The organism is Streptomyces sp. NPDC041135 (genome assembly GCF_055592085.1).
In genome coordinates, this window is record NZ_JBVIYZ010000006.1 from 55931 (window position 1) to 112940 (window position 57010).

General features: G+C 73.1%; 46 protein-coding genes, 1 tRNA gene and 1 riboswitch (2 of these 48 cut by a window edge). Of the genes, 16 read left to right on the plus strand and 31 right to left on the minus strand.

Features of this window, described 5'->3' with window-relative positions:
* The 4 genes in view from hutI to hutU are tightly spaced (at most 29 nt apart) and all read right to left on the minus strand, a layout consistent with a single transcriptional unit that may run on beyond the window.
* Positions 1–980, minus strand: the 5' portion of a protein-coding gene (gene hutI / locus ACZ6CZ_RS16040; RefSeq protein WP_469020682.1) for an imidazolonepropionase. 196 nt of this gene lie to the left of the window's left edge; only the first 980 of its 1176 coding nucleotides appear in the window; the start codon lies at positions 978–980; its stop codon lies off the left edge, out of view.
* 29 nt (positions 981–1009) lie between these two features.
* Positions 1010–2386, minus strand: coding sequence for a formimidoylglutamate deiminase (locus ACZ6CZ_RS16045; protein WP_469020685.1), 1377 nt, complete (start codon positions 2384–2386; stop codon positions 1010–1012).
* Entirely contained in the window at positions 2383–3600 is a 1218-nt protein-coding gene (locus ACZ6CZ_RS16050) for an allantoate amidohydrolase (protein ID WP_469020687.1), read from the minus strand. The genes ACZ6CZ_RS16045 and ACZ6CZ_RS16050 overlap by 4 nt, the downstream gene beginning before the upstream one ends.
* Entirely contained in the window at positions 3597–5261 is a 1665-nt protein-coding gene (gene hutU, locus ACZ6CZ_RS16055) for a urocanate hydratase (protein WP_469020690.1), read from the minus strand. Before hutU ends, ACZ6CZ_RS16050 begins: the two co-directional genes overlap by 4 nt.
* A gap of 209 nt (positions 5262–5470) precedes the next feature.
* Between hutU and ACZ6CZ_RS16060 the strand changes: the two genes are divergently transcribed.
* The 5 genes from ACZ6CZ_RS16060 to ACZ6CZ_RS16080 all read left to right on the plus strand — a co-directional run bounded on the left by ACZ6CZ_RS16060 (position 5471) and on the right by ACZ6CZ_RS16080 (position 9291).
* Positions 5471–6877: a type III PLP-dependent enzyme domain-containing protein gene (locus ACZ6CZ_RS16060; RefSeq protein WP_469021617.1), complete on the plus strand. Its 1407-nt coding sequence runs from the start codon at positions 5471–5473 to the stop codon at positions 6875–6877.
* Between the two features lie 169 nt (positions 6878–7046).
* Positions 7047–7502, plus strand: coding sequence for a hypothetical protein (locus ACZ6CZ_RS16065; protein ID WP_469020693.1), 456 nt, complete (start codon positions 7047–7049; stop codon positions 7500–7502).
* Positions 7499–8338 carry a transcriptional regulator gene (locus ACZ6CZ_RS16070; protein WP_469020696.1) on the plus strand — a complete coding sequence of 280 codons (840 nt, stop codon included), beginning with the start codon at positions 7499–7501 and terminating at the stop codon, positions 8336–8338. The genes ACZ6CZ_RS16065 and ACZ6CZ_RS16070 overlap by 4 nt, the downstream gene beginning before the upstream one ends.
* 31 nt (positions 8339–8369) lie before the next feature.
* Entirely contained in the window at positions 8370–8900 is a 531-nt protein-coding gene (locus ACZ6CZ_RS16075; protein ID WP_469020699.1) for a roadblock/LC7 domain-containing protein, read from the plus strand.
* A 16-nt stretch (positions 8901–8916) separates the two neighbouring features.
* Entirely contained in the window at positions 8917–9291 is a 375-nt protein-coding gene (locus ACZ6CZ_RS16080; protein ID WP_469020704.1) for a roadblock/LC7 domain-containing protein, read from the plus strand.
* 17 nt (positions 9292–9308) lie between these two features.
* Here the strand turns inward: ACZ6CZ_RS16080 and ACZ6CZ_RS16085 are convergent, their stop codons facing one another.
* Together ACZ6CZ_RS16085 and ACZ6CZ_RS16090 are read right to left on the minus strand one after the other, a co-directional pair.
* Positions 9309–9911 (minus strand): hypothetical protein, encoded by a 603-nt coding sequence (locus ACZ6CZ_RS16085; RefSeq protein ID WP_469020707.1) that lies wholly within the window; start codon positions 9909–9911, stop codon positions 9309–9311.
* A gap of 104 nt (positions 9912–10015) precedes the next feature.
* Entirely contained in the window at positions 10016–11044 is a 1029-nt protein-coding gene (locus ACZ6CZ_RS16090) for a MurR/RpiR family transcriptional regulator (protein WP_469020710.1), read from the minus strand.
* Positions 11045–11383: 339 nt separating this feature from the next.
* Here ACZ6CZ_RS16090 and ACZ6CZ_RS16095 point away from each other — a divergent pair, with 339 nt between their 5' ends.
* On the plus strand, positions 11384–11821 hold the full coding sequence (locus ACZ6CZ_RS16095) for a hypothetical protein (protein ID WP_469020713.1): 438 nt from the start codon (positions 11384–11386) through the stop codon (positions 11819–11821).
* A gap of 520 nt (positions 11822–12341) precedes the next feature.
* Here the strand turns inward: ACZ6CZ_RS16095 and ACZ6CZ_RS16100 are convergent.
* Positions 12342–13733, minus strand: coding sequence for a cystathionine beta-synthase (locus ACZ6CZ_RS16100; RefSeq protein WP_469020716.1), 1392 nt, complete (start codon positions 13731–13733; stop codon positions 12342–12344).
* 160 nt (positions 13734–13893) lie between these two features.
* Here ACZ6CZ_RS16100 and ACZ6CZ_RS16105 point away from each other — a divergent pair, with 160 nt between their 5' ends.
* The 3 genes from ACZ6CZ_RS16105 (at position 13894) to ACZ6CZ_RS16115 (ending at position 17499) form a co-directional block, all read left to right on the plus strand.
* Positions 13894–14934, plus strand: coding sequence for an SGNH/GDSL hydrolase family protein (locus ACZ6CZ_RS16105; RefSeq protein ID WP_469020719.1), 1041 nt, complete (start codon positions 13894–13896; stop codon positions 14932–14934).
* A gap of 276 nt (positions 14935–15210) precedes the next feature.
* Positions 15211–16431: an acetyl-CoA C-acetyltransferase gene (locus ACZ6CZ_RS16110; RefSeq protein ID WP_469020722.1), complete on the plus strand. Its 1221-nt coding sequence runs from the start codon at positions 15211–15213 to the stop codon at positions 16429–16431.
* A gap of 282 nt (positions 16432–16713) precedes the next feature.
* The gene (locus ACZ6CZ_RS16115) at positions 16714–17499 is read left to right on the plus strand and encodes a hypothetical protein (protein ID WP_469020724.1); all 786 of its coding nucleotides are present in this window, start codon (positions 16714–16716) and stop codon (positions 17497–17499) included.
* 89 nt (positions 17500–17588) lie between these two features.
* Here ACZ6CZ_RS16115 and ACZ6CZ_RS16120 read toward each other — a convergent pair whose 3' ends face one another.
* On the minus strand, positions 17589–17900 hold the full coding sequence (locus tag ACZ6CZ_RS16120; protein WP_469020726.1) for a hypothetical protein: 312 nt from the start codon (positions 17898–17900) through the stop codon (positions 17589–17591).
* 104 nt (positions 17901–18004) lie between these two features.
* Between ACZ6CZ_RS16120 and ACZ6CZ_RS16125 the strand changes: the two genes are divergently transcribed.
* Positions 18005–18235, plus strand: coding sequence for a DUF4287 domain-containing protein (locus ACZ6CZ_RS16125; protein ID WP_469020729.1), 231 nt, complete (start codon positions 18005–18007; stop codon positions 18233–18235).
* A 118-nt stretch (positions 18236–18353) separates the two neighbouring features.
* On the opposite strand, the gene ACZ6CZ_RS16130 is transcribed toward ACZ6CZ_RS16125, so the two are convergent.
* From ACZ6CZ_RS16130 to ACZ6CZ_RS16140, 3 genes are all read right to left on the minus strand, one after another.
* Positions 18354–19229: a Bax inhibitor-1/YccA family protein gene (locus ACZ6CZ_RS16130; RefSeq protein ID WP_469020731.1), complete on the minus strand. Its 876-nt coding sequence runs from the start codon at positions 19227–19229 to the stop codon at positions 18354–18356.
* A 181-nt stretch (positions 19230–19410) separates the two neighbouring features.
* Positions 19411–20586 carry a 4-hydroxybenzoate 3-monooxygenase gene (locus ACZ6CZ_RS16135; protein WP_469020734.1) on the minus strand — a complete coding sequence of 392 codons (1176 nt, stop codon included), beginning with the start codon at positions 20584–20586 and terminating at the stop codon, positions 19411–19413.
* A gap of 186 nt (positions 20587–20772) precedes the next feature.
* Positions 20773–20858, minus strand: a tRNA-Leu gene (locus ACZ6CZ_RS16140).
* 400 nt (positions 20859–21258) lie between these two features.
* Between ACZ6CZ_RS16140 and ACZ6CZ_RS16145 the strand changes: the two genes are divergently transcribed.
* Both ACZ6CZ_RS16145 and ACZ6CZ_RS16150 read left to right on the plus strand, forming a co-directional pair.
* Positions 21259–22068: an ABC transporter ATP-binding protein gene (locus tag ACZ6CZ_RS16145; RefSeq protein WP_469020737.1), complete on the plus strand. Its 810-nt coding sequence runs from the start codon at positions 21259–21261 to the stop codon at positions 22066–22068.
* Complete coding sequence (locus ACZ6CZ_RS16150; RefSeq protein ID WP_469020740.1) at positions 22068–24596, plus strand: ABC transporter permease; 2529 nt, start codon at positions 22068–22070, stop codon at positions 24594–24596. Before ACZ6CZ_RS16145 ends, ACZ6CZ_RS16150 begins: the two co-directional genes overlap by 1 nt.
* A 90-nt stretch (positions 24597–24686) precedes the next feature.
* On the opposite strand, the gene ACZ6CZ_RS16155 is transcribed toward ACZ6CZ_RS16150, so the two are convergent.
* From ACZ6CZ_RS16155 to ACZ6CZ_RS16225, 15 genes are all read right to left on the minus strand, one after another.
* Entirely contained in the window at positions 24687–25979 is a 1293-nt protein-coding gene (locus ACZ6CZ_RS16155; protein WP_469020743.1) for a class I SAM-dependent methyltransferase, read from the minus strand.
* Between the two features lie 529 nt (positions 25980–26508).
* The gene (locus ACZ6CZ_RS16160; protein WP_469020746.1) at positions 26509–27888 is read right to left on the minus strand and encodes an NAD(P)/FAD-dependent oxidoreductase; all 1380 of its coding nucleotides are present in this window, start codon (positions 27886–27888) and stop codon (positions 26509–26511) included.
* Positions 27889–28353: 465 nt separating this feature from the next.
* Positions 28354–29295 carry a Ppx/GppA phosphatase family protein gene (locus ACZ6CZ_RS16165; RefSeq protein ID WP_469020749.1) on the minus strand — a complete coding sequence of 314 codons (942 nt, stop codon included), beginning with the start codon at positions 29293–29295 and terminating at the stop codon, positions 28354–28356.
* On the minus strand, positions 29292–29882 hold the full coding sequence (locus ACZ6CZ_RS16170; protein ID WP_469020753.1) for a DUF501 domain-containing protein: 591 nt from the start codon (positions 29880–29882) through the stop codon (positions 29292–29294). Before ACZ6CZ_RS16170 ends, ACZ6CZ_RS16165 begins: the two co-directional genes overlap by 4 nt.
* Positions 29883–29911: 29 nt before the next feature.
* Positions 29912–30388 carry an FtsB family cell division protein gene (locus tag ACZ6CZ_RS16175; protein ID WP_469021619.1) on the minus strand — a complete coding sequence of 159 codons (477 nt, stop codon included), beginning with the start codon at positions 30386–30388 and terminating at the stop codon, positions 29912–29914.
* 124 nt (positions 30389–30512) lie between these two features.
* Positions 30513–31814, minus strand: a complete 1302-nt coding sequence (gene eno / locus ACZ6CZ_RS16180) for a phosphopyruvate hydratase (RefSeq protein ID WP_469020758.1) — start codon at positions 31812–31814, stop codon at positions 30513–30515.
* A 330-nt stretch (positions 31815–32144) separates the two neighbouring features.
* On the minus strand, positions 32145–32864 hold the full coding sequence (locus ACZ6CZ_RS16185; protein ID WP_469020760.1) for a transglycosylase family protein: 720 nt from the start codon (positions 32862–32864) through the stop codon (positions 32145–32147).
* A gap of 4 nt (positions 32865–32868) precedes the next feature.
* Positions 32869–33041, minus strand: a riboswitch (cyclic di-AMP (ydaO/yuaA leader).
* Between the two features lie 182 nt (positions 33042–33223).
* On the minus strand, positions 33224–34276 hold the full coding sequence (locus ACZ6CZ_RS16190; protein WP_469020762.1) for a transglycosylase family protein: 1053 nt from the start codon (positions 34274–34276) through the stop codon (positions 33224–33226).
* Between the two features lie 216 nt (positions 34277–34492).
* Positions 34493–35818 (minus strand): cytochrome P450 family protein, encoded by a 1326-nt coding sequence (locus tag ACZ6CZ_RS16195; RefSeq protein WP_469020764.1) that lies wholly within the window; start codon positions 35816–35818, stop codon positions 34493–34495.
* A complete protein-coding gene (locus tag ACZ6CZ_RS16200; protein ID WP_469020767.1) occupies positions 35815–36816 on the minus strand; it encodes a nucleoside triphosphate pyrophosphohydrolase in 1002 nt (333 codons plus the stop codon). The genes ACZ6CZ_RS16195 and ACZ6CZ_RS16200 overlap by 4 nt, the downstream gene beginning before the upstream one ends.
* A gap of 177 nt (positions 36817–36993) precedes the next feature.
* Positions 36994–37638 carry a SurA N-terminal domain-containing protein gene (locus ACZ6CZ_RS16205; protein WP_469020770.1) on the minus strand — a complete coding sequence of 215 codons (645 nt, stop codon included), beginning with the start codon at positions 37636–37638 and terminating at the stop codon, positions 36994–36996.
* 193 nt (positions 37639–37831) lie between these two features.
* Positions 37832–38659 carry a glycoside hydrolase domain-containing protein gene (locus ACZ6CZ_RS16210; RefSeq protein ID WP_469020773.1) on the minus strand — a complete coding sequence of 276 codons (828 nt, stop codon included), beginning with the start codon at positions 38657–38659 and terminating at the stop codon, positions 37832–37834.
* Between the two features lie 83 nt (positions 38660–38742).
* A complete protein-coding gene (locus ACZ6CZ_RS16215; protein ID WP_469021621.1) occupies positions 38743–40236 on the minus strand; it encodes a protein kinase domain-containing protein in 1494 nt (497 codons plus the stop codon).
* A 38-nt stretch (positions 40237–40274) separates the two neighbouring features.
* Positions 40275–40943, minus strand: coding sequence for a hypothetical protein (locus ACZ6CZ_RS16220; protein WP_469020775.1), 669 nt, complete (start codon positions 40941–40943; stop codon positions 40275–40277).
* Positions 40944–41155: 212 nt separating this feature from the next.
* Positions 41156–43459, minus strand: a complete 2304-nt coding sequence (locus ACZ6CZ_RS16225; protein ID WP_469020778.1) for an N-6 DNA methylase — start codon at positions 43457–43459, stop codon at positions 41156–41158.
* A gap of 201 nt (positions 43460–43660) precedes the next feature.
* On the opposite strand from ACZ6CZ_RS16225, the gene ACZ6CZ_RS16230 reads away from it, so the two are divergent.
* On the plus strand, positions 43661–44413 hold the full coding sequence (locus tag ACZ6CZ_RS16230) for a hypothetical protein (protein WP_469020781.1): 753 nt from the start codon (positions 43661–43663) through the stop codon (positions 44411–44413).
* A 38-nt stretch (positions 44414–44451) separates the two neighbouring features.
* On the opposite strand, the gene ACZ6CZ_RS16235 is transcribed toward ACZ6CZ_RS16230, so the two are convergent.
* Entirely contained in the window at positions 44452–45168 is a 717-nt protein-coding gene (locus ACZ6CZ_RS16235) for an HNH endonuclease family protein (RefSeq protein ID WP_469020783.1), read from the minus strand.
* 220 nt (positions 45169–45388) lie between these two features.
* A complete protein-coding gene (locus tag ACZ6CZ_RS16240; RefSeq protein WP_469020785.1) occupies positions 45389–46336 on the minus strand; it encodes an SCO6745 family protein in 948 nt (315 codons plus the stop codon).
* Positions 46337–46472: 136 nt separating this feature from the next.
* Between ACZ6CZ_RS16240 and ACZ6CZ_RS16245 the strand changes: the two genes are divergently transcribed.
* The gene (locus ACZ6CZ_RS16245; RefSeq protein ID WP_469020786.1) at positions 46473–47051 is read left to right on the plus strand and encodes a TetR/AcrR family transcriptional regulator; all 579 of its coding nucleotides are present in this window, start codon (positions 46473–46475) and stop codon (positions 47049–47051) included.
* 54 nt (positions 47052–47105) lie between these two features.
* Here ACZ6CZ_RS16245 and mfd read toward each other — a convergent pair whose 3' ends face one another.
* The 3 genes from mfd to ACZ6CZ_RS16260 form a co-directional block, all read right to left on the minus strand.
* Positions 47106–50657, minus strand: coding sequence for a transcription-repair coupling factor (gene mfd / locus ACZ6CZ_RS16250; RefSeq protein WP_469020790.1), 3552 nt, complete (start codon positions 50655–50657; stop codon positions 47106–47108).
* A 360-nt stretch (positions 50658–51017) separates the two neighbouring features.
* Entirely contained in the window at positions 51018–53597 is a 2580-nt protein-coding gene (locus tag ACZ6CZ_RS16255) for an ABC transporter permease (protein WP_469020792.1), read from the minus strand.
* Positions 53594–54382, minus strand: a complete 789-nt coding sequence (locus ACZ6CZ_RS16260; RefSeq protein ID WP_469020794.1) for an ABC transporter ATP-binding protein — start codon at positions 54380–54382, stop codon at positions 53594–53596. The genes ACZ6CZ_RS16255 and ACZ6CZ_RS16260 overlap by 4 nt, the downstream gene beginning before the upstream one ends.
* Positions 54383–55013: 631 nt before the next feature.
* On the opposite strand from ACZ6CZ_RS16260, the gene ACZ6CZ_RS16265 reads away from it, so the two are divergent.
* Both ACZ6CZ_RS16265 and ACZ6CZ_RS16270 read left to right on the plus strand, forming a co-directional pair.
* Positions 55014–55694 (plus strand): DUF485 domain-containing protein, encoded by a 681-nt coding sequence (locus ACZ6CZ_RS16265; protein ID WP_469020796.1) that lies wholly within the window; start codon positions 55014–55016, stop codon positions 55692–55694.
* Positions 55691–57010: the 5' portion of a sodium/solute symporter gene (locus tag ACZ6CZ_RS16270; RefSeq protein ID WP_469020799.1), read on the plus strand. 318 nt of this gene lie beyond the right edge of the window; only the first 1320 of its 1638 coding nucleotides appear in the window; the start codon lies at positions 55691–55693; its stop codon lies off the right edge, out of view. The genes ACZ6CZ_RS16265 and ACZ6CZ_RS16270 overlap by 4 nt, the downstream gene beginning before the upstream one ends.

Sequence of the window (57010 nt, forward strand, 5' to 3'; positions counted from 1 at the left end):
ATGCCCATGTCGCGAACGGCGAGGGCGATGCAGAAGGGCACCGAGGACGTGAAGGACGAGCCCGGGTTGCAGTCCGTGGAGAGGGCCACCGTGACTCCCGCGTCGAGCAGCCGGCGGGCGTCCGGCCAGGGGGCGCGGGTGGAGAACTCGGCGCCGGGCAGCAAGGTGGCGACCGTGTCGCCCTGGGCGAGGGCGTCGACGTCCGCGTCGGTGAGGTGCGTGCAGTGGTCGGCGCTGGCCGCGTCCAGTTCGACGGCCAGCTGGACGCCGGGGCCGTGCGAGAGCTGGTTGGCGTGCACGCGCGGGTGCAGCCCCTTGGCCCGGCCGGCGGTGAGCACGGCGCGGGCCTGGTCGCCGTCGAAGGCGCCCTTCTCGCAGAAGACGTCGATCCAGCGGGCGTGCGGGGCGCAGGCGTCCAGCATCTCGCCGGTGACCAGGGCCACGTAGCCGGCCGGGTCGTCGGCGAAGTCCGGCGGGACGACGTGCGCGCCGAGGTAGGTGACCTCGTCGGTGTGGGCGGAGGCGATGCGCAGGGCGCGCCGCTCGTCCGCCACGGTCAGGCCGTAGCCGGACTTCGTCTCGAACGTCGTGGTGCCCTGGCGCAGCGCCTCGGCGAGGAGACGGGTGAGGTTCGCCTCCAGCTCCGCGTCGGTGGCGGCGCGGGTCGCCGCCACCGTCGTGCGGATGCCGCCGGCGCTGTAGGAGCGGCCGGACATGCGGGCGTTGAACTCCTGGGTGCGGTCGCCCGCGAAGACCAGGTGGGAGTGGGAGTCGACGAAGCCCGGCAGCACCGCCCGGCCGCCGGCGTCGACCCGGTTGTCAGTGGCGGGTGCTTTGCTTGATTCACCGGTCCACGCGACCCGGTCGCCGTCGATGACGAGGGCCGCGTCCTGGATCAGTCCGAGGGGGGAGCCGTCGCCGGAGAGGGGGTCGTTGGTGACCAGCGTGGCGATGTTGGTGATGAGGGTGCTGCTGCTCATGGTGTCGTCCTCGTGGGGGTCGGCGGTCGTCAGGCGCGCAGGGCTTCGATCGCGTCCGTCAGCGCCGCCGGCACGTCGGGCACGCGCGTGTGCGCGCCGTCGCGCACGATGTGCCGCCCGCCCACGACCGTGTGCCGTACGTCCGCCGCGGTCGCCGCGAATACGGCCGTCTCGGCGCCGAGCCGGGGCAGCGGGCCCGCTGTCCTGACCGAGTCCAGGGCGAGCGTCGTGAAGTCGGCGAGGGCGCCGGCCTCCAGGGTGCCGGCCTCGTCCCAGCCGAGTGCGGCGTGGCCGTCGGCCCCCGCGGCCCGCAGCAGGGCGGCGGCCGTCCAGTGGCCCCGGGTGCGGGTGCGCAGCCGCTCGTCCAGCTCCATCGCGCGCGCCTCTTCGAGCAGGTCGATCACGGCGTGGCTGTCGGAGCCGAGGGACAGCGGCGAGCCCGCCCGCTGGAGGGCGACGGCCGGGCCGATGCCGTCCGCCAGGTCGCGTTCGGTCGTCGGGCACATGCAGGTGCCGGTGGCGGTGGCGCCCAGCAGGGCGATGTCCTCGTCCGTGAGGTGGGTGTTGTGCACCCCGGTGGTGCGCGGGCCGAGGACGCCGTGGTCGGCGAGCAGCCTGGTGGGCGTGCGGCCATGGGCGCGCAGGCAGGCGTCGTTCTCGGCGGTCTGCTCGGACAGGTGCACGTGGAGCGGGGCCCGCCGCTCCTCGGCCCACCGTGCCACGGTCGCCAGCTGGTCGGCGGGCACGGCCCGTACGGAGTGGATCGCCGCGCCGATCCGCGCGTGCTCGCGTTCCTTGAGAACTGAACAGCGTTCGGCCCAGGCGTCGGCCCGGCCGTCGCTGAAGCGCAGCTGGTGGGAGTTGGGCGGCTGGCCGAAGCCGGCGGACAGATAGGCGGTGTCGAGGAGGGTGATGCGGATGCCTGCGTCGGAGGCGGCCTCGACGAGGGCCTCGCCCATCGCGTTGGGGTCGGCGTAGGGCGTGCCGCCGGGCGCGTGGTGCACGTAGTGGAACTCGCCGACGGCCGTGATGCCGGCCAGGGCCATCTCCGCGTACACCGCGCGGGCGAGGGCGTGGTAGTTCTCCGGGGTCAGCCGGTCGGCGACGGAGTACATGACCTCGCGCCAGGTCCAGAAGGTCCCGGAGCCGACCTGGACCGTGCCGCGCAGGGCCCGGTGGAAGGCGTGGCTGTGGGCGTTGGCGAGCCCGGGCAGGGTGAGGCCGCGCAGCACCTCGGCGCCGGGGGGCGGCGCGAGCGTGCCGGTACGGACGGCGGCGATGCGGCCGTCGCGCACGTCGAGGGCCACGCCCGGCTCGACGGCGGTGCCGAGCCAGGCGTGCTCCAGCCAGTACGTCCGGGCGGGCGGGGCCGCGGGGTGCTGCGTCGGGTGCTGCGTCGGCGTCACGTGCAGGCCAGCCCTTCGAGTACGTCGGCGAGCGCGTTCACCCCGGCCACGCAGTCGTCCTCGGCCGCGAACTCGGCCGGCGAGTGCGAGACGCCGGTGGGGTTGCGCACGAACAGCATGGCGGTCGGGACGGTGCCGGAGAGGATTCCGGCGTCGTGTCCGGCGCCGGTCCCCAGGACGGGCACCGTCAGGCCCGTGCCGAGGCCCAGGATGCGGCCGAGTTCGTCGCGCAGGGCGTGGTCGAACTCGACGACCGGGGTGAAGGACTCCCGGACGACGTCGAGGTCGACGCCGTGCGCGTCGGCGTGGGCGCGGGCCGCCTTCTCCACCGTGGCGAGGACCGCGTCCAGGGTGTCCTGGTCGGCGGCGCGGGAGTCCAGCCAGCCGCGCACCAGGGAGGGGATGGCGTTGACCCCGTTGGGCTCGACGGCGATCTTGCCGAAGGTGGCCACGGCACCGGCGAGTTCGGCCTCGCGGCGGGCGGCGAGGACGGTCTCGGCGTACGACAGCATCGGGTCGCGGCGGTCGGCGAGCCGGGTGGTGCCGGCGTGGTTGGCCTCGCCGCGGAAGTCGAACCGCCAGCGACCGTGCGGCCAGATGGCGCTGGCGACGCCGACGCGGTCGCCGGACAGGTCCAGCGCGCGGCCCTGCTCGACGTGGAGTTCGACGAACGCGCCGATGCGGGCGAGCCGCTCGGGGTCGGGGCCGATGGCGTCGGGGTCGTACCCGGCGGCCGCCATGGCCCGCGGCAGGGTGACGCCGTCGGCGTCGGTCAGCCGGTGCGCCTGCTCCACGGTGAGCTGTCCGGCGGTGAGCCGGGAGCCGACGCAGGCCAGGCCGAACCGGGCGCCCTCCTCGTCACCGAAGTTGACCACGGCCAGCGGCTTGGTGGGCCGCGCTCCCCGCGCGCGCAGTTCGTCCAGCGCGGCGAAGGAGGACACGACACCGAGGGGGCCGTCGAAGGCGCCGCCGTCGGGCACCGAGTCCAGGTGCGAGCCGGTGACCACGGCGTCCCCGGCGGCCGGGTCGCCGAGCCACGCCCACTGGTTGCCGTTGCGGTCGGTCTCGTAGGCCAGGCCGCGGGCCTCGGCCTGATCCCGGAACCAGGCCCGGCAGTCGGTGTCGGCCCCGGTCCAGGCGAAGCGCCGGTAGCCGCCGGAGGCGGAGCTGCGGCCGACCGGCAGCAGCTCCGCCCACATGCTGTGGAAGGTCACGCCAGGTCACCCTCGCGCATCGGGACCCGCACGCCCCGCCGGTCCGCCACCGTCTCCGCGATGTCGTAACCGGCGTCCACGTGCCGGATGACGCCCATGCCGGGGTCGTTGGTGAGCACCCGGCGGATCTTCTCGCCGCCGAGCGCGGTGCCGTCGGCCACGGTGACCTGGCCGGCGTGGATGGAGCGGCCCATGCCGACGCCGCCGCCGTGGTGGATGGACACCCAGGACGCGCCGGAGGCCACGTTGACCATGGCGTTGAGCAGCGGCCAGTCCGCGATCGCGTCGGAGCCGTCGAGCATGGCCTCGGTCTCGCGGTACGGGGAGGCGACCGAGCCGCAGTCGAGGTGGTCGCGGCCGATGGCCAGCGGGGCGGCCAGCTCGCCGCTCGCGACCATGTCGTTGAAGCGCTCGCCGGCCCGGTCGCGCTCGCCGTAGCCGAGCCAGCAGATCCGGGCGGGCAGGCCCTGGAAGTGGACGCGCTCGCCGGCCATCTTGATCCAGCGGTGCAGGGACTCGTTCTCCGGGAAGAGGTCCAGCAGCGCCCGGTCGGTCTTCGCGATGTCGGCCGGGTCGCCGGAGAGCGCCGCCCAGCGGAAGGGGCCCTTGCCCTCGCAGAACAGCGGGCGGATGTAGGCGGGGACGAAGCCGGGGAACGCGAACGCCCGGTCGTATCCGGCCAGCCGGGCCTCGCCGCGGATGGAGTTGCCGTAGTCGAAGACCTCGGCGCCGGCGTCCAGGAAGCCGACCATCGCCTCGACGTGCCGGGCCATGGACTCGCGGGCCCGGGTGGTGAAGCCGGCCGGGTCCTTGGCGGCTGCGTCGGCCATGTCGTCGAAGTCGACTCCCACCGGGAGGTAGGACAGCGGGTCGTGGGCGGAGGTCTGGTCGGTGACGATGTCGATGGGGGCGCCCATCGCCAGCAGCTGCGGGACCAGCTCGGCCGCGTTGCCGAGCACGCCGATGGACAGCGGGCGGCGCGCGTCGCGGGCCTCGATGGCCAGCTGGAGGGCGTGGTCGAGGGAGTCGGCCCGCACGTCGAGGTAGCGGTGCTCGATGCGGCGGTCGATGGCGCGCGGGTCGCAGTCGATGCAGAGGGCGACGCCGTCGTTCATGGTGACGGCGAGCGGCTGGGCGCCGCCCATGCCGCCGAGGCCGGCGGTGAGGGTGATCGTCCCGGCCAGGGTGCCGCCGAACTTCTTCGCGGCGACGGCGGCGAAGGTCTCGTAGGTGCCCTGGAGGATGCCCTGGGTGCCGATGTAGATCCAGGAGCCGGCGGTCATCTGGCCGTACATGGTCAGACCGAGGGCCTCCAGGCGGCGGAACTCCTCCCAGTTGGCCCAGTCGCCGACGAGGTTGGAGTTGGCGATGAGGACGCGCGGGGCCCACTCGTGGGTCTGCATGACGCCGACGGGGCGACCCGACTGGACCAGCATGGTCTCGTCCTGCTTGAGGGTGCGCAGGGTGCGGACCATGGCGTCGAAGGAGCGCCAGTCCCGGGCCGCCTTGCCGGTGCCGCCGTAGACGACGAGCTTGTCGGGGTGTTCGGCGACCTCCGGGTCGAGGTTGTTCTGCAGCATCCGCAGGGCGGCTTCCTGCTGCCAGCCCAGAGTGCTGAGTTCCGTACCGCGCGGCGCTCGTACGGGGCGGGGTCCCGACATCGTCTGCCTCCTCCTGTTACTACGTCTATTCACATCCTCGCTTTCTGAATAGAACTAGTCAATAGGGCGGCGCGGGCGCATCGGCGCGCCGCGGATGTTTGGCTGGAAGGAACCGCGACGGACGGCACGGCGAGGTGACCGGCCACGGCGGACCACGACGGACCACGACGAACCTGAACCGGACCCGGGGGGAAGCTGTGGAACACGCCATCGGCAGCGGCGCGCGCACCGAGGACAGCGAGGACGGCGCCGGCACCGACCGGGCGGCGGCGGACCGCGCCGCCCGGCGCGACGCGGCGGTACGGGCCGCGGTGGAGCAGGGCCTGCTGGGCCCCGGCGCGGCCGTGGTGGGCCTGCTGGACGTCACCGGCATCGAGGAGTCGGCGGCGCAGCTGCGCGCGGCGTTCGACGCGGTCACCGCGCCGGGCACGCCGGTGCTGCACGCCTTCGCGGTGAAGGCGACCCCGCTGGTGCCGGTGCTGCGGCTGCTGGACCGGGCGGGCATCGGCGCGGAGGTGGCGAGCCCCGGCGAGCTGGCGCTGGCCCGGGCGGCCGGGGTGCCGCCGACGCGCACGGTGTTCGACTCGCCCGCCAAGACACCGGCGGAGCTGCGGGAGGCGCTGGCCCTGGGCGTCGCCGTCAACGCCGACAGCCCCGGGGAGCTGGCGCGCCTGGACGCCCTGGTCGGCTCGGCGCCCACCCGCTCCCCGCTGGGCCTGCGGATCAACCCGCAGGTCGGCGGCGGCAGCATCGGGGCGACCTCGACGGCGACGCGGACGTCGAAGTTCGGGGTGGCGCTGCGCGACGAGGGGGCGCGCGAGTGGGTGGTGCGGGCGTACCTGGAGCGGCCGTGGCTGACCCGGCTGCACGCGCACACCGGTTCGCAGGGTGTCCCGCTGTCGCTGATGGCCCGCGGCGTAGCGGAGGCCCACCGGCTCGCCGAGGAGGTCAACGCGCGGATCGGGCGGCGGCAGATCGACACGGTCGACATCGGCGGCGGGCTGCCGGTGAACTTCGCCTCGGAGGCCACGACGCCGTCGTACGCGCAGTACGCGCGGCTGCTGGCCCGGGAGGTGCCGGGGCTGTTCGGCGGGCGGTACGGGCTGGTGACCGAGTTCGGTCGGTCACTGCTGGCCAAGCACGGGACGGTGGTGGCCCGGGTGGAGTACGCCAAGAGCGCCGGCGGGCGGCGGATCGCGGTGACGCACGCGGGCGTGCAGGTGGCGACGCGGACGGTCTACGTGCCGCAGGCGTGGCCGCTGCGGATCGCCGCCTACGACGCCCGGGGGCGGGCCAAGCGGGGGCCCGGGGTGGAGCAGGACGTGGCGGGCCCGGCCTGCTTCTCCGGCGACCTGCTCGCCGAGGGCCGGACGCTGCCGCTGCTGGAGCCGGGCGACCACGCGGCGGCGCTGGACACGGGGGCGTACTACTTCGCGCACCACTACGCCTACAACTCGCTGGCCCGGCCCGGGATCTACGGGTTCGCGCCGGACGGAGCGGGCGGCGTGGCCTTCGCGACCGTGCGCGAGCCGCAGTCGGTGGCCGAGATCGTGGCCGAATCCGGAGGGGCGCACGCTTCCGCGCTCACCACCCTGCGCGCGCCCGGGCGCCGTTGACGCACCGGGTGGCGTTCGGGGTCAACTGGCCCCGGCGACAGCACGGTTGGCCACCCTAGTACGCCGGAAGCATGTTCCACCGGAAAATGCCAAAGGCCTCACCTCCCGCACACACGTTGCGTAGTGTCGGCGTCACTCAACCGGATTCCCAGGCGGGAGGGGAGCCACGGTGCCCGGAATCGACGAGTGCTTACTGGAAGCGATGCGCCTGCCCGGTGCCCGGGGAGCCGCGTTGGTGGACTGGACGAGCGGGCTGGCCCTGGGCACGGTCGGGGAGGCCCCCGGCGGTGACCACGAGGCCACCGCCGCCGAGGCCGCCGAACTGGCCCGGCTGGCCGCCGAGCACGGAGCCTTCCGGGCCCTGGACGGCGAGCCCGGCGAGAGCGGCGGCCCGGGCGGCGGCGCAGGGGACGGCCGGACGGGCGGCCCGGGCGGGGACCGGAAGGCGCCGCCGGTCGAGGACCTGATCGTCAGCAACCGCGACAGCTACCACCTGCTGCGGTTCGTGGACACCAGCTTCGACAGCAGCGTCTTCCTGCACCTGTGGCTCAGCCGCGCGGACGGCAACCTCGCCCTCGCCCGCATCCGGCTCGGCGAGATGGCCTCCCGGCTGGTGCTGGGATGACCACGGTCAGGACATCTCCGCCGCTGCCGGTGCGGGACAGGGACCAGGCGGCCGTACGGGAGCGGGCGGCGGGCGCGCTCTCGCCGATGCTCACCCGGCTCGCCGAGGAACGGGCCACCGGCGTGCTGGTCCGCGAGTTCGGCACCCTGCACATCGTCGGGGGCCGGGTGGTGTACGCCGAGAGTCCCCTCGCCCCGGACCTCGGCGTGCTCCTCACGGCCCACGGCACCCTGGCCCCGGCCGCCTGGCGCCGGGCCGCCGAGCGCGCGGGCGGCGACCTCGCGGTGACCGCCCGGCTGCTGCTGGAGGCCCGCCTGCTGCCCTCCGGCGCACTGGAGCTGGCCCACCTGGACGCGCTGTACGACGCCGGGTACTTCGCGCTGGCGCCCAGCAGCACGCCGGGGCGCTTCCGCTACGGCCCGGTGCCCGCCGGGAGTCCCGGTCCGCTGCCCACGGTGCCCGTGGTCGCGCTGGAGCGGGAGACGCTGCGGCGGCGGGGGCTGCTGCACCGCCTGTGGCCGGACCCGGCGGCGGACAGCGCGCCGCTGATCCGGGCCGACCCGGTCGCCGCCGTGCCCCTGACCGCACGCCGGCGGGCGGTCCTGGACCAGGTGGACGGCGTGTGCACGGCGCCCCGGATAGCGCGGGCGCTGGGCAGGCAGGCCTTCCACACGCTGGTGGACGTGCGCCGGCTCGCGGCGGCGGGCTGGGTGACACCGGGGCGGACGGCACCCGAGCCGCCACCGCCCGCACCGCCGCCCCCGCCGCCGACCCCGGTCACCGACCCCGACATCGCGCTGCTGAAGAGGCTCAGGGATGCGCTGGAGGCGCTTTGAACGGCACCGCCCCGCCGAGAGGAGACATCTGATGGCAGCCGAGCCCGCCTTACCCGGGACGGCCCTCGGCGAGATCGTCGCCGAGCTGCACCGGCTGCGGACCCGGGTCCCGCAGCTGACCGGCGCCCTGGCGGCCGGCGTCGACGGCCTCGTCATCGCCGAGGACACCCCGGGCGTCGACGGGGACGGCCTCGCGGCGCTGACCGCCGCGGCGCTCGGCGTCGCCGTCCGGGTCACCGACGCCACCGGGCGCGGCGGCCTGCGGGAGCTGCTGGTCCGCGGCGACCAGGGCTACGTCGCCACCTACGCGGCCGGCCGTACCGCCGTGCTCACCCTGCTGGCCGAGGACCGGGTCAACGTGGGCCGGCTGCACCTGGAGGGCCGCCGGGCCGGGGCCCGGATCGGGGAGCTGGTCGACGCCGCCGAGGCCGCCGCCCTGGCCGCCCGTCCGGCCGCCCCGCCGGCCCCCGCGGTACCGGCCGCACCACCGCCCCTGCGTACCCGGACCCCGCGTACGCCACGCACCACCGCGCCCGACGCGCGCACCGCAACCGACAGCTGAGAGGAACGAGACAACCATGGCCAACACCGAGACCGCTCTGAAAGAGGCGCTCACCTCCATCGAGGGCGCGACCGGCGTCGCGCTCGTCGACTACACCAGCGGCATGGCGCTGGGCACGCTGGGCAGCAGCAAGACCTTCGACCTGAACGTGGCCGCCGCCGGCAACACGGACGTCATCCGGGCCAAGATGCGCACGATGGAGCACCTGGGCCTGAAGGGCGAGATCGAGGACATCCTGATCACGCTGTCCAGCCAGTACCACCTGATCCGGCTGCTCAAGGGCCGCGGCGGCAACGGCCTCTTCCTCTACCTGGTGCTCGACTCCGCCCGGGCCAACCTGGCGATGGCCCGGCACCAGCTGAAGCGGATCGAGGAGGAACTCGAGGTCTGAGCCGCCGCGGCCCGGCGTCAGACGAGCGCCGCGGTACGGCGACGCGCCCCGCCCGGGGCGGCGTCGCCGGCCGCGATGCCCGTGCCGCGGAACGCCTTGACGGTCTTGCCGGCCGGGGCCCCGCCCCGCCGGTCCAGCCAGTCGACCCGCACCCACAGCAGCTGGTCCCCGGCGCGCTCACGCCGCCCCAGCCAGGCCGCCTTCAGCCACAGCCCGCAGCCGGCCCCGGCGAGCAGCAGACCCCCCGCCGCCGGCACCGCGAAGGAGCCGCCCAGCGCGGCGGCGCACGCCGCCAGCAGCCACCAGCGGTGGCCCCGCCGCCAGGTGCGGACGGTCACCGACCGGTCCTGCAGCACGTCGTGCCGGCCCGCCCGGGCGGCACCGCGCGCGAGGGCGCCGTACCGCTTGCGGCGGGTGCCCGCCACGACGGCGGCGGCCACCAGGAACAGCGCCGCCCCGGCCAGTACGCCGATCCGGCGCCCCGTCAGCCCCGGCGGGAGCAGCCCGGCCCCCGCCGCGACCACGCCGCACCACCACAGCGGCGCCGCCCCGGCCCGTACGACCACGGCCACCCGGGCCAGACCATGTGCTCCCCGTACCCCGCGATCTCCGCGCGCCACGTTCCGCCTCCTCGTCCTCGGGCGCAGTCCTGTCGGCCCGGGAGGTTACCGAGCGAAGGTGAGACGAGTCTGAGAGCGCGCCGGGACCGGGCGGGTCCGGCGGGTCACTCCACGAACAGCCCCCGGGCCGCCGCCTTGGCGTCGAACTCCTCCAGGCGGGCCTGGGCGTCCGGCAGGTCGTCGCAGAGGGCCTCCAGCAGGACCCGGCCCAGCAGCATCGGCGCGCAGGCGGTGTCGAAGGCGAGGCCGGTGCCGACGGCGGCGGGCAGCAGCAGGTCGGAGTGGCGGGCGACCGGCGCGAACGCGGAGTCGGCGACCGTGACGACGGTCAGGCCCGAACGCTGCGCGTAGGCGAGGGTGTCCACGACCTCGCGGGGGTGGCGGGGCAGCGCGAAGCAGAGCAGGGCGGAGGCGCCCGCGCGGACGGCGGCGTCGATCCGGTCGTGGATCATCGTGCCGCCCTCGTCCAGCAGCCGGACGTCCGGGTGGACCTTGGCGGCGAAGTAGGCGAAGCCGTAGGCCTGGGAGGCGGCGGCGCGCAGCCCGAGGACGGGCAGCGGGCGGGAGGCGGCGAGGAGCCGGCCCGCCGTGCGCACCGGGCGCGGGTCGGCCAGCAGCTCGGCCAGGTGCCTGAGGTTCTCGATCTCGGCCTCGACGGCCTGCTGGTACTCGTTGTACGACGCCGCGTCCGCGGCCGGTTCGGCGGGCACCACCTCCCGCAGGTGCCGTCGCAGGGCGGGGTAGCCGTCGAAGCCGAGGGCGACGGCGAACCGGGTCACCGAGGGCTGGCTGACGCCGGCCAGGTCGGCCAGCTCGACGCTGGACAGGAAGGGCACGTCGGCGGCGCGCCGCACCATGCTGTGGGCGATGCGCCGCTGGGTCGGGGTGAGCCGGTGGCCCTCGAAGAGCGCCTGGAGGCGTGCGGCGGGACTGTCGGACACGGCGGTGGCACCGCTCCCGGTGCCGCCCCGGCCCCCGCCCGCGGCGCCGCGCCGGGATGCGGCCGCGGCGCCCTTCCCGCTCCCGTCGCCGGTGCCGTTCCCGAGGTCGTCCCCGGCCCGGCCCGGGGCCGCGCCCTGGGTCTGAACCGTGGTCCCGTCGCTGGTCACACCCGTGGTCCTCTCCGCGCTCATGCCGTGCTCCCCCTCCACAGTCCACGCCGGCGCAGCGTCCGTACGGCGGCGGCGAGGCGAAGCCGGCCCGCGCCCCGACGTCCCGGGAGAGTACAGCGTGGCCGAGGGGGCGGGGTGTCCGGCCCGGCACCCGGTATTCACACACCTAGAACTCTGCATGACGTTATGCAGACAGGCAAGGGACGACCTGCCGGGGTGTCGCGGCAGGCAAGGGACGGCCCGCCGGGGTGTCGCGGCGCCGCGTGCCCGCGCCGAGCCGGACCCCGGGGTCCGCCCCCGCACCGACAGGGGGGCTGTCCCCAGTGCGCCGGGGCCCGCCCGCTGTCTACCGTGGCCCGTATGACGGCAGCGGACGGGCGGGACACCGACCTCAGGAAAGAACTCGACGCCACCCTTCAGGCGCGCCGGGAGCTGGGCGAGGAGTACGAGTCGGCACTCGTGGACTCCTTCCTGGACAAGGTCGACCAGCGCATCGACACGGCGGTCGAGCGCAGGCTGCGCCGCACCCTGGCCGAGCAGCAGCTGCGGGCCGCGCGGGACACCCGGGGCGGGCAGGGCACCGACACCTGGGGCGAGCGCTTCGGCTTCGGCATCGTCTCGCTGGTGCTGGCGATACCGCTGTCCGCGATCGGCGCCGGCACCGCGCAGCTGCCCGGACTGCTGGCCGCCTGGGCCGGCATCGTCGGCGTCAACGTGGTGCAGGCGGCCCGCACCACGCCCGGCCTGTTCGGCGGACGGCGCCGCACGCCCTCCCAGGACAGCGACTGGACGGAGTGACCGGACGTTCGCCGGGGGAACCGGGCCGGCGTGACGGGACGTTCGCCGGGGGAACCGGGCCGGCGGGGAAGGTGCCGCTCGCGGTGACCGGCGAGGCGGCGCAGGAGCCGCCGCAGGGCCCCGTTGCCGGGGCGCGGGCACGGTCGGGAAGAGGTGTGCGCGGGGACCGCCGCACCCCCGTTGCCGGGGGGCGGGACGACGGCGGTCCCCGCGAAGGACGCGGGCCGGGTCAGGACCGGGCTGGCGCGTCCGAGGCGTCCATGGAGGTCCGGGAGCCGCTCCGGAGGTCCTTGGCGCCGTTCGCGGCCGGCCGGGGCGGGAACCTCCCCCAGTGCTCACTGCCTGGGAGGTATTCCCCTCGCCCTGCCGACACCCACCAATCTGCCTGACCCGTGTTAAGCCGGTGCTGCGTACACGTGACGCCCTCGTACCACTTCACCGAAGCCCGCCGGGCGGCCCGGTGAACCGCGGGCGCCGTACCGGCACGCGCGGTTCACCAGGACGTCGCCCGTGCTTCGCGCTAGTGCTTTCCGCCCTTGGCCAGGAAGGACAGCAGGTCCTGCCGGCTGACCACCCCGGTGGGCTTGCCCTCCGCGATGACGATCGCCGCGTCGGCCGTGCCGAGCACGGACATCAGGTCGCCGACGGCCTCGCCGGAGCCGACCTGGGGCAGCGGGGCCGACATGTGCTTCTCCAGCGGGTCCTCCAGCGAGGCCCGCTTGCTGAACAGGGCGTCCAGCAGCTCCCGTTCCACGACCGAGCCGACGACCTCGGCGGCCATCACGTCCGGGTGACCGGCGCCCGGCTTGACGACCGGCATCTGCGAGACGCCGTACTCGCGCAGCACCTCGATGGCCTGGCCGACGGTCTCCTCGGGGTGCATGTGCACCAGGGAGGGGATGGCGCCGTGCGCCTTGTCGCTGAGGACGTCGCAGACGCGGGCGCTGGGGCCCTCGTCCTCGAGGAAGCCGTAGTCGGCCATCCACTCGTCGTTGAAGATCTTGCTGAGGTAGCCGCGGCCGCTGTCCGGGAGCAGGACGACCACCACGTCGTCCGGTCCGAGCCGCTCGGCGACCCGGAGCGCGGCGACGACGGCCATGCCGCAGGAGCCGCCGACCAGCAGGCCCTCCTCCTTGGCCAGGCGGCGGGTCATCTGGAAGGAGTCCTTGTCGGAGACGGCGACGATCTCGTCGGCGACGCTCCGGTCGTAGGCGGACGGCCAGAAGTCCTCACCGACGCCCTCGACCAGGTACGGCCGGCCCGAGCCGCCGGAGTAGACCGAGCCCTCCGGGTCGGCGCCGACGACCTTGACCCGGCCGTCGCTGACGTCCTTGAGGTAGCGGCCGGTGCCGGAGATGGTGCCGCCGGTGCCGACGCCGGTCACGAAGTGGGTGATCCGGCCCTCGGTCTGCTCCCACAGTTCGGGGCCGGTCGAGTGATAGTGCGAGAGGGGGTTGTGGGGGTTGGAGTACTGGTCGGGCTTCCACGCCCCCGGCGTCTCCCGCACCAGCCGGTCGGAGACGTTGTAGTAGGAGTCCGGGTGCTCCGGGTCCACGGCGGTCGGGCAGACGACCACTTCGGCGCCGTACGCGCGCAGTACGTTGATCTTGTCGGTGCTCACCTTGTCGGGGCACACGAAGATGCACTTGTACCCCTTCTGCTGGGCCACGATCGCCAGTCCGACGCCGGTGTTCCCGCTGGTCGGCTCCACGATGGTGCCGCCCGGCTTCAGTTCACCGCTCTGCTCGGCGGCCTCGATCATGCGCAGGGCGATGCGGTCCTTCACGGAACCGCCCGGGTTGAAGTACTCCACCTTGGCCAGGACGGTCGCCTGGATGCCCTTGGTCACGTTGTTGAGCCGCACCAGCGGGGTGTCGCCGACGAGGCTGATCATCGAGTCGTGGAATCGCACCGTTGTCTCCGGTTGCTTGCAAAAAGAGTGGTCGTAGTGGTCTCGCCAGCCTAAGGCCCGGCGCCGGGCCGAGGCCGTCCTTCACTCCCCGTCGAGATTGGCACACGGTCGGTACGGGGCAAGGAGTGGGTGTACGGCTGAGTGGAGGTGACGGCGACGCATGACGAGCATGTCGAGGGCGCGGGTGGCCCGGCGGATCGCGGCCGGCGCGGCATACGGCGGGGGCGGGGCCGGGCTGGTGGGCGCGGCGGCCGTCGGCCTGGTGCTGGCCGAGCTGCGGCTGGCCAAACGGCACGTGGGCAACGGCGGCGGCGGGGGGCGGGTCCCGGTGGCGGACGGGGTGTACGGCCATGCCTACGACGTCCCGGGTGAGCCGCCGCTGCGGCTGACTATGCTCGGTGACTCCACGGCGGCCGGGCAGGGCGTGCACCGGGCGGGCCAGACGCCGGGCGCCCTGGTGGCGTCGGGTCTGGCGGCGGTGGCGGAGCGCCCGGTGGAGCTGCGCAACGTGGCCCTGCCCGGCGCCCGGTCCGACGACCTCGACCGCCAGGTGGCGCTGGTGCTGTCCTCCCCCGCGCCCTTCCCCGACGTCTGCGTGATCATGATCGGCGCGAACGACGTGACCCACCGGATGCCGCCCACCCGCTCGGTACGGCACCTGGCGGCGGCGGTCCGGCGGCTGCGCACGGCCGGTGCCGAGGTCGTCGTCGGCACCTGTCCCGACCTGGGCACGATCGAGCCGGTGCAGCAGCCGCTGCGGTGGCTGGCCCGGCGGGCCTCGCGGCAGCTGGCGGCGGCCCAGACGATCGGGGTGATCGGGCAGGGCGGCCGGACGGTGTCGCTGGGCGACCTGCTGGGCCCGGAGTTCGAGGCGAACCCGCGGGAGCTGTTCGGCCCGGACAACTACCACCCCTCCGCGGAGGGGTACGCGACGGCGGCGATGGCGGTCCTGCCCACGGTGTGCGCGGCGCTGGGGCTGTGGCCGGCCGAGGAGGAGCGCCCGGACGTCTCCCGCCGCGAGGGCTTCCTGCCGGTGGCGCGTGCGGCCGCGGAGGCCGCCTCGGAGGCCGGTACGGAGGTCACGGCGGCGCTGCCGACGGGGCCGCGCGGCCCTTGGGTGCTGCTCAAGCGGCGGCGCCGGCGCCGGGTCTCCGAGACGGCCCCGGTCCCGTCCCTCCAGCCCTTGTCGCCGCCGGAGTAGCGCGCGGGGTGCCCGGGCCGCGGGCATGGGCGCCGCTTCCGTACGTACGGGCGCCCCAAACCGTGCGGCACGGGCGTCCGGGCCGTGCGCTGGGGCGCCCGGGCGCCCCGGTGGGTCCCCGGGGCCCAGCGGCCCGAGTCGTGGCCGGAACGGGACCACCGACAAAGCAAGCGCTTAGAAAGTGCGTCCAGTGTCACACCGCCACACCAGTGACCGGCTCGATACGGCCGGGTAACTTCCCACTCAGCCCTGCCGAATCCGTTGTTTGGAGCCGTGATGCCCGAAGCCGTCATCGTCTCGACCGCCCGCTCACCGATCGGTCGCGCCTTCAAGGGCTCCCTCAAGGACCTGCGCCCCGACGACCTGACCGCCACGATCATCCAGGCGGCCCTCGCGAAGGTCCCCGAGTTGGACCCCAGGGACATCGACGACCTCATGCTCGGCTGCGGCCTCCCCGGCGGCGAGCAGGGCAACAACCTGGGCCGGATCGTCGCCGTGCAGATGGGCATGGACCACCTGCCCGGCTGCACGGTCACCCGTTACTGTTCCTCCTCGCTGCAGACCTCCCGCATGGCGCTGCACGCGATCAAGGCCGGTGAGGGCGACGTCTTCATCTCGGCCGGCGTCGAGATGGTCTCCCGCTTCACCAAGGGCAACTCCGACAGCCTGCCGGACACGCACAACCCCTTCTTCGCCGAGGCGGAGGCGCGCACCGCCGCCGTCGCGGAGCAGGAGGGCACCACCTGGCACGACCCGCGCGAGGACGGCCTGGTCCCCGACGCCTACATCGCGATGGGCCAGACCGCGGAGAACCTCGCCCGCTCCAAGGGCGTCACCCGCCAGGACATGGACGAGTTCGGCGTCCGCTCGCAGAACCTCGCCGAGGAAGCGCTGAAGAACGGCTTCTGGGAGCGGGAGATCACCCCGGTGACGACTCCCGACGGCACGGTCGTCAGCAAGGACGACGGCCCGCGCGCCGGCGTCACGCTGGAGGGCGTGCAGGGCCTGAAGCCGGTCTTCCGCCCCGACGGCATGGTCACCGCCGCCAACTGCTGCCCGCTCAACGACGGCGCCGCCGCGCTGGTCATCATGAGCGACACCAAGGCCCGCGAGCTGGGCCTGACCCCGCTCGCCCGCATCGTGTCCACCGGCGTCTCGGGCCTGTCCCCCGAGATCATGGGCCTCGGCCCGGTGGACGCCTCCCAGCAGGCCCTGCGCCGCGCCGGTCTCACCATCGACGACATCGACCTGGTCGAGATCAACGAGGCGTTCGCGGCCCAGGTGATCCCCTCCTACCGCGACCTCGGCATCGACCTCGACAAGCTGAACGTCAACGGCGGTGCCATCGCCGTGGGCCACCCCTTCGGCATGACCGGCGCCCGCATCACCGGCACGCTCATCAACTCGCTCCAGTTCCACGACAAGCAGTTCGGCCTGGAGACCATGTGCGTCGGCGGCGGCCAGGGCATGGCGATGGTCATCGAGCGCCTCAGCTGACCCCACCGCGTGACGGTCGCCGAACCCACGGTGACCCCTCGGCCCGGCGTACGGAACTGACCCGAACGCCGGGCCGATTTGTGATCCAATCTCCCTCAGGATGTGACCTATATCCCTCGGTAGAGCCGTCTGCGCAGGTCAGACCAGGTGCGAGTAGCGCGTGGACCGACACCGGGACCAAGACCCTGTCCGATTCGTGACGCTACGCACTGACAGGTGGTTAGTCCACCCTTCAAGCTGATGTAGGAAGTCGGGGGTCGACTGTGAACCGGGAGTACGTCAGTGAGCGCCATGCCCATCGCCTTGCTGCTCACCACGGCCGCCACCGGCGGCGTGGGCGTCGCCGTCCTGCGCAGCGTTCTGGTGCTGCGCCGTCAGGTGGCGGAGCTGCACACCCAGCTGGCCGAGAGCCGGGCCGCCGCCGCCACGCGGGGCCTGCTGCCGGCGGCCCGCACGACGCCGGACGCCGAGGAGATACGGACGGCCGTCGCCGAGGCGCTGGCCGAGGAGCGTGAGCGGGAGCTGGCGGAGGCCCGTGCCTTCTGGGCGGCCCAGGAGGCGCGTGACGTCTCCGACGCGCCCACCCTGCTCGGGCTGACCGACGGCGACCTGTTCATGCCGCGGCAGAGCGACTTCGCCGGCCTGGAGACGGTGTCCGAGCCGTCCGCGGACAGCGACGAGTTCGCCGGGGAGTCCCCGGACCTGGCCGCCGCCCGCCGCCGCCACCCCTCGCACCCGGACTTCGTGCCGGTGCAGTCCCCGCTGGTCAACGACCACGAGCGCACCGTGACGACGCTGGAGGAGCTGGCCCAGGCCCGCACCCCGCTCGCCGACGTCCGCCCCGGCCCGCTCGGCACGCTGGACGTCTACGTCTTCGCCGACGGCACCACCCTGTGCATGACGCCGGGCCACCGGGAGACCGCGGAACACCTGGCGGCGGCGCTGCGCAAGGGCGAGTTCCCGTACCTGCTGGGCGGCTCGGGCATCTCCGGCGCCTACACCCTGACCTTCGCGTGCGGCGAGGAGAACGTCTACATCCTGGCGGACCGGGTCATCGCGTCGCTGTGACCGCGCGGTGCGACGCTCCGGCGCCGCACCCCCCGCTCCCCCGGGCGCGCATCCCGCTCCCGGCGGCCTGACCTCCCGCCGCCCGGGTCTCACACTCCCGCCCGCTTGCGGGCCTCCTCCACCAGCCGGACCGCTTCCTCGACCTCGCCGTCGCTGGTCAGCACCATCGCCAGGTCGTGCCCGGCGACGGTGATCTGGTCGGCGGCGGCGAACATGCCCGCGTCCGGCATCTCCCGCGGTTCCCGCCCGGGGTCCTCGCGCAGCTGCGCCCGCCGCGCCAGGTCCCTCGCCACGCCCAGGGCCTCGGCGGCCGCCCCGCGCTGGAGCCGGCTCTGCGGCGCCGCGCGCAGCCGGTCGGCGAAGTGATCCACGGCGCGCGTCAGAGGTGTCGTGTCAACCACGCGGTGAGCGTAACGCGTCGCGGCCGCACTGTTGCCAACACGCGGGGGCTCAGGCACGGTGACCTGAAGGACCGGCTTACATCCCTTTGCGTCCGGAGGCGCCGATGTCCCATGTCCTCTCGCAGGAGACCCACCGCAACATGCTCGCCCGCATCCCCCACTGCACCGGTCGTGAAGTCGCCGACTGGCTGCGCACCGTCGAGGAAGGCCCGGCCCTCTTCCGCTTCGAGGAGAAGGTCAGCTGGCTCCGGCACGAACACAACCTGGCGTACGGCCACGCCAAGGCGCTCATCCACGAGTACGACCTGAGAAGGGCGGCGCGCAAGCTGCTCTAGGGCCTGTCCCCACTCGCGCGCGGCCGCGCACGGGCGGAGGAACGCCGAGAACGCCGAAGGGCCCCGGCGGTAACCGGGGCCCTTCCGACGTCGCGTGGCCGGCCGGGGCCGGCGCCGGTCAGTCGTTGCTGCTGAAGATCGCCACCAGCCGCAGCATCTCCACGTAGATCCACACCAGGGTCAGGGTGAGGCCGAACGCGGCCAGCCAGGCCTCGTTGCGCGGGGCGCCGTAGGCGATGCCGTCCTCGATCTGCTTGAAGTCGAGGGTCAGGAAGAAGGCGCCGAGCAGGATCGCGAAGATGCCGACGACCGCGCCGAGGGGACCGAAGCTGCGCAGCCCGCCGTTCTCGGCGACGCCGAACGCGACCAGCAGCAGGTTCACCGCCATCACCAGCACGAACGCGATGGCGATGGCCATGCCGATGCGGGCGTAGCGGGCGGTGACCCGGATCCAGCCGGCCCGGTAGACCAGCAGGGTCGCGGCCGAGACCGCCATCGTGCCCAGGACCGCCTGGAACGGGGCGCCGCTCCACCGGCTGTTGTACATCTCGCTGATCACGCCGAGGAAGACGCCCTCGAAGGCGGCGTACCCGAGGATGAGGGCGGGCGACGGCGTGCGCCGGAAGCTCTGCACCAGGGCCAGGACCATCGCGATGATCGCGGCGCCGAAGGCCAGTCCGTAGCTGGTCGTCGAGACCGGCAGCAGCACCCAGGCGAGCACCGCGCCGACGGCGACCACGCCGAGCGTGGTGGCCGAGCGCAGGACGACGTCGTCCATCGTCATCCGGCCGGTGCCGGCCGGCGCCTGCGGCGGGGCGCCGTACTGCGTGTCCTGCTGGGCGTACGGGTTCTGGCCGTACGGGTTCTGCGCGTACGGGTTCTGCGCGTAGGGGCCGCCCTGGGCGTACCCGGCCTGCGGCGCGGTGTTGAAGTCCGCGTAGCCGTTGTCGCGGCTGAAGCCCCGTCGCGAGAAGACCGGGTTGCTGCTCCTCATTTCACTCCTCCATGGCCACCCTCTGTGGGCCTTGGCTCAAGAGTAATAGGTTGGCAAAGGATAGTCCGTAGTACTTGGGGAGGATCTTTCCCTCACCATGCTGCGCAACACGCTACGCGGCCGCCCGATTCCCGGCCACAAAGGCCCCGGCCATCCGGTCCCGCGGGGCATCCCCGCCGCCTCAGTCCAGGGGGAAGCCCGTGTAGGCCTCGGCGAGGTCGGTCTCGGCCGCGCGGGAGGAGGCGATGCGCTCCAGCCGGGCCAGCGCGAGGCGGTCCTCGAAGGCGGTGGCGTCGGGGGCCCGGTGCAGCAGGGTCGTCATGTCGTAGGAGAACCGCTCGGCCTGCCAGACGCGGCGCAGGCAGCTGCCTGCGTAGGCGTCGAGGAGGGCCGGGGAACCGGTCCCCTTCTCGTGAGCCAGGGCGCGGGCGAGCGTGACGACGTCGCCGACGGCGAGGTTGAGCCCCTTTGCGCCGGTCGGCGGCACGATGTGGGCGGCGTCGCCGGCCAGGAAGAGGCGGCCGTGGCGCATCGGCTCGTGCACGAAGGACCGCATGGGCGTGACCGACTTCTGGGTGATCGGCCCGCGCTCCAGCCGCCACCCGTCCTCGGTCTCGAAGCGCCGCTCCAGCTCGTCCCAGATCGCGTCGTCGCCCCACTCCTCGGCGTCCGTCCCGGGGGGCACCTGGAGGTAGAGGCGGGAGACGGACGGGGACCGCATGGACAGCAGGGCGAAGCCGCGCTCGTGGCGGGCGTAGACCAGCTCGTCGTGGGAGGGGGCGACGTCGGCGAGGATGCCCAGCCAGGAGTAGGGGTAGCTCCGCTCGAAGACCCGGGACAGGGAGGCCGGGAAGGCCTGCCGGGACACGCCCCAGAACCCGTCGCACCCGACGGCGTACGCGCACTCCAGAACGCCCTCGCGCCCCTGGTGCCGGAAGGGGATGCGCACCCGGTCGCCCTCGGCGCCCTCGACGGCCAGCGCCTCCGCCTCGAACAGCAGCGGCCCGCCGTCCTTCAGGTGCAGCTCGACGAGGTCCTTGCAGACCTCCGTCTGGGCGTAGACCGTCACCGACCGCCCGCCGGTGAGCGCGGGGAAGTCGACGCGGTGGCGTCTGCGCTCGAACCGCAGCTCGATCCCGTCGTGCCGCAGCCCGACCCGGTCCATCCGCTCCCCGGCCCCGGCGGCCCGCAGCACGTCCACCGTCCCCTGCTCCAGGATGCCGGCGCGCTGGCGCTGCTCGACGTACTCCCGGTCCCGGCTCTCCAGGACGACGGAGTCGATCCCGGCGCGGTGCAGCAGCCGCGCGAGCAGCAGCCCGGCGGGCCCGGCCCCGATGATCCCGACAGTGGCGCGCATGGGGCCGCCCCCTTCTCCCGACCCCTCCCGGGGTTCGCGTGGTCTGCTTGCTTCACCTTGCCGCTTGTTCGTGTGGTGAAAAATTCTTCACTCACATCCGGAGAGTGTCCGGCGACACGGACCGACTGTCAACGAGGTGCGGGTCGCCGGCGGAGGGGAACGTCTTCGACGGGCGGCGTGGGGCGGTGGTGCCCGGAACCGGACTTGAACCGGTACGCCCGCGAGGGGCAGCGAGGTTTAAGCTCGCCGTGTCTGCATTCCACCATCCGGGCAGGCCATGGGCTCCGCTTGCGAGGTCTCGACCCTATCGGGATACGCCCCCCGAACAGCGGCGCGGTTGACCGATGTTGTCTTATTTTATTGATGTCTGAGGGTGCATCAGCCCGGGGAACGAGCCATCCGCACTTGCCAATAGCGTGACGCGGCGTGGGTGCGCGCGTACGCGGAATGACGGAATTTCACCGCTTGAACAAGGGGGCTCCACCTGTTCTTGCCCTCCGCGCGTGCCGGTCCCCGAGGTCCGTGTCATCCCCAGGTATGACGCGGCGGCGGCCGGTGCGACCGCAGTCGCCCCCCGGAACCGGATCAGCGGCTGACTTCAGAGGCCGGGGCGGGCCGCAACGATGGACGGGTCCCAGCAACCACCGTCCCGCCCGACAGGAGCACCTCCCCGTGACCACCACACCCACCGCCGCCCGGACCACCGCCGTGGCCGCACGCGCCACGGAGCTGTCCAAGACCTACGGACAGGGTGAGACCCAGGTGGTCGCCCTGGACCGGGTCACCGTCGAGTTCCGGCAGGCCGAGTTCACCGCGATCATGGGGCCGTCCGGGTCGGGCAAGTCCACGCTGATGCACTGCGTGGCCGGGCTGGACACCTTCTCCTCGGGGTCGGTGCGCATCGGCGAGACCGAACTGGGCTCCCTGAAGGACAAGCAGCTGACCAGGTTGCGCCGGGACAAGATCGGCTTCATCTTCCAGGCCTTCAACCTGCTGCCGACGCTGACCGCCCTGGAGAACATCACCCTCCCGATGGACATCGCCGGCCGCAAGCCGGACCGGGAGTGGCTGGAGCGGGTCATCGCGATGGTGGGGCTCGCCGACCGGCTGCGCCACCGCCCCTCCCAGCTGTCCGGCGGCCAGCAGCAGCGCGTCGCCGTCGCCCGGGCCCTCGCCTCCCGGCCCGACATCGTCTTCGGCGACGAGCCGACCGGCAACCTCGACTCCCGCTCCGGCGCCGAGGTGCTCGGCTTCCTGCGCAACTCGGTGCGCGAACTGGGCCAGACGGTGGTCATGGTGACCCACGACCCGGTGGCGGCGGCGTACGCGGACCGGGTGGTGTTCCTGGCCGACGGGCGCGTCGTCGACGAGATGCGGCGGCCGACCGCCGCAGGCGTCCTCGACTTCATGCGGCAGTTCCCCGGCGGCAGCGCGGGGACCGCCGAGGCCGCCGGGGCCGACGTGAAGGGTCTGGCCGGCTGATGTTCCGCACCGCCCTGCGCAACGTGTTCGCGCACAAGGCCCGGCTGCTGATGACCGTGCTCGCCGTGCTGCTCGGCGTGGCCTTCGTCTCCGGCACGCTGGTCTTCACCGACACCATCTCCGCGGCCCTGCAGAAGAGTTCCGCCAAGGGCTACGACCACGTCGACGTCGCCGTGCGCGCCAAGACCCGCCCGGACCGCGGCGACACCGTCGGCCGGACCCCCGAGCTGACCCGGGCACTGCTGGACCGCAGCGCCCGGGTGCCGGGCGCCGCCGGGGCCGTCGGCGTGGTCGAGGGGTTCACCGCCATCGCCGGCAAGGACGGCAAGCTGATCGGCGGCGGCTTCCGCTCCGAGGGCGGCAACTACTGGGGCACCCACGACCCGCGCTACCCGCTGACCGACGGCACCGCCCCGCACGGCCCGCACCAGGTGCTCATCGACGCCCGGACCGCCGAGCGCGCCGGCTACCGGGTCGGCGACACCGTACGCATCTCCGTGGACGGCCCCGTCCTGACACCGACCGTGTCCGGCATCTTCACCACCGACGACGGCAACGTCGCCGCGGGCGGCAGCCTCGCCCTGTTCGACACGGCCACCGCCCAGCGGCTGTTCGGCAAGCCCGGCACCTACGACGAGATCGACGTCCGCGCGGCCGCCGGCACCGGCCAGTCGGTGCTGAAGGCCCGGCTCGACCGGGCGCTGCCCGCGGGGCTGACCGAGACCACCACCGGCAGCCGGCTCGCCGCCGAGCAGGCCCGCACGATCGCGTCGTCGATGAGCGGCCTGAAGCAGGGGCTGCTGGTCTTCGCCGGTATCGCGCTGTTCGTCGGCACGTTCATCATCGCCAACACCTTCACCATGCTGGTCGCCCAGCGCACCCGGGAGCTGGCGCTGCTGCGGGCGGTCGGTGCCTCCCGGCGCCAGGTCACCCGGTCGGTGCTGATCGAGGCGTTCGCCGTCGGCGCCGTCGCCGGGGTCACCGGTCTGGTCGCCGGCATCGGCATCGGCGCGGGGCTGCGCGCGCTGATGGGCACGCTCGACGCGAGCGTGCCCGACGGGCCGCTGATCGTCGCCCCGGCCACCGTGCTCACCGCCCTCGCGGTCGGTGTCGTCATCACCGTGCTGGCCGCCTGGCTGCCCGGCCGCCGCGCCGCGAAGATCCCGCCGGTGGCGGCGATGAGCGCCGTGCACGCCAAAGCGACCACCAGGTCCCTGGTGCTGCGCAACACGCTCGGCGCGCTGTTCTCGGCGGCCGGTGCGGCGGTGGTCCTGGCGGCCACGACGATGGACGGCTCCGACGGCCAGGCCCCGATGGGGCTGGGCGCGGTCCTGCTCATCACCGGCGTGTTCGTGCTGACCCCGCTGCTGTCCCGCCCGCTGATCGCGGCCGCCGCCCCGGTGCTGCGGGTGTTCGGCGTCGCCGGCCGGCTGGCCCGCCTGAACTCGGTGCGCAATCCGCGTCGCACGGCCGCCACCGCCTCGGCGCTGATGATCGGCCTGACACTGATCACCGGCATGACGGTGATGGCGGGCAGCCTGCAGAAGTCGATCGACGCGATGGCCAGTGCGGCGCTCCGCGCGGACTACGTGGTCTCCATGGCCAACGGCAACCCGCTCTCCCCCGCCGTCGCCCGGAAGCTGGCCGCCACCGACGGCGTCACGGCCGCCGGCCCGATGCAGGACGCGGCCGCCCGCGTCGACGGCCGCGGCGAGCAGCTGACGGGCGTCGACGGCACGACGATCGGCGAGCTGACCGACCTGACGGTCGACGACGGCACCTTCGCGGTGGGCGGCTCCCGGGTGGTCGTCGACGACGGCACCGCCGAGGCGCACGGCTGGACGGCGGGCTCCCGGTTCACCGTGCACTTCGAGGACGGCGAGCGGCGCCGGATGACGGTGGCCGGGGTCTACGAGGGCAACGCGATGCTCCGGCAGATCCTGATCGACGACGCCGTGCTCGCCCCGCACCGGTCGGCGAGGACGGACACCACGGTCCTGGTCAAGACGGCGGGCGGCGCCTCCGACGCGACCAAGGACAGGCTGGAGAAGGCCCTCGGTTCCAATCCGGCGATCCGGGTGCAGGACAAGAAGGACCTGTCCGACGAGATCGCGAAGACCTTCACGCTGATCCTCAACATGGTCTACGGCCTGCTCGCCATGGCGGTGGTCGTGGCGGTCCTCGGGGTCGTCAACACCCTGGCCATGTCGGTGTTCGAGCGCTCGCAGGAGATCGGCATGCTCCGGGCGATCGGGCTGGACCGCGGGGCCGTCAAGCGGATGGTCCGGCTGGAGTCGCTGGTGATCTCCCTGTTCGGCGGGGTGCTGGGTCTCGGCCTCGGCGTCTTCTTCGGCTGGGCGGCCGGTGAGTTGCTCGGCACCCGGATGCCGACGTACGAACTGGTCCTGCCGTGGGGCAGGATGGCGCTGTTCCTGCTGCTGGCGGCCGCGGTCGGCGTCCTGGCCGCGCTGTGGCCGGCCCGCCGGGCCGCCCGGCTGAACCTGCTGGCGGCCATCAAGGCGGAGTAGGCCGAGTAGGCGGAACGAAGGTCGCGGGCCGGGGCCCCGTCCGCCGGGAGGCGGCGGGGCCCCTCGCGTCCCGGCGGACGGGCCGGTGCCTCAGGCGGTCCAGGCGCGGGAGCGCAGCGGCAGTCCCGGCTCCCCGGACTCGGGGGTGCGCAGTGCCAGGACCTGGTTGACGCCGATGCGGTTGTGCTCGAAGGCGAGCGCGGAGGCGGCCATGTACAGGCGCCAGACGCGGGCGCGGGCCGGGCTGGTGAGGCGGACCGCGGTGTCCCAGCCGGCCTCCAGGTTGGCGACCCAGCGGCGCAGGGTGAGGCCGTAGTGCTCGCGGATCGCCTCCACGTCCCGGACCTCGAACCCGGCGCGCTCCAGCTGGGTGACGGTGGTGCCGACGGGGGCGAGTTCGCCGTCGGGGAAGACGTAGGCGTCGATGAACTCGTTGACGCGGTACGCCTCCTCGTCGCGGTGCGGGCGGCGGGCGATCTGGTGGTTGAGCAGCCGTCCGCCGGGCTTGAGCAGCGCGTACAGGGCCCGGGCGTACTCCAGGTAGCGGTCGGCGCCGACGTGTTCGGCCATGCCGATGGAGGAGATCGCGTCGTAGGGGCCGTCTCCGACGTCCCGGTAGTCCTGGACGCGGATCTCCACGCGGTCGGTCAGGCCCTCCTCGGCGACGCGCTTGCGGGCGTAGGCGGCCTGTTCCTGGGAGAGGGTGATGCCGACGACCTCGGCGCCGTGCTCGCGGGCGGCGTGGATGGCCATGGAACCCCAGCCGCAGCCGACGTCGAGCAGGCGCTGACCGGGCTTCAGGCCCAGCTTGCGGCAGACCAGTTCGAGCTTGTCGCGCTGGGCGTCCTCCAGGCGGCCGTCCGGGGTCTCCCAGTAGGCGCAGGAGTACACCATGGAGGGGCCGAGGACGAGTTCGTAGAAGTCGTTGCCGACGTCGTAGTGGTGGCTGATGGCCCGCCGGTCGCTGTGGCGCGTATGCAGGTGGCGGCGCTTGCGGACCTCCTCGCGCGGCGGCGCGGGCGGGATGGGCGGCCCGGCGAGCTTCAGCAGCTCACGGCCGGCGGCCCGGACCGCGGGATCGGCCAGCGCCTGGGCGAGGGTACGGTCGTCCTCGCCGCGCTCCCAGACGAGGCCGGAGATGGCGTCGAGGGCGGTGTACAGGTCACCCTCGACCTCCAGGTCCCCGGCGACCCAGGCGCGGGCCAGACCCAGCTCGCCGGGTTTGAACAGCAGCCGGCGCAGGGCGCGGCGGTTGCGCACGACGAGCACCGGCGCGCCCGGCGGGCCGGACTGGGAACCGTCCCAGGCGCGGATCCGCAAGGGGAACAGCACTCCCAGCAACTGCTCGGCAACACTCGTCAGCCGCGACGCGGCGTCGGCCATGGCTACCTCCGTCAAGGACATCGGCCCACTCGATCCGTCTCGTCCGGACTCCGGGCTCCGGACCTCCGGGAAAACGATCGCGCACGGGCACGGCATTCCCCGCCATCCGGCCCGGCCGACACGAGGCCGGTGGCTCACTCGATCGCCGGGGGGCGTTCGACGGCCAGCGGCTCACCCGTACGCACCCGGGCTCACGCGGGCACAGTCGCGCGGGACCCGCACGCTCGCGCGTGCCTCGCACGCTCGCGCCGGACCCCGCGCCCCGCGCCGGGACCCGCGTCCTCCCGCCGGGACTCGCGTCCACCCTGCCGGGACGCACCTCCACCCCGCCGGGACCGGCGTCCACCCCGCCGGGACTCGCGTCCACCCGCCGGGATACGGACAGGGCGAACGGGCCGCCCGCACAGCGCCCGGGAATGGTGAAGGGGCCGCCCGCACGGGCCCGGGTACGGCGAAGGGGCCGCCCGCACCACGGATGGCGGGCGGCCCCTTCGGGGTCGGTCGGGACGGGGAGGTCAGCGGGCCCCGGTCAGGAGGCCTTGGCCTTCTCCTCGGTCTTCGCGGCGGCGACCGGCGCCGGCTTGGCGGCCTCGTAGAACTCCTCGCGGGGGTTCTCCATGGCACCGAGGGAGACGACCTCGCGCTTGAGGAACATGGCGAGGGTCCAGTCGGCGAAGACGCGGATCTTGCGGTTCCAGGTCGGCATCGCCAGGCCGTGGTAGCCCCGGTGCATGTACCAGGCGAGGCGGCCCTTGAGCTTGATCTTCATCTTGCCCATGACGATCATCGCCACGCCCTTGTGGAGGCCGAGGCCGGCCACGGCGCCCTTGTTGGCGTGCTCGTACTCCTTCTGCGGGAAGCCCCGCAGGCCGGAGATCACGTTGTCGCCGAGGACGCGGGCCTGGCGCAGCGCGTGCTGCGCGTTCGGCGGGCACCAGGCGTTCTCGTTGCCGGCCTTGCGGCCGACGAGGTCGGGCACCTGGGCGTTGTCGCCGGCGGCCCAGATGTAGTCCGTGCCCTTGACCTGGAGCGTGGGCTCGCAGTCGACGTGGCCGCGCGGGCCGAGGGGCAGGCCGAAGCGGGACAGCGCCGGGTTGGGCTTGACGCCGGCGGTCCACACCACGGTGTTGGAGTCGACCTCCAGCCCGTTCTTCAGCACCACGTGGCCGTCGACGCAGGAGTCCATCGAGGTGGAGAGGTAGATCTCCACGCCGCGGCTCTCCAGGTGCTCCTTGCCGTACTGGCCGAGCTTGGGGCCGACCTCGGGAAGGATCTTGTCCGCGGCGTCGACGAGGATGAACCGCATGTCGTCGCGGGAGACGTTCTTGTAGTACTTGGCCGCGTCCCGGGCCATGTCCTCGACCTCGCCGATGGTCTCCGCGCCCGCGAAGCCACCGCCGACGAAGACGAAGGTGAGCGCCTTGCGGCGGATCTCCTCGTCGTTCGTCGAGTCGGCCTTGTCCAGCTGCTCGAGGACGTGGTTGCGCAGGCCGATGGACTCCTCGATGCCCTTCATGCCGATGCCCTGCTCGGCGAGGCCGGGGATCGGGAAGGTGCGGGAGACCGCGCCCATGGCGATGACCAGGTAGTCGAAGGGCAGCTCGTACGCCTCGCCCACGAGCGGGGCGATCGTGGCGACCTTGCGGTCCTGGTCGATGGTGGTGACCCGGCCGGTGAGGACCTCCGCCTTCGGCAGCACGCGTCGCAGCGGGACGACGACGTGGCGAGGGGAGATGCTGCCGGCGGCGGCTTCGGGGAGGAAGGGCTGGTAGGTCATGTACGACCGGGGGTCGACGACCGTGACGGTCGCCTCGCCGTAGCGCATCTTCTTGAGAATGCGCCGAGCTGCGTACAGGCCTACGTACCCACCGCCTACTACGAGGATCCTGGGACGCTCCGTGGTGCTCATGCCATCGAGTATCCACCCGCCTCTGGAGGGCTGCTCGTGCGCCCCTTCACAAGCTTCGGGAGGGCTTGTGTTAAACTCCGCGGCCCACGTGACCCAGGTCATGAAACCGCAGGGGAACCGCCACGGGGCAAGATCCGTTGTCAATGCCGCGTGAGCTGCCTCTCCGGCCCTCAGAGCCCGCTGTGAGGCCCTCGCGGACACCTCCGCGCCACTCGCGCGCGACCCTCCCGCAACGCTTTCCTCAGCCCCCTCGGGCGCCTCTGGACGGCCCGGACGGGGCAGTGGAGGGCCGGGAATCGCGCGCGCGGACCGAAATCCTTGTGAAGAACTTCACGAACTTTTCCGCCGGGCCGCCCCGGAGTGGTCCCGCGCCGCCCCGAGACCCCGCTCAAACGTTGTCCGCCCTGCTCAGCCGAGGGATCCCGGGCCGGTCCGGCCGGCCCGGGAAGGCGCCGTCGGCCGCCGTCAGGCGCAGCTGAAGGCGATGCCGTCGAGGATGTCGTGCTCGCTGACGACGACCTCCTCCGCGCCGATCCGCTCCATGATCGCGAGCAGGACGAGGGCGCCGGCGCCGATGACGTCGACCCGCCCGGGGTGCATGGAGGGGATCGCGGCCCGCTCGGCGTGCGTGGAGCGCAGCAGCGCGCCGGTGATCTCGCGGACCCGGTCGCGCGGGATGCGGGAGTGGTGGATGGCCGCGGAGTCGTACTCGGGCAGGTCCTGGGCGATGGCCGAGACGGTGGTGACCGAACCGGCGAGGCCGACCAGCGTGCGGGCCTCGCGCAGCGGCACGGTCCGCTCGGCGAGGTCGAGGGCGGCCTCGATGTCGGCCCGCATGGCGGCGATCTGCTCCTCGGCCGGCGGGTCGCTCACCGCGCCGTCGCGCACCAGGTGACGCTCGGTCATCCGCACGCAGCCGACGTCCACGGACCGGGCGGCCCGTACCCGGTCGTCGCCGACGACGAACTCGGTGGAGCCGCCGCCGATGTCCACCACCAGGAAGGGCCGCGCCAGGTCCTGTCGCCCGGTCAGTTCCTTCGTGGCCCCGGTGAAGGAGAACTCCGCCTCCTGGTCACCGGTGATGACCTCGGGCTCGACGCCGAGGATGTCGAGCACGCCCCGCACGAAATCGTCGCGGTTGTCCGCGTCCCGGGAGGCGGAGGTGGCCACGAAACGCACGCGTTCGGCGCCGTGTTCCTTGATGACCCGGGCGTACTCGCGGCAGGCGGCGAAGGTGCGCTCGAGCGCCTCGGGGGCGAGCCGGCCGGTGCGGTCGACGCCCTGGCCGAGCCGGACGATCGTCATCCGCCGGTCCAGGTCGACGAGTTCGCCGCGCGCGGGGTCGACGTCGGCGACCAGCAGGCGGATGGAGTTGGTACCGCAGTCGATGGCGGCGACACGGGTCACTGCGCGTCCTCCTCGGTGCTCTCCGGGTTCTCCGAGACCGGGTTCTCCGCGTTCTGCGGGTTCTCCAGGTTCTCCGGCAGGGTCACGCAGGGGCCCTTGCGCCACCACTCGGGCAGCATGGCCACCGCCTCGTCGCCGAGCGGGTTGACGCCGGGTCCGGCGACCAGCGAGTGGGCCACCAGGACGTGCAGGCACTTCACCCGGTCCGGCATGCCGCCGGCGCTCGGGAAGCCCGTGAGGACCTCGATGGCGTCCCGGCGCGCGATGTAGTCCTCGTGCGCCGCCCGGTAGGCCGCGGCCAGCTCCGGGTCGGTGGCCAGCCGCTCGGTCATCTCCTTCATGACGCCGTTCGCCTCCAGCGTGCCGATCGCCGAGGCGGCGCGCGGGCACGTCAGGTAGTACGTCGTCGGGAAGGGCGTGCCGTCGGGCAGGCGGGGCGCCGTCTCGACGACGTCCGGCTGCCCGCACGGGCACCGGTGCGCGATCGCCCGCAGGCCCCGCGGCGGACGCCCGAGCTGCTGCTTGAAGGCTTCGACGTCCGCGTCGGTGGGCTCGGTGCGCAAGGTGGGCGGCGGAGGCGTATCCATGACTGCTTTCCGGATGGCTTTCTGTCGGTTCACTGATCGGAGGCGTCGGACTTGTCGACGCCGTCCCAGACGTTCGCGTACCAGGGCCGGTGGGCGGCCCCGAGGTCGGCGCGGGACTGGCGGGCCGCGCCGGGGTCGACGACCACGTACCCGGTCTCCCCGGGCAGCACGTAGTGCAGCCGCCGGCGGATCTGCTGGGCGGCGTAGGCGTCGTCCTGCCACCGCGCCTTGAGGTCGCGCAGCTGCTCCACGCGCCGGCGCGCCTGCTCCTGCCGGCGCTGCACGTCGGCGATCTCGGCGCGCTGCGAGACGTACTGCCGCATCGGGTACGCCAGGGCGACGATCAGCGAGCACAGCACGAGGGCGAGCAGCGCGGCGCGGCCGGTGAGCCGGGAGCGGCGGGCCTGCCGCTTGGTCTGGGAGCGGTAGACCCGGGCCGCGGTCTGCTCGCCGAGCACCCGCAGCCTGGTCGCCGTGGAGAAACGGTCCCGGTCCTTCGCGGCCATCTGGCTGTCCGCCTCCCCTTCCACGTGCGTACGTCCCCGGACACGGTACGGGACCGAGTACGGGGACGTACGTACGACTGGCTACGGCACGGCCGGGATGTGTCCCCGGCGGGCGCCCGGCGGGTCAGCCCTGGGCGGCCTCGCCGTGGCCCTTGAAGCGCGGGAAGGCCGAGCGGCCGGCGTACACCGCGGCGTCGTCGAGGATCTCCTCGATGCGCAGCAGCTGGTTGTACTTGGCGACGCGCTCGGAGCGGGCCGGGGCGCCGGTTTTGATCTGGCCGCAGTTGGTCGCGACGGCCAGGTCGGCGATGGTGACGTCCTCGGTCTCGCCGGAGCGGTGGGACATCATGCACTTGTAGCCGCTGCGCTGGGCCAGCTCCACGGCGTCCAGCGTCTCGGTCAGCGAGCCGATCTGGTTGACCTTGACCAGCAGGGCGTTGGCGGCGCCCTCCTCGATGCCCCGGGCGAGGCGCTCGGGGTTGGTGACGAACAGGTCGTCGCCGACGAGCTGGACGCGGTCGCCGAGGCGGGCGGTGATGGTCTTCCAGCCCTCCCAGTCGTCCTCGAACAGCGGGTCCTCGATGGAGACCAGCGGGTACGCCTCGACCAGCTCGGCGTAGTAGTCGGTCATCTCCTCGGCGGTGCGGTTCTTGCCCTCGAAGACGTAGGAGCCGTCCTTGTAGAACTCGGACGCGGCCACGTCGAGCGCCAGGGCGATCTGCTCGCCGGGGGTGTAACCGGCCTCCTTGATCGCCTCCAGGATGAGGTCGAGGGCCTCGCGGTTGGAGCCGAGGTTCGGGGCGAAGCCGCCCTCGTCGCCGAGACCGGTGGACAGGCCCTTGTTCTTCAGGACCTTCTTCAGCGTGTGGTAGACCTCGGCGCCCCAGCGCAGCGCCTCGGAGAAGGACTCCGCGCCGATCGGGGCGATCATGAACTCCTGGATGTCCACGTTGGAGTCGGCGTGCGAGCCGCCGTTCAGGATGTTCATCATCGGAACGGGCAGCAGGTGCGCGTTCGGGCCGCCCAGGTAGCGGAAGAGCGGGAGGTCGCTGGCCTCGGAGGCGGCGTGGGCGACGGCGAGCGAGACGCCGAGGATGGCGTTGGCGCCGAGCGACCCCTTGTTGTCGGTGGCGTCCAGGTCGAACATGGCCTGGTCGATCAGGCGCTGCTCGGTGGCGTCGTAGCCGACCAGCTCCGGGCCGATCTGCTCGATGACGGCGAGGACGGCCTTCTCGACACCCTTGCCCAGGTAGCGGTTCGAGTCACCGTCGCGCAGTTCGATGGCCTCGAAGGCGCCGGTGGACGCGCCGGACGGAACGGCGGCACGACCCGTGCTGCCGTCGTCGAGGCCGACCTCGACCTCGACCGTGGGGTTGCCTCGGGAGTCCAGGATTTCCCGGGCTACGACGACGTCGATGGACGGCACGAGCATCTCCTTCTTGGATGTGACGCTGGAAGTGCGGGGCTGTCTGCCTTACGGCTGTGCCTTGCGACTAGAGCCTAACCGTCTCCGGGGCGCCGGCAGCCGACCGACCGTCCCGTGGACAAGGTGACCGTACACATTGTTCGCTGACGGAACAAAGGGAGGCCAAAAAAAGCCCCGCCCCGGTGCGTACGGGGGACGACGCACCGGGGCGGGGAGCCCGTGGGGACGGGGGGACCCTCACGGGACCTCCAGTATGGGGGCCGCGCTTGTGAGGGCGCTGTGGCCGGGCAGGGCGGCGGCTGTGCGCCGCCGGGCCGTGCCGGACGCGGCCTACTTCAGGTGCAGCTGCTGACCCGGGTAGATGAGGTTCGCGTCCTCGACGATGTCCTTGTTGAGGTCGTACAGCTTCTTCCAGCCACCGGCGACCTTCTGGTCCGCGGCGATGGAGCTGAGGGTGTCACCGGTGACGACCTTGTACTCGCCGTCGCCCTTCTTGACCTTCTTGCCGGTCGGGGTGGTGACGGTCTTGCTCGCGGCCGGGCGGTCGCTGGAGCGCGAGGCGGCCTGGTCGTCGGTCGAACGGGTGGTGGTACCCGTGCCGGCGGACGAGCTGGACGGGGTGGACGGGGTGGAGGAGCCGGTGCCGCTGCCGCTCGAAGCGGTGGAGCCGTTGTAGGCGGCGCCCGAAAGGCCCGTGCCGCAGACCGGCCAGGCACCCTTGCCCTGCGCGGCGAGGACCTTCTCGGCCACGGCGATCTGCTGCGACTTGGCGGCCTTGTCGGCGGTGGCGGCGTACTGCGTGCCGCCGTACGCGGCCCACGTGGAGGCGGAGAACTGCAGACCGCCGTAGTAGCCGTTGCCGGTGTTGATGGACCAGTTGCCGCCCGACTCGCACTGGGCGACGGCGTCCCACTCGGAGGCGGTGGCGGCGGAGGCGCTGCCGGCCGCCATCAGCGGCGCGGCGACCGCGGCACCGGTGACACCGGCGAGCGCGACGGCGCGGATGGCCTTGGACGGACGGCGGTGCTTGCCCTTGCTGGAAAACAGCATGGATCGATCCCCTCACCGACGCCTGCGAGGTGAGCTGTCGGGTTCGGGCCGGTTGAGTTGCCCGGCCACCCTCCCGTCTCGGGAAGGGTGGCTCCACCCCTAGCCGGTTCCAGCGTCAACCGCTGGTCCCGGCGCCTACCTTGGGTCCCCCGCTCCTGCCTACGGCGCATTACGCGACGACTGTTCCCGGGCCGCCACTGGCAGGATTCGGCGTTGCGGCGGCCGGGGCTCGTGGTGACGAGCGGCTTCGACCGTAGACAGGTGATCGACGGAATTTCAAAGACGATCAGGGCTTCTGAGACTCATCCCACACTTTCGCCAAACCGGACATCATGCGCTAAATGGGGCGTCAACTGGCTCTACTTTTCGACCGTTTCGCCACCAACACGCAGGGTCTGACCGGGGGCGATGTCGTCAGGGTCGGCACCGATGGCCGCCTTGTTGTCGGCGTAGAGCGCGTGCCACCCGCCGTCGACGGCAAGGGAGTCGGCGATGGAGACCAGCGAGTCGCCGTCGCGGACGGTGTAGGACGTGGCGACGGGCTTCGCGCCCGCCACTTCGTCCGCGCTCACCCCGCGATGCCGGCCGGTGCCGATCGAACCGGTGTCGACCAGGCTCCAAGAGCCGCCGGTCTGCCAGGAATTGTCCGAGTCGCCGGCTTCCGGAGCCGCAGTGGCCGAACCGGCCGCCCGCCGCGAGCCGCCGGACCCCGAACCGGAATTCCCAGGGGACGACTTGCCCGACTTGCCGTGGTCCACGGCGGTATCGCCACCCGCGTTCGCGTCCGGCGAGGCGCTGTCCGACGCGGAGTCGGAGGGTGAGGGCGAGGACGAATCGGGCAGAGCGGGCGAGTCGGGGGAGCCGGACGTACCCGACGATCCCGTGGAGTCGGACGAGCCCGCCGAGCCGGTGGAGTCACCGGAGCCCTGGGAGCCCGACGACCCGGACGAGTCGGACGAATGGGATGATCCCGATGAACCGGATGAACCCGATGTGTCCGAATCGCCGACGCCCGTGTCGACGTCCACCGACGCAGAGTTCGAGGTGAGGCCGGAGAGCAGGGCGCAGGTGGCCCAGGGGGTGGTTCCCCGGTCGGCCAGGATCCGCTCGGCGACGGCTATCTGCTGCGAACGGCTGGCCTCGTCCGCGCTGGCGGCGTAGTCGAGGCCGCCGTAGCGCTCCCAGTCGCCCGGGGAGATCTGGAGGCCGCCGTAGAACCCGTTCCCGGTGTCCGCGCTCCAGGAGCCGCCGCTCTCGCACTCGGCCACCTTGTCCCAGGTGGTGCCGTCGGCCGCGTTCGCGGAGGCCGCCCCGAGCAGCGGGATGGCGATGGCGGAGCCGGTCACCCCGGCCGCGACGAGGAGGGCCGGAGCCTGACGGGGGCGACGGTGACGACCGTTCCCGGAGAGCATACGGAGACCTTTCGCGCGACAACGGTGAACAGCGCGGCGGATCACGCTCGACGCCGCGCTGATGGGTGAACGTATCGGCAGACGATCACTTGTCACAAGTTAATGCCGCGCAGATCACGTGAAGATCACGGAATGAGGGTGTGCCCACACGCAGCGACGGGCGGGGTGGCACCGCCGGCCCGGGAGGGCCGGGAGGGCCGGGGAGTTCACGGGTCGTCAGGGGCGTTGCGGTGTGAACTCCACGGGGAGGGTGCGCAGGCCGCGCATGATGAGGCCGCCGCGCCAGCGCAGCTCGGCCGGGTCCGCCGCCAGGCGCAGGTCGGGCAGGCGGGTCAGGAGGGTCGCGAGAGCGGTCTGGCCCTCCAGGCGGGCGAGCGGCGCGCCCAGGCAGTAGTGGATGCCGTGGCCGTAGCCCAGGTGCTGGTTGTCGCGCCGGGCCAGATCCAGGACGTCGGGGCCGGCGAACCGCTCCGGGTCCCGGTCGGCGGCAGCGAGGACGACGAGGACGGGATCGCCGGGCGCGATGTCCTGCCCGCCGATGGTGAGCGGCCGGGTGGCGAAGCGCCAGGTCGCCAGCTCCACGGGGCCGTCGTAGCGCAGCAGTTCTTCGACGCCGCTCTCCAGCAGGCCGTGCTCGCCGCGGGCCAGGGAGGCTTGCAGGCGCTCGCGCTCGCCGGGGTGGGTGAGCAGGGCGTAGGTGCCGTTGCCGATGAGGTTGACGGTGGTCTCGAAGCCGGCGAAGAGCAGGATGAAGGCCATCGCCGCGGCCTCGTTCTCGGTGAGGTGCTCGCCGTGGTCGGAGGCCCGGATGAGGGCGGAGATCAGGTCCTCGCCGGGGGCCGGGTCGGCGGGCAGCGCCTCCCGCTTGCGGTGGATGAGCTCGGCGAGGTAGCCGCGCATCTTCTTCACCGACCGCGCTACCCCGCCCCGGGGTCCGCCCCCGTGCCGGATCATCATGCCCGCCCAGTCCCGGAAGTCGTCCTGGTCCTCTCCCGGGACACCGAGCAGGTCGCAGATGGCGTAGATGGGCAGCGGGAACGCGAACTCGTGGATGAGGTCGGCGGAGCCCTCCCGGGCGAACCGGTCGATGAGGTCGTCGGTCAGCTGCTGCACCCGGGGCGCGAACTCGGCGACCCTGCGCGGGGTGAACGCCTTGCTGACCAGCCGCCGCAGCCGGGTGTGGTCCGGCGGGTCGATGTTCAGCAGATGCGTCATCAGCTCGGCCTTGCGCTCCCCCGGGATACCGGTCTTGCCCTTGGCGTGCGCGGGCTCGTCGTGGTGCGCGGGGTTCTTGCTCAGCCGCTGGTCGGCCAGGGCCTGCCGGGCATCGGCGTACCGGGTGACCAGCCAGGCCTCCACCCCGCTGGGCAGCGTGGTCCGGTGCACGGGGGCGTGCTCGCGCAGCCAGGCGTACGCCGGGTAGGGGTCGGTGGCGAACTCCCAGGTGAACAGGTCCGGGGCGGCGGGGACCGGGGGGCCTGGCGTGTCCGCCGGGGGCCCTGCCGTCTCCGCGGGGGGCTGGGTGGCGGGGCGGCCGGTCACCGCTCCTCCCTCTCCTGGCCGGGGACGGGCAGGCCTTCCGCCGTGCGTATGGCGTCCCGGTAGGCCCGTGCCGCCGCCCGCAGGGCCGCCTCCGGGTCCACGCCCTCGGCCTCGGCGCGGATCGCCAGGGCCAGCAGCTCGTAGCCGACGCCCTCCCCCCGCGGCAGCGGTACCTCCAGGGCGGCGGTGCGGGTGCGGGAGGCGAGCTTGGCGGCGAGGGCCAGGGCGGGCTGGCCGAGCGGCACGCCGTCCGTCACCGAGGCGCGGCGCTTCTCCTCGGCCTTGGTGCGCAGCCAGTGCTCCTTGACGTCCTCGGGGGTCTCGGCGCTCTCCTCGCCGAAGACGTGCGGGTGCCGGTGGATCAGCTTGGTGACGATGCCGCCGGCCACGTCGTCGATCGAGAAGGGCGCGTCCGGGTCCTCCTCGGCGATCCGGGAGTGGAAGACGACCTGGAGCAGGACGTCCCCCAGTTCCTCCCGCAGTTCGTCGCGGTCGCCGGCCTCGATCGCCTCGACGAGCTCGTACGCCTCCTCGATGCCGTACTTCGCCAGGCCCCGGTGGGTCTGCCGGGAGGACCAGGGGCATTCGACGCGGATGCGGTCCATGACCTGCACGAGGTCGAGGAGGCGGGCGCCCGGCAGGTCGTAGGAGGCGGGGAGCAGCTCCAGGTCGGGCATCCGGACGCGGCCGGAGCCGGCCAGGCGGGCCAGGCCGTCGGTGAGCGCGGGCTCGCCCTCGCCCGTCGCCACGACCACCACCGTCCGGCCGCCCGCGCAGGCGTCGACCAGTTCCTCGGCGGTGACGGACGCCTCCTCCACCGCGGTCCCGGCCTCCCGCAGATAGGGCAGCTGCGGATGCGCGCCGTCCGAGCACAGCACGCGGTCGGCGGCGTGCAGCGCCTGCCAGGCGGGCCAGGACAGCAGACCGGGCGCGACGCGGTGGCTGGTGGTGAGCAGGACGATGCGACCGGGGGCGGCTTCGGAGCTGATTTCGTTCACGATCCGAACGTAACCCACGCCGGCGACGGACCGGCCGCGTTGTCCACAGGCCACCGGGTGCGCTGTGATCGTACGATCAACGGCCTCGTGGCCTGCGGCCCGTCGTCAGAGCGTGACGCCCCCGGCGTGATGCCCCCACGACGGCGGACGCCGTCACGGGGGCACATCGCCGAGTGGTCAGGTCGTCTGCTGCTGCGAACCGGTCGCCGTGACCTCGCGCAGCCACGGCGTCTTCGCGTCGACGCGGCTGCTCTTGCGCACGTCCCAGGCGCCGTAGCGCGGGTTGAGGTCGACGTGGAGTTCCCGGGACGCGCCGGACAGGGCCTTCCAGAAGGCGGGCTGGGTGGTGTCGGTGCCGAGCTTGGCGGCGAGCTTCTGGGCCTCGATCTGGAGGCGCAGATTGTCCTCGAGGCGCTCGGGCGCGATGCCGTACTTCTGCAGCCAGGCCGTCCGCAGCGCCCGTGAGCCGCCGGCCTGCTGCTCCAGGCCGGTGCGCATCTGCTGGACCTCATGGCGGGTGACACCGATGCCCGCGTCCCGCGCGGCCCGGTGCAGCACGCGGTCCAGGACCATGTTGTGCAGCGTGTCCCGGGTGAGGCTGCTGGTGGAGGCGACGACCTGCTGGTACTGCGTCTCGTCCGGCACCGCCGCCTGCTGCGCCCGGCGCACCTCGTCGACCCGGTCCTGCAACTGGGCGACGGTGATCCGCTGACCGCCGACGACGGCCGCCGCGCCCGGGTGCGCGTCGTTCCCGCAGGCGGTCAGGACAGGGGCCGCGGCGATCACGGCGGTGAGGACGAGCGCGGTGCGACGGCGGTGCAAGAAAACCTCCTGAGGAGATTGCGGCAACAGGCGCGACGCGCGGCGTCCCCACCGGGGCGGTGGGGCGACGGACGGACGCACGACGTCTTGCGATGATCGATGGTAGGCAGTGGGCAAGCTCCGGCCAACCCATTCGACCAACGATTCACGTGGGCTTCGGGCACCGCCGCGCCCCGTACCGGTGGGTCCCGGATCAGCCGGTGACGGCCACCGGGGCGTCCCAGGCGTCACGGTCCACCGTGATGGTGTGGCCGCCGCGGGTCTCCTTGCTGTTGACCAGGTACTGGTGGGCCCGGCTGTGACCGGTGAACCGGGTCGCGCCGAACGGCCAGTCGGAGGTCGTGGTGTTCTTCCTGTCCCACAGCGCGTACCAGAGGTTGCCCGGCAGATCCGTCGTGTCCGTGGCCGTGGCGACGGCCTTGGCGCTGGAGCTGCTGAAGCCGTAGTAGCCGGCGCGGTAGCTCTTGGCCCGCAGCCCCTTGTCGAAGGCGCGCACGTACGTCAGCACGGCGTCGTTGCACGCCTTGTCCGTGCTGTCGTAGGCCTCCATGTCGAGGTAGACCGGGCTGCCGGCCTTCATGCCGAGGGCGGACGCCTTGGCCACGGCGTCGGCGGCGTCCTTCGCGCCGAGGGAGGCGGCCGTGGCGGCGGTGAGCTTCTCCGGGCTCGATCCGCTCTGGCAGGGAGGCTGGGCGCCGACGTAGAGCGGGACGAGCTTCCAGCCTAGGCCGCTGACGTACGTCACCCAGGAGGCGGTGAGGTTGGGCTGGGCGCAGCCGCGGTTCCGGCCGCCCACGTAGACGGCGGCGGCGCCGTAGAAGCCGGTGTGCCAGGCCTTCATCGCGGCCTTCGAGGGCGCGGTGCAGGCGTCGAAGGCACGGCCGGTGAACGTCTTCTGCGCGGGCCAGGCGGTGGCCGCCGTCGACGTCTGCGCGGCGATCCCGCCGCCGGCCACCACGGCGGCGCCGGCGACCGCCCACGTGACGTACCTGCGCTTCTTCGACTGCCGGTGACCAGACATGACAACCCCACCCTTGTACGTCGTTCGCTGTGTTCGTTCGCTGTGTTCGTCGGCTGTGCGTCGTTCCCCGGAGAGGGCGCCTGCTAGCCGCGCACCTGTCCCAGCCATTGCAGAGTGCGCCGGATGTCCGTCGCGAGCGGGTGCCCGGGGCCGTGCACGCGTTCCACGTCGTGCAGCAGCCGGGCCAGCGTGTCGTGGGCGGCCGGGCGGTCACCGAGGGCGAGCAGCAGGTGGCCGATGCGGCGCCGCACGTCGTGGGCGAGCTGCGGATCACCGGAGACGTACTGGTTCTCGTAGTACGGCAGCAGCGCGCGGTACTCCGCGAGCGCCGCGGCCGGTTCGCCGAGCTGCTCCAGGCACTGGGCCGCCTCGTAGCGGAAGCGCAGGGACTGCGGGTCCGCCTGCCCGGCCTCGGTGGCGCGTTCGTCGGCGAGCCGGCGCAGTTCGGGCAGCGCACGCCGGTACTGGCCGTCGTCCATCAGGGTGGCCGCGTACTGCTTGCGCAACGTGCGCACCACCGGCGAGTGCTCGCCGTGCTGTTCGGCGGCCGCGGGCAGGATCGCGCCCAGGATGTCGACGGCCTGGGTGATACGGCCCTCCCCGAGGAGGCGCTTGACCTCGTCCACCGCGCGCGCGACGTCCGGCTTGGCGGCGGCGGGCGCCGCGGACGCGGCGGGGGCGGGCTGCGGCGCGGGCGTCCGCGCCCGGTCCGGCCAGGGGGCGTGCGGACGCAGGAAGGGGCGGGTGGGGTCCAGAGGGGCCCCGGTGGGTATCCCGCGCGCGGGCAGCAGCAGGGCCAAGTGCTCGTACACCTCCTGCGCCGAGGCCGGGCGGTGCTGCGGGTCCTTGGCGAGCAGCCGCAGCACGAGCGCCTCCAGCGCCTCCGGCACCTCGGGGCGGAGGCGGCGCACGGGCAGCGGCGGCTCGTACAGGTGCCGGTGCAGCACGCCGAGCGCCGTGGAGCCCGCGAAGGGCACGTCACCGCTGAGCAGTTCGTGCAGCAGCACCCCGAGCGCGTACAGGTCGGTGTACGGGCCCACCGCGCCGCCCATCGCCTGCTCGGGCGCCATGTAGGCGGGCGAGCCGATCGGCGTGCCGGTGTGGGTGAGGCGGGTGGTGTCGGCGTCCATGACCGAGGCGACACCCAGGTCGAGGACGGTGACCGCGCCGTCCTGCTTCACCATCACGTTGCGCGGCTTGAGGTCGCGGTGCACGATCGGCACCGCGTGCACCGCGCTCAGCACGGCGCACAGCTGCGCGGCCACCGCGACCGCCCACTGCCACGGGTACGGGTCGTGCTCGGCGAGGTGGTCGGAGAGGTCGGCGCCGTCGACGTACTGCATGACGAGGAACAGCTCCTCGCCCTCGGTGCCCGCGTCGTGCACGGTGACCAGCCCGGGGTGGTCGACCTGCGCGGTCACCCGGCACTCGCGCAGGAACCGGCGGCGCAGCTCGTCCGCCTCCTGCCCGGCCACCTTGTCGGGGCGCAGCAGCTTCACCGCCACCCGGCGGTCGAGCCGCTGGTCGTAGGCCGTCCAGACCTGGCCCATGCCGCCCTGCCCGATGAGCGTGGACAGTTCGTAGCGTCCGGCGACGACGCGTCCGGTCGCCACGCTCACCTTCCGCCCTCGCGGTCACCGTCGTACGGACCCGGCCGGCCGGGCCGGTCGTGCTGGTCGTGCTGGCGCAGGTAGTCGCTCAGCTCGTCGAGTTCGGCGCGCACCTGGTCGATCCGGGCGGGCGCCGGACGCTGCGGCGGCGCGGGCACCGGCGGCCGGGGCGGCGGGGTGTGCGCCACGGGCGGCGGGGTGTGCGGGGTGTGCAGGCCGTGCGGGGTGTGCGGCAGGGTGGGGACGGTCGTCGCGGTGAACGGCGACGGGGTCACCGGGTAGCCGTACGCCGGTGTCACCGGAGCCTGCGGCTGCCCGGCGCGGGCCTGCCCGAGCAGGTGGAAGTGGCGGATGTCCGCCCCGAGGTAGTACGCGATCGCGGCGACCAGCGTGCCCAGCAGTACGGCCATGCCCAGGTAGCCGCCGGGGGTGTGTATCTCGTCGCCGGGCTCGTCGCTCAGCAGCACCACGCTGAGGACGTCGGCGGCGAACGCCGCCACCAGCAGGCCCCAGTCCAGCGACTTGCGGGTCACGATCGCCAGTCTCAGCAGCATCACCCACGCCAGGAAGCCGATGCTGAGGATCCCGGTCGCCACGAACAGCACACGCAGGAAGGCCAGCCACGCGGGGTGCGGCGGCTGCTTCACCGGCTGTGCGTAGCCGTGGCCTTGCATGGCTGCTCCTGATGCCTGAAATGGGCGTCCCTGTCCGACCGGTGTGGCCCGCTGTGCGCACGCCGGTCGTCCGATGTCGGTCCGAGCATATGGCCCGGCACGGACAACCGGTCCGGGTTGTACCGAACCGTTGTCCAGCGAGACCCGGTGCTGGGCGCTCGGTGGCGTGTGCTGGTGGCGTGCGCTGGTGGCGTGCGCTCGGCGGGCCCGGTTCAGTCCGGTGCCACCGTGCCGTCCGTCAGCCCGTCGTACATTCCGCGCACCAGCTGATCGCCGAGCCGGTTCGCACGGCGCAGCGCCCGCTCGAAATCGTCCAGCGCCCGGAAACGCGCGCCGTAGCGCAGCTGTTCGTCCAGCGGGAGCCGGGGCAGCTGGAGGCGGCGCACGTCCAGCCGGGTGGCGGTGGACGCGTAACTGCTGGCCTGGCGGTTGTTGGCGGTGCCGCGCAGGAAGCCGGCGAGGAACCACGGGTCGAGTTCCGTCGGATCGGGGCGCAGGAGCACGAGGTTGCGCCCCAGGGCGGCGCCCCCTGTCGCGTCGTCGATCACCCGCGCCACCGAGCCACCGCCCAGCACCGGCACGACGACGTCGCCCGGTTGTGTCAGCACCGCCTCCTCGTCGCTCTCGGGGAGCGCTCCGGTCGGCCCCGTCCCGGCGAGCACGTCGTGGTCGGTGAGCACCGGCACGCGCGCGTGGCCGCCGTTGCCGCCCGTACGCATCAGCAGGGCGCCCCCGCGCGCGAGTTCACCGACGGTGATGAGCGGCCAGCGCACGGGCCGCTCGACACCGGCGGCGGGCGGGGTGAGGTCGGCGGTCAGGCGCAGGGTCTCGCCGAGGCGCTCGCGCACCGCGGTGAGCTGCTCCGCGCCGTCCGCCGCGGCCGGCGGCGGAAGGTGGCGGGCGGGCGCGAGGTCGACGTCGTCGTCGAGCAGTTCGATGACCGGCACCGACCTCGCCAGCCCCGGACGCGCGTCGAACCGCCCGCCGCGTCCGAAGGCCCTCCAGGCGTCGAGGGCGGTGTCGCGCACGGCCTGCCAGTCCGGGCCGCCACGCCCCTCACCGGCGAACCGCCCGGTGTCGACGAGCAGCACCTCGGGCGTCACCGGCGTCCGGTCCGGGCGGCGCAGCACCCACACGTGCAGCCCGATGTTGTACGGCGGCGCCGCCCCCACCGGCAGCGCCACCACGGCCCGCAGAGCGCCCCGGCGCAGCAGGTCGGCGCGGATCCGCCGGCCGGAACGGCGGGAGGCGGCGGCGGGCGGCATCAGCAGTACGGCGGTACCGCCGTCCGCGAGCCGGGCCAGCGCGTGCTGCACCCAGGCCAGCTCGGACTCGGTGCGCGCCGGGAAGCCGTACTCCCAGCGTCCGTCGTAGGCGAGTTCGTCGTGCCCCCAGTTGCGCTCGTTGAACGGCGGATGGCACAGCACCGCGTCGCCGCGCAGGTCCGGGTAGGCGTCGGCGCGCAGGGTGTCCCCGGCGGCGGCGCGCACGGCGGCCCGGGTGTGCAGGGCCAGCCGCAGCGCGGTGAGCGCGGCGAGTTCGGGGGCGCTGTCCTGCGCGTACAGCCGCTGGTCGGGGCGGGCGTCGACGGCGCGGAGCAGGGCGCCGGTGCCGCACGCCGGGTCCAGCACGGTGCGGGCGGGACCGGCGAGGTCGGCCATGAGCCCGGCGAGTGCGGTGGGGGTCAGCGTGTACTGGCGCGGGTTGGCGTCCAGATGCCGGCCGAGCAGGAACTCGAAGGCCTGCCGCGCCCCCACCTCCGCCGCCAGCTCGGCCGCGCCGCGCAGGAGGGGGACGGAGGGGAGCAGTTCGGGGCCTGTGGGCGTGTGCAGCGCCGGACTGCCGGCACCGGGCACGGCGAGGTCGGAGCGGGGGGACGCGGCGTCAACAGTCGGCGGGGTGTTCACAGCGTCCGTGCTGTGCGTCGGTGACGGCCTGTGAACCGACAGCGGGGTGTTCACACCGCCGACCCCGGCTTCACCGACCGCAGGACGAGCCGACGGCACCGGGTTCACAGCCTCCGAGGCGCTCACCGCCCCCGGGGTGTTCACAGCCCCAGGGGTGTTCACACCCGCCGCCTCCGCCCCGGCCCACCCGCTGTGAACGCGGTGGCCGCGCACCTGCCCGAAGCGCGGCGTGAGTACCTGCTCCAGCGCGCCCGGCAGCATCGCGGCCAGGCGCTCGTCGGAGCCGGCGCTCACGTCGAGCCAGACGGTGGACCGCTCGTGGATGAGCAGCAGGACGCACCCCGTGTGCACCAGCGCGGTCACCGGGCCCTCGGGGTGGCCGGCCAGGTGCTGCCAGACCCGTTCCCGCAGCGGCACCTCGGCCAGCTTGCCCTGTTTGCGCAGCCAGGCCTCGACCTCGGCCAGCGCGAAGGACGGGCTGGTCTCGGTGCCGCCGACCGGCTTGGGGAAGTCGGGGTGGCGGCGGCGCCAGTTGCTGACCGCGGCACGGCCCACCCCGGCGAGCCGTGCGATGCCGGCGGCGGTCACCTCTGTCGCGTTGTCCTGCACCGGCCCACTCCCCTCTTCCCGTGTGTGACGCCGAGCATACCGGCGCACGCGTGAGCGCTTCATCAACGCGCGTGTACAGACCTCCGAGTTGGAATCGTGTTGACTCGGTTCACACGCTCTGTTCTTATTGACGTAGCGAACGAGCGACCGGCCGCCACTGATGCGGTCGTCGGTCACACCACTCCCAGCAAGGACACTGTCATGCGTCGTACCGCTCTTGCCGCTCTCTGTCTCGCCGCCGCGGCCACCGCGGGGCTCACCGGCTGCCTGTCGGGGCAGGACAAGGCGGACAGCAAGCCGAAGGGCCCCTTCGCCGGGCTGAGCGGCGGTCAGATCGCCGACCGGGCGATGAAGGCCAGCACCGGGGCCCCGTCACTGCGGATGAAGGGCGAGGTCGCCGACGACGAGAGCTCCGGCACGATCCGGCTCGACATGGCCCTGGACAAGAAGGGCGAGTGCGCCGGGACCATGGCGATGGGCGGCCAGGGCAAGGCCGACCTGATCAAGACCGGGGACTCGCTCTACATGAAGTACGACGAGGCGTTCCTGCGGGCGCAGAGCAAGGGCGAGTCCAAGGCGGACACCGACGCGGCGGTGGGGATGCTGGCCGGCAAGTGGACCAAGATGGCCGTCAAGGGCCAGGACGCCAAGGACATCGCGGGCTTCTGCGATCTGGACGCGGTGCTCGGCGGGGCGGGTGACGTCGACTCGGACGCCACCCGCGGCAAGACCACCACCGTGAACGGCACCCCCGCGATCGTGCTGCACGAGAAGGAGGGCAAGGACCGCTACACCCTGTACGTCGCCACCGAGGGCAAGCCGTATCTGCTGCGGGTGGACAGCGCGCCCGGCGTCAAGGAGCCGGTGCACCTGACGTTCAGGGACTACGGACAGCCCGTCCCTGCCCGGAAGCCGGCCGGCAAGGTCCTCGACCTGGACAAGCTCGGCAGCTGAGCGGGGCGCGAACCAGACGCACGGCGTGGTGGGGCGGCTCAGCCGGCGTGGAAGCGGGCCGGTGCCTCGGTCGGGTTGCCGCCGGTGGGGAGTTTCTGGTCCGGGCAGGTGGCGAGGACCTTCTTCATCGCGGCCTTCTCCGCGGCGGTGACCCACAGGCCGTACTTCTTCTTGACCGCGACCTGGGTCGCCACGTAGGGACAGCGGTAGGCCTTGTTCGGCGGGAGCCAGGTGGCCGTGTCGCCGTCTCCCTTGCCGCGGTTGGTGCTCGCGTCGACGGCCCGCAGGTTGAGGGGGTCGTTGGCGAGGGCTATGCGCTTGCCGGCCTTCCAGTACTTGGCGCCCTTCTGCCAGGCGTCGGACAGGGCGACGATGTGGTCGATGTCGACCTGGCTGCGGCCGCGGCGGTAGGTGACGTCCTTGCCGGAGTAGGGGTCGGGGTCCAGCAGGCCGTAGGAGACCTTGCAGTCGCCGTCGGTGAACCTCACCTTCTCCAGGTCGCGTTTGAGGATGTCGTCGCGGGTGTCGCAGGAGTTGGAGTCCGTGTCGGCCCAGGCGCTGCCGAACAGCTCTCGCTCGTAACCCGTCTTGGGCGCCCGGCCCTTGACGGTCAGTGAGTCGGCGGCGGCCAGCGCGGCGCCTCCGCCCCCGGCCGGCTGGGGCCCGGTGGACCCCTCGGTCTGCTCCACTTTGCATCCGGTCACCGCGACCGTCATCACCACAGCGGTGACGGCCCCACCCCACAGACGCCTCACGGTGCGTCTCCCCTCGCTCGCCCTCATCGCCCCGGCTACCCGGTTCTGCCCCACGGTATCCGCCGGGAGGGCGGGGCCAGGGCGGGGCCGGAGGCGGAAGTTGGGGCGGGTTCGGGGCCGGGCGGGAACGAGAGGGACCACTCACCCGACTCGGTGTGCTCTCGGCGCACTTGGCGCGGCTCGTGCGGGCGGACGGAGGGATCTGGCGCCGGGTTGCCGCTCACACCCTGCCGATTCCCAAGGTCGACTCGGAGGGCAGCAGGCCCGAGGACAGCACCGCGACCCAGTAGTCGCCGAGGAGTTCGCCGAGGCGGTCGGTGGCGGTCCGGCCGAGGGTCTGCCAGGGGGCCACGGCGAGCCGGTCGGTGTCCTCCTCCACGCGGCGGCGCAGGGCGCGGCCCGCCTCCGTCGCCGTACCGTCGGTGCCGAGCAGGCCTCGGGCGGCGAGGCGGTCGCGGGCGGCCGACCACTGACTGTCGCTCCAGCCGCGGCTCGCGAAGCGCTCGACGGACGCGGCGCCTATCGCGGCGAAGGACACCAGCGCCTCGACCGGGTCGAGTCCGGCGACGAGGAGTGCGGCGAGGTGGCCGTCGCCGCGGTGCTCGCGCAGGATCGTCGCCGCGTGCCACAGCTGGAGGTGAGGGGCCTCCGGCCAGGGCAGTTCGGCGTTGGCGGCGGCCAGTGGGCGCCCTGCGGTGCCGGCCGCCTCGGCGGCGCGCCGGGCGAGGGCGGCGGCCTCGGCCAGGCGCGGGTCGTCGACACGGTCGCCGAGGATGCTCCGGTAGGTGCGGTCGACGGCCCGCGTCCTCGCTTCGAGCACCTCGGCCGGGCTCGCGATCCGCCAGGCCGGGTCCATGTGCTCGGCGACCATGCGCGGGGCGAAGCTGTAGAAGGCGGAGGCCACCCGCTCGCTGCCGACCGCGCCGAGCGGGGCGGCCCGGAAGGGGAAGTAGCTCGGCCAGCGGTCCGCTGCGCTGCCGTAGCCGAGCACGGAGGCCTCCTCGAAGGCCTCGGGCGCGTAGTACAGCACCGCGTGGAACGGCTCCAGCAGGTGCCAGAGCTGTCGGGCACGGGACGGCTCCACCGCCCGGTCGGCCCCGGCGGCCGCCAGGCCGGCCGCCACGTCGTCACCACAGGCACCGGTCTCGTCGACGTACTCAGCGGACATGGCAGGGCCCCCCTCGCCGCGTCGAACCGCCGGGACACCCGGCGCTCGACGCTTCGGTCACTCACAACTTGTCACTGACAAGATTGCCCGGACGCGGAGAACTTGTCAATGCCTAGATCCGGCGTAGGCTGCCCGCATGAGTTCCACGACCCGACGCCCGTACCACCACGGCGATCTGCGCCGCGCCGTGCTCACCGCCGCGCTCGACGTCATCGCCGCCGAGGGGCCGAGCGCGCTCAGCCTGCGCGACCTCGCCCGCCGCGCGGGGGTCTCGCACGCGGCGCCCGCGCACCACTTCAAGGACCGCACCGGGCTGCTCACGGCGATCGCGGCGGAAGGGTACGGGCTGCTGGCGACCGCGCTCGGGCAGGCGTCGGACCTGAAGGACGCGGGCGTGCGCTACGTGCGCTTCGCCCGCACGCATCCCGCGCACTTCCAGGTGATGTTCACCCCTGATCTGCTGCGCGCCGACGACCTGGAACTGACCACGGCCCGCACGCTCGCCGCCGACGCCCTGCGCGGCGCGGTGTCCGCCGTGCCCGCCGGGGGCCGGGGTCCGGACGCCCGCCTGGCCGAGGTCGCCGCCTGGTCGCTGGCCCACGGCTTCGCCACGCTGCTGCTGCACCACAACCTGGACGGGCCGGTGGGCGAGCAGGACCCCGAGGAGGTGTTCCGGTCCCTGGCCGGCATGCTGTTCCGCTCCGCGGACGGCTGACCCGGGCCGGGACCGGACCGAGGCCGGGACGGGGGCGCCGTCCCGGCTCCGGGGCTACGAGCCCAGGATCGAGGCGAGGAACTCCCCGACCCAGCCCAGCAGGTCCCGTCCGACCAGCGGCTTGCCGCCGATCTTCGCGGTCTTCGGGCGCGGCACCAGCACCTGGTGGGCGGTGGCCTTGATGACCGTGCCCGGGTACAGCCGCTTGAGCCGCAGCTCCTGCGACTCGCGCAGCTCCACCGGCGCGAAGCGGATGTTGGTCCCCTGGAGCACGATCTCGCCGACGCCGCACGCGCGCGCCAGCATCCGCAGCCCGGCCACCAGCAGCAGGTTCTCCACCGGCTCGGGCAGCTTGCCGTAGCGGTCGGTGAGTTCCTCGCGGACCGCCCTGACGTCGTCCTCGGAGTTGGCGGAGGCGATGGCCCGGTAGGCCTGCAACCGCAGCCGCTCGCCGGGCGCGTAGTCGTGCGGGACGTGCGCGTCGACCGGCAGCTCGACCTTGACCTCCAGCGGCGGCTCCTCCTGGATGTCCCCCGTCTCCAGCTGCCGCCGGTAGTCCGCGACCGCCTCGCCGACCATGCGCACGTACAGGTCGAAGCCGACGCCCGCGATGTGCCCGGACTGCTCGCCGCCGAGCAGGTTGCCCGCGCCGCGGATCTCCAGGTCCTTCATGGCCACGTACATGCCCGCGCCCATCTCGGTGTGCTGGGCGATGGTGGCGAGGCGTTCGTGGGCCGTCTCGGTCAGCGGCTTCTCCGGCGGGTACAGGAAGTACGCGTAGCCGCGCTCGCGGCCACGGCCGACGCGGCCGCGCAGCTGGTGCAGCTGGGAGAGGCCGAAGGTGTCGCCGCGCTCCACGATCAGGGTGTTGGCGTTGGAGATGTCGATGCCGGACTCCACGATCGTCGTCGAGACGAGCACGTCGAACTTCTTCTCCCAGAAGTCCACGACGACCTGCTCGAGGGCCGACTCCGACATCTGGCCGTGCGCGGTGGCGATGCGCGCCTCGGGGACGATCTCGCGCAGCCGGGCGGCCGCCCGGTCGATGGACTCGACCCGGTTGTGGATGTAGAAGACCTGGCCCTCGCGCAGCAGTTCACGGCGGATGGCCGCGCCGATCTGCCGCTCCTCGTAGGGGCCGACGAAGGTGAGCACCGGGTGCCGCTCCTCAGGGGGCGTGGTGATCGTCGACATCTCACGGATGCCGGTCACCGCCATCTCCAGGGTGCGCGGGATGGGGGTCGCCGACATCGTCAGGACGTCGACGTTCGCCCGGAGCTTCTTCAGCTGCTCCTTGTGCTCGACGCCGAAGCGCTGCTCCTCGTCGACGACGACCAGGCCCAGGTCCTTGAACTTCGTCTCGGAGGAGAACAGCCGGTGGGTGCCGATGACGACGTCCACCGAGCCCTCCCGCAGACCCTCCAGGACGGCCTTCGCCTCGGTGTCGGTCTGGAAGCGGGAGAGCGCGCGCACGTTGACCGGGAACTGCGCGTAACGCTCGCTGAAGGTGCCGAAGTGCTGCTGCACCAGCAGCGTGGTCGGCACCAGGACCGCGACCTGCTTGCCGTCCTGGACGGCCTTGAAGGCGGCCCGGACGGCGATCTCCGTCTTGCCGTAGCCGACGTCGCCGCAGACCAGGCGGTCCATGGGGATCGACTTCTCCATGTCCTCCTTGACCTCGGCGATGGTGGTGAGCTGGTCGGGGGTCTCCGCGTACGGGAAGGCGTCCTCCAGCTCGCGCTGCCAGGGGCTGTCGGCGCCGAACGCGTGCCCGGGGGCGGCCATCCGCGCGCTGTACAGCTTGATCAGGTCGGCCGCGATCTCCTTGACGGCCTTCTTCGCGCGCGCCTTGGTCTTCGTCCAGTCGGCGCCGCCCAGGCGGTGCAGGGTGGGCGCCTCGCCGCCGACGTACTTGGTGATCTGCTCCAGCTGGTCGGTGGGGATGTAGAGGCGGTCCCCGGGCTGGCCGCGCTTGGCGGGGGCGTACTCGACCACCAGGTACTCGCGGGTCGCGCCCTGCACCGTGCGCTGCACCATCTCGATGTAGCGGCCGACGCCGTGCTGTTCGTGGACGATGTAGTCGCCCGGTTCCAGGGTGAGCGGGTCGATGGTCTTGCGGCGGCGGGCCGGCATCCGGGCGCCGTCGCGGCCGGTCGCCTTCTGGCCGGTCAGGTCGGTCTCGGTGAGCACGGCGAGCTTGAGCGCCGGGTCGACGAAGCCGTAGTCGATGCAGCCGCAGGAGACGTGCACGACGGAGGGGCTCAGCTCGGCGAGGTCGATGTCGAGGCGGGCGGCGATGCCCTCGCCGCCGAGCACCTCGACGGTGCGAGCGGCCGGGCCGTGGCCCTCGGTGACGAAGACCGTGCGCCAGCCGTCGGCGAGCCAGCCCTTGGTGTCGGCGAGCGCCCGGGCGGTGTCGCCGCGGTAGGTCTCGGGCGCGTGCATGCCGAGCTTGAGGGTGTCCGCGTCGCCCGCCGCGTCGGCGCCGAACGTCTCGTCGGCGGCGAACGGGGACACCGACCACCACATCATGCCCAGCTCGCGCGCGCGGTCGCGGACGTCCGCGATGGACCACAGGGAGGCCGCGCCGACGTCGATCGGCGCCTCCCCGCCGCCCGCGGTGGCCGCCCAGGAGGCCTGCAGGAACTCCTGCGAGGTGGCGACGAGGTCGGCGGCGCGGGTGCGCACGCGCTCCGGGTCGCAGACGACCGACATGGCGCCCCGGGGGAGCACGTCGAGCAGCAGCTCCATGTCGTCGACCAGGACCGGCGCCAGGGACTCCATGCCCTCCACGGCGATGCCCTCGGCGATCTTCCCCAGCAGCTCGCCCAGCTCCGGGTGCTGTTCGGCCAGGGCACGCGCGCGGGTGCGGACGTCCTCGGTCAGCAGCAGCTCGCGGCAGGGCGGCGCCCACAGGCCGTGCTCGGCGACTTCCAGGGAGCGCTGGTCGGCGACCTTGAAGTAGCGGATCTCCTCGACGTCGTCGCCCCAGAACTCGACGCGCAGGGGGTGTTCCTCGGTGGGCGGGAAGACGTCCAGGATGCCGCCGCGCACGGCGAACTCGCCGCGCTTCTCCACCAGCTCGACCCGGGCGTAGGCGGCGGCCGCGAGGGCCTCCACGACGGCGTTCAGGTCGGCGGTCACCCCGGTGCGCAGCGCCACCGGTTCCAGGTCGCCCAGGCCCTTGACCTGCGGCTGGAGCACGGAGCGCACGGGGGCCACGACGACGGAGACGGGCCCGGTGCCGACGTCGTCCGCGCTGGGGTGGGCCAGGCGGCGCAGGACGGCGAGGCGGCGGCCGACGGTGTCGCTGCGCGGGCTGAGCCGCTCGTGCGGCAGCGTCTCCCAGGAGGGGTACTCCACGACCTCCTCGGGCGGCAGCAGCGAGCGCAGCGCGGCGGCCAGGTCCTCGGCCTCCCGGCCGGTCGCCGTGACCGCCAGCACCGGGCGCTCGGCCCCGCGGGCCAGGGCGGCGATGGCGAAGGGGCGGGCCGCCGGAGGGCCGACGAGGTCGACGTGCATGCGGTTGCCGTCCGCGGCCGCCGTGATCGCTTCCGCGAGGGCGGGGTCCTTGACGACGGCGTCGAGCAGACCGTGCAGGCTCATGGGGGGCTTTCCGTCCAGGGGTGGGCAACGCAAATAGCCCGACGCGGGTGACGGCCGGGGCTCTCCAGCGTACGACGCCGCGCCCACCGCCGCCGGGGCCTGTGGACAACACCCGCCTTGTGGACACCCGCCCCTCGACCCTGCCGCGCCGCACCGCGTCGTCCGCGTCGGCCGGTCGTGCGCGCAGGCCGCCCCCGGTCGTCGTGGCCGGGACGCGCACGTGCCCGGCGCCGGGAAGTCCCTCAGGACTTCGCCGGCGCCGGGCATCCTCCGTGACCCCCGTGCACGGTGGCCGTCCGGGGGGAGGGCGGCGGTGCGGCCGCCCGGGTGTGTCCCCCCGGGTCCGTCGTCACGCCGGGCCTAGTCCGTCGCGATCGCGTTCAGTACGTTCATCCGTCCCGCCCGGAAGGCCGGGACCAGCGCGGCGAACAGGCCCACGAAGGCCGAGCCGATGAAGACCCCGATGATCGTCGGCCAGGGGATGTCCAGGACCTTCAGGCCCTCCAGGGCGAGCAGCTTCTGGGCGGTGGCTCCCCAGCCCATGCCCAGGCCGAGGCCGAGCAGCGCGCCGAAGAGGGCGATGACCACGGACTCCAGGCGGATCATGCGGCGCAGCTGACGCCGGGAGAGGCCGATGGCCCGCATCAGACCGATCTCCCGGGTGCGCTCCACCACCGACAGGGCCAGGGTGTTCACCACGCCCAGGACGGCCACGATGATCGCCAGTGCCAGCAGGCCGTAGATCATGTTCAGCAGCTGGCCGATCTGGTCCTTCAGCGCCTTCTTGTAGTCGGTCTGGTCGCGCACCGTGAACTGCGGGTAGGGGTGCAGGGCCGACTTCAGCGCCTTGTAGGCGGCCGCCTGCTGCCCGTCGTCGGCGCTGGCGAAGACCAGCTGGTCGAGCGGCATCCGGCCGGCGGGCACGTACTTCTCGAGGGTGGCGATCGAGGTGTACTTGGCGCCCTGGTCGATCACGTCGTCGCTGCTGGTGATCGCCCGGACGGTCAGGTGGGCCGTGCGGCCGCCCTTGAAGGCCACGGTGATGCGGGAGCCGAGGTGGATGCCGTGGGCCTTGGCGAACTTCTCGTGGACGGACATCGAGTCGGGCCGGTAGGCGTCCGCGAGGGTGCCGGCGACGGTCTTCTTGCGCAGGTCACTCGCGTACGACGGGTCGGCCGCCGTGAGGTCGGTGTCCCTCAGCGTCTTGCCGTCGGGCGTGGTGAAGTCGGCGAGGGCCGGCCGGTACTCGGTGACGCTCTTGAGGCCCGGGGTGTCCTTGACGGCCTGCACCGCCTGCGGGGTGAGGGGCTGGCCCTTGTCGTCCTGGATGATGAAGTCGGTGCCGACGGTCTTGTCGAGCTGGTCGGAGGCGGACGCCACCATGGAGGAGCCGACCACCGACAGGCAGGCGACGAGCGCCAGGCCGATCATCAGGGCCGCGCCGGTGGCGCCGGTGCGGCGGGGGTTGCGCAGGGCGTTGCGCTCGGCCATCCGCCCGACGGGGCCGAAGACCCGCAGCAGCACGGCGCTGAGCACGCGCACCAGGGCGCCTGCGAGCAGCGGGCCGATCACGACGAAGCCGATCAGGGTCAGCACGATGCCCAGGCCCAGCCACAGCGAGCCGGTCTTGGCCTTGTCGGCCTCGGTGGCCGCGTACAGGCTCAGCACGCCGACGCCGGTGAGGACGGTGCCGAGCAGGCCCCGGATCCATCCGGCCCGGGCGTCGGCCGGGGCGCCGGCGTCGCGCAGGGCGGCCATCGGGGAGACCTTGCCGGCCCGCCGGGCGGGCAGGTAGGCGGCCAGGACGGTGACCACGACACCGAGGACCAGGCCGACGACCGGGGTGGTCCAGGCGACCGTCAGGTCGTCGGTGGACAGGTGCATGCCCATCAGGCCCATGAGCTTCATCAGCCCGACGGCGATGCCGACACCGGCGCCGACGCCCAGCACGGACCCGACCAGGCCCAGCAGCAGCGCCTCCACCAGCACCGAGCGGTTGACCTGCCGGCGGGAGGAGCCGATGGCCCGCAGCAGGCCGATCTCCCGGGTGCGCTGGGCGACCAGCATGGAGAAGGTGTTGATGATCAGGAAGATGCCGACCAGGAAGGCGATCCCGGCGAAGCCGAGCATCGCGTACTTCATCACGCTCAGCAGGCTTTCGATCTCCTTCTGGTTGGCCTCGGCGACCTCCTTCGCGGTGCGCACCTTGTAGGCGCCGCCGAGGTCGGCCAGGAGGTTCTTCTTCAGCTGGACGTCGCTCACGCCGGCGGCCGCCGTGACGTTGACGTCGGTGTAGACACCGGTCCTGCCGACGAGCGTCTGCTGGGCGGTGCGGGTGTCCAGGTAGAAGATCGCCGCGCCGGGGTTGGTGACCGTGAAGGTGGCGATGCCGGAGATGTGCGCGGTGTGCGTGCCGAGCGCGGTGATCACGCCGAGTTCGTCACCGAGCCTGAGGTGGTGCTTGTCGGCGGTGTCCGCGTCGACCATGACCTGGTCGGAACCCTTGGGAGCCGTACCGGAGGTGATGTCCATGGTGCGGGCGTCGTTGCGGTTCCAGCTGCCGACGATGGTCGGGGCGCCACTGCTGGGCGAGAGGTTGTTCTTGTCGCCGTCGATGACGGTCGCGGCGGAGGTGAACACCGTGCCCTCGGCCGACCGCACGCCGGGCGCCGCCCTGACCTCGTCGAGCACCTTGGCGGGCAGCACCGGCGGCTTGCCGGTGCGGGAGGTCGTCTCGCCGGTGTCGGAGGCGCTCTTGGCGCTGACCGTGACGTCGGAGGACGTGGCCTCGAAGAGGTTGTCGAAGGTGGTGTTCATGGTGTCGGTGAACACCAGCGTGCCGCTGACGAACCCGACCGACAGCAGGACCGCGATCGCCGACAGCGCCATGCGGCCCTTGTGCGCGAAGAAGTTGCGCATCGAGGTCTTCAGGACGGTCATGACGTACGCCCCCGGGCGTCGAAGTCCTTCATGCGGTCCAGGACCTGCTCGGCCGTCGGCTGGTGCATCTCGTCGACGATGCGGCCGTCGGCGAGGTACAGCACGCGGTCCGCGTAGGACGCGGCGACCGGGTCGTGGGTGACCATCACGATGGTCTGCCCGAGTTCGTCGACCGAGCGGCGCAGGAAGCCCAGGACCTCGGCCCCGGCGCGCGAGTCGAGGTTTCCGGTCGGCTCGTCACCGAAGATGATCTCGGGGCGGGCGGCCAGGGCGCGGGCCACGGCGACGCGCTGCTGCTGGCCGCCGGAGAGCTGGGTGGGCCGGTGCTTGAGCCGGTCGGCCAGTCCGACCGTCTCCACCACCCGCTGCAGCCAGGCCTGGTCCGGCTTGCGGCCGGCTATGTCCATGGGCAGCGTGATGTTCTCGAGCGCGTTGAGGGTGGGCAGCAGGTTGAAGGCCTGGAAGATGAAGCCGACCCGGTCCCGCCGCAGCTGGGTGAGCTTCTTGTCCTTCAACCCGGTGATCTCGGTCTCGTCCAGGTAGATCTGACCGCCCGTCACCGTGTCGAGACCGGCGAGGCAGTGCATCAGGGTCGACTTGCCGGACCCGGAGGGGCCCATGATCGCGGTGAAGCGGCCGCGGTCGATGTCCACGTCGACGTGGTCGAGGGCGACGACACGGGTCTCGCCCGATCCGTAGGACTTCACGACCTGTCGAGCCCGCGCGGCAACGGCCGTACGCCCTCCAGTGCCCCCGTGCCTGGGAATGGTCACAGCCGATGTCACGGTACGTCTCCTATGCAGGTCAGCGGATGATGCGGTGATGCGCGGTGTGCGGTGATGCGGCTGAGCCGGATGACCGTTCCGCGTGCGTCGTGCGGTACGACACCGAGTCTGGCCGGTGGCGGGGTTGTGGCGCGCTGGTGTGAGGCCCCGTCCTGTGCGGGGGAAAACCCCACCCCCGCCGGTTCGGTCAGCCGCCCCCCGACGGCGTAAAGCCAGGTTAAGGACCGCACCGGGTCCCGCTCGTCCTCCGCCGGTACGAACCCTCCCCCACCCTCAGTACGGAGGAACCCCTAGGGGCCGTCCACCGCCGGGTGGAGTCCGCCTCGGGGCGATTCCACCCGTGGGTCCGGCCGGGTTCCACCCCGCACGCACTCAGGGCCGCGTGACGGCTGCCGCGCCGGAGATGGTTGCAAGGGGCACGGGGAGGGGCCGGTCCGCGCGGTCGTCCGGGGCCTCCGCCCCCTCCTGCCCGCGGGCTCCCGGCCCGCGACCGGCGGTAAGCGCATACCGACCGGCCAGTTTGGGGAAAACCCTACGCAGCGCCGATACCTGCGAGTACCGTGCGTGGCTCGCCTCCCCCCATCTCCCTGCGGTCCGCCGCCACGGACCCGAGCCGCGCAAGGAGCACGGGATGTCCCACGCCCGCTCGCCCCACGATCCGCCCCCGCACGACCCCCGGTCGTCCGACCCGTACACCTACGGTCCCCCCGCGCCCCGCCCCTCGGCGTACGACCGACCGGCGTCCGGGCCCTTCCCGGACGGTCCGTCCCAGGACAGCCGGTTCCAGGACGATCCGTTCCAGGAGGGCCGGTTCCAGGACGATCCGTTCCAGGAGGGCCGGTTCCAGGACGGCCGGTTCCAGGACGATCCCTTCCCGGACGCTCCCCTCCCGGACGACCCGCCCCCGCGCCACCACGCCCGCCATGCCCACCACCCCCTGTACGCCAGCTACCCCTGGCAGCCCGCGCCCCCCGAGCCGCCCCGGCGCCGCCCGCCGCGCGAACCGCTCGGGCACCACAGCGACCTGCGGGTCCTGCGCAGCGCCTACCGATGGCAGCGGCGCACCGCCACCCTGACCGCGCTCGGCTACTTCACGCTGTTCCTGGTGCTGTCGGCGTTCGCCCCGCACCTCATGACCCGCACGGTCGCCGACGGCATCCCGGCCGGGCTGCTGCTCGCCCTGATCCAGCTCCCGGTCACCTGGCTGGCGATCGGCGTGTACGAGGTCACCGCGCGCCGCCGCCTCGACCCGGTCGCCGACCGCATCCGCGCGGAGGCGGAACTCGACGCCCGACGAGAGGCCACCCGATGACCACCCTCAGCGCCGGCCTCTCCGGGTTCAGCGACTCCGCCCAGGCCATGTCCCTGGTCGCCTTCTCCGCCGTCGCCACGGTCACCCTCCTGCTGTGCGTGATGACCGGCCCGGACCGCGACGACCTCGACGAGTTCTACACCGGGTACGGTTCCCTCTCCGCGCTGCGCAACGGCCTGGCCATCGCGGGCGACTACATCTCGGCCGCCACCGTCCTCGGCACCGGCGGGGTCATCGCCCTGTGCGGCTACGACGGCATCGTGCTCGCGCTGAGCACGGCGCTGTCGCTGATGCTGCTGATGTTCCTGCTGGCCGAACCGCTGCGCAACGCGGGCCGGTTCACCATGGGCGACGTCCTGGCCCGCCGCATGCCGGGCCGCAGTGTGCGCATCACGGCCTGCGCGGTGACGATCGCCTCGCTGCTGCCGCTGATGCTGGTCCAGCTCGCCGGGACCGGGCAGCTGATGGCGTTCATCCTGGGCTTCTCCAACGAGTCCCTGAAGACCGGCTGTGTCATCGGGCTGGGCGCGCTGATGATCAGCTACGCGGCGATCGGCGGCATGAAGGGCACCGCCCTCATCCAGATACTGAAGATAGTGACGCTGCTCGGTTCGGGCGCCGTGGTCGCCGCGCTGGTCCTGCGCCGCTTCGACTGGGACCCCGGCGCCCTGTTCGACGCGGCGGCGCGGCAGAGCGGGGCGGGACCGGCCTTCCTGCACTCCGGCATGCAGTTCGGCGGCGGCTCCAGTCCCCGCCTGGACATGATCAGTTCGGAGCTGACCATCGTCCTGGGTGGCGCCTGCCTGCCGCACGTCACCATGCGCATGTACACCGCCTCCAGCGCCCGCCAGGTGCGCCGTTCGATGTCCTGGGCGGTGTCGATCGTGGCGCTGTTCGTGCTGGTGATGACGGTGGTGGGGTTCGGGGCCACGGCCCTGGTCGGCCGCGCGGCGATCGCCACCGCCGACCCGCAGGGCAACACCGCCTATCTGCTGGGCTCGCGGGCCGCGTTCGGCCCGGAGGTGTCGACGGCGGAGACCGTCGTCTTCACCACCGTCACGACGGCGCTGTTCCTGACCCTGCTCGCCTCGGTCGCCGGGATGATCCTCGCCTGCGCCAACTCCCTCGCGCACGACGTGTTCGCGAGCGGTGTACAGGAGATGCCGGCCCGCCGCGAGATGGGGCTGGCCCGGCTCAGCGCCGTGGTCACGGGCGTACCGACGATCCTGCTGGCCACCCTGGTCCAGCATCACAGCCTGCAGCCCCTGGTGACCCTCTCCTTCTGCCTGGGCGCCTCCGCCCTCGCCCCGGCCCTG

Excerpts from the sequence above, each read along its gene's own strand:
- hutU (WP_469020690.1), bottom strand. The coding sequence starts at position 5,261 with ATGTCGGGACCCCGCCCCGTACGAGCGCCGCGCGGTACGGAACTCAGC.
- ACZ6CZ_RS16070 (WP_469020696.1), top strand. The coding sequence starts at position 7,499 with ATGACCACGGTCAGGACATCTCCGCCGCTGCCGGTGCGGGACAGGGAC.
- ACZ6CZ_RS16075 (WP_469020699.1), top strand. The coding sequence starts at position 8,370 with ATGGCAGCCGAGCCCGCCTTACCCGGGACGGCCCTCGGCGAGATCGTC.
- ACZ6CZ_RS16080 (WP_469020704.1), top strand. The coding sequence starts at position 8,917 with ATGGCCAACACCGAGACCGCTCTGAAAGAGGCGCTCACCTCCATCGAG.
- ACZ6CZ_RS16090 (WP_469020710.1), bottom strand. The coding sequence starts at position 11,044 with ATGAGCGCGGAGAGGACCACGGGTGTGACCAGCGACGGGACCACGGTT.
- ACZ6CZ_RS16095 (WP_469020713.1), top strand. The coding sequence starts at position 11,384 with ATGACGGCAGCGGACGGGCGGGACACCGACCTCAGGAAAGAACTCGAC.
- ACZ6CZ_RS16105 (WP_469020719.1), top strand. The coding sequence starts at position 13,894 with ATGACGAGCATGTCGAGGGCGCGGGTGGCCCGGCGGATCGCGGCCGGC.
- ACZ6CZ_RS16110 (WP_469020722.1), top strand. The coding sequence starts at position 15,211 with ATGCCCGAAGCCGTCATCGTCTCGACCGCCCGCTCACCGATCGGTCGC.
- ACZ6CZ_RS16125 (WP_469020729.1), top strand. The coding sequence starts at position 18,005 with ATGTCCCATGTCCTCTCGCAGGAGACCCACCGCAACATGCTCGCCCGC.
- ACZ6CZ_RS16130 (WP_469020731.1), bottom strand. The coding sequence starts at position 19,229 with ATGAGGAGCAGCAACCCGGTCTTCTCGCGACGGGGCTTCAGCCGCGAC.
- ACZ6CZ_RS16135 (WP_469020734.1), bottom strand. The coding sequence starts at position 20,586 with ATGCGCGCCACTGTCGGGATCATCGGGGCCGGGCCCGCCGGGCTGCTG.
- ACZ6CZ_RS16150 (WP_469020740.1), top strand. The coding sequence starts at position 22,068 with ATGTTCCGCACCGCCCTGCGCAACGTGTTCGCGCACAAGGCCCGGCTG.
- ACZ6CZ_RS16155 (WP_469020743.1), bottom strand. The coding sequence starts at position 25,979 with ATGGCCGACGCCGCGTCGCGGCTGACGAGTGTTGCCGAGCAGTTGCTG.
- ACZ6CZ_RS16160 (WP_469020746.1), bottom strand. The coding sequence starts at position 27,888 with ATGAGCACCACGGAGCGTCCCAGGATCCTCGTAGTAGGCGGTGGGTAC.
- ACZ6CZ_RS16170 (WP_469020753.1), bottom strand. The coding sequence starts at position 29,882 with ATGGATACGCCTCCGCCGCCCACCTTGCGCACCGAGCCCACCGACGCG.
- ACZ6CZ_RS16175 (WP_469021619.1), bottom strand. The coding sequence starts at position 30,388 with ATGGCCGCGAAGGACCGGGACCGTTTCTCCACGGCGACCAGGCTGCGG.
- ACZ6CZ_RS16185 (WP_469020760.1), bottom strand. The coding sequence starts at position 32,864 with ATGCTGTTTTCCAGCAAGGGCAAGCACCGCCGTCCGTCCAAGGCCATC.
- ACZ6CZ_RS16190 (WP_469020762.1), bottom strand. The coding sequence starts at position 34,276 with ATGCTCTCCGGGAACGGTCGTCACCGTCGCCCCCGTCAGGCTCCGGCC.
- ACZ6CZ_RS16210 (WP_469020773.1), bottom strand. The coding sequence starts at position 38,659 with ATGTCTGGTCACCGGCAGTCGAAGAAGCGCAGGTACGTCACGTGGGCG.
- ACZ6CZ_RS16220 (WP_469020775.1), bottom strand. The coding sequence starts at position 40,943 with ATGCAAGGCCACGGCTACGCACAGCCGGTGAAGCAGCCGCCGCACCCC.
- ACZ6CZ_RS16230 (WP_469020781.1), top strand. The coding sequence starts at position 43,661 with ATGCGTCGTACCGCTCTTGCCGCTCTCTGTCTCGCCGCCGCGGCCACC.
- ACZ6CZ_RS16240 (WP_469020785.1), bottom strand. The coding sequence starts at position 46,336 with ATGTCCGCTGAGTACGTCGACGAGACCGGTGCCTGTGGTGACGACGTG.
- ACZ6CZ_RS16245 (WP_469020786.1), top strand. The coding sequence starts at position 46,473 with ATGAGTTCCACGACCCGACGCCCGTACCACCACGGCGATCTGCGCCGC.
- mfd (WP_469020790.1), bottom strand. The coding sequence starts at position 50,657 with ATGAGCCTGCACGGTCTGCTCGACGCCGTCGTCAAGGACCCCGCCCTC.
- ACZ6CZ_RS16255 (WP_469020792.1), bottom strand. The coding sequence starts at position 53,597 with ATGACCGTCCTGAAGACCTCGATGCGCAACTTCTTCGCGCACAAGGGC.
- ACZ6CZ_RS16265 (WP_469020796.1), top strand. The coding sequence starts at position 55,014 with ATGTCCCACGCCCGCTCGCCCCACGATCCGCCCCCGCACGACCCCCGG.